The 57,671-nt window shown below is 42.6% G+C and carries 52 protein-coding genes, 1 tRNA gene, 1 other RNA gene and 2 pseudogenes (1 of these 56 running past the window's edge); 30 read left to right on the top strand and 26 right to left on the bottom strand.

The features are described from left to right. Positions 1-251: 251 nt before the first annotated feature. Entirely contained in the window at positions 252-1,187 is a 936-nt protein-coding gene (locus APHWEB_RS01130; RefSeq protein ID WP_011450364.1) for a fructose-bisphosphatase class II family protein, read from the bottom strand. 87 nt (positions 1,188-1,274) lie between these two features. Between APHWEB_RS01130 and APHWEB_RS01135 the strand changes: the two genes are divergently transcribed. From APHWEB_RS01135 to APHWEB_RS06630, 10 genes and pseudogenes are all read left to right on the top strand, one after another. After that, positions 1,275-1,943 carry a M23 family metallopeptidase gene (locus APHWEB_RS01135; protein WP_011450363.1) on the top strand — a complete coding sequence of 223 codons (669 nt, stop codon included), beginning with the start codon at positions 1,275-1,277 and terminating at the stop codon, positions 1,941-1,943. Positions 1,944-2,433: 490 nt separating this feature from the next. Beyond that, positions 2,434-2,889: a PAS domain-containing protein gene (locus tag APHWEB_RS01140; protein ID WP_011450362.1), complete on the top strand. Its 456-nt coding sequence runs from the start codon at positions 2,434-2,436 to the stop codon at positions 2,887-2,889. Positions 2,890-3,087: 198 nt separating this feature from the next. After that, positions 3,088-3,312, top strand: a complete 225-nt coding sequence (locus APHWEB_RS01145; RefSeq protein WP_044104173.1) for a hypothetical protein — start codon at positions 3,088-3,090, stop codon at positions 3,310-3,312. Next, positions 3,299-4,267, top strand: a complete 969-nt coding sequence (bioB, locus tag APHWEB_RS01150; protein ID WP_011450360.1) for a biotin synthase BioB — start codon at positions 3,299-3,301, stop codon at positions 4,265-4,267. The genes APHWEB_RS01145 and bioB overlap by 14 nt, the downstream gene beginning before the upstream one ends. A gap of 1,041 nt (positions 4,268-5,308) precedes the next feature. Then, positions 5,309-5,646, top strand: an RNA gene (gene rnpB / locus APHWEB_RS05865) — RNase P RNA component class A. 685 nt (positions 5,647-6,331) lie between these two features. After that, complete coding sequence (locus tag APHWEB_RS07045) at positions 6,332-6,598, top strand: hypothetical protein (RefSeq protein ID WP_155370086.1); 267 nt, start codon at positions 6,332-6,334, stop codon at positions 6,596-6,598. 20 nt (positions 6,599-6,618) lie between these two features. Then, positions 6,619-6,789: a hypothetical protein gene (locus APHWEB_RS07050; protein WP_020848796.1), complete on the top strand. Its 171-nt coding sequence runs from the start codon at positions 6,619-6,621 to the stop codon at positions 6,787-6,789. A gap of 870 nt (positions 6,790-7,659) precedes the next feature. Then, complete coding sequence (locus tag APHWEB_RS01165; protein WP_020849230.1) at positions 7,660-10,665, top strand: phosphoribosylformylglycinamidine synthase subunit PurL; 3,006 nt, start codon at positions 7,660-7,662, stop codon at positions 10,663-10,665. 722 nt (positions 10,666-11,387) lie between these two features. Continuing rightward, positions 11,388-11,882, top strand: coding sequence for a 2-amino-4-hydroxy-6-hydroxymethyldihydropteridine diphosphokinase (gene folK, locus APHWEB_RS01170; RefSeq protein WP_226988827.1), 495 nt, complete (start codon positions 11,388-11,390; stop codon positions 11,880-11,882). 230 nt (positions 11,883-12,112) lie between these two features. After that, positions 12,113-12,496 (top strand): annotated as a pseudogene (locus APHWEB_RS06630) (phosphoribosylformylglycinamidine synthase); the annotation flags it as partial. A 1-nt stretch (position 12,497) separates the two neighbouring features. Here APHWEB_RS06630 and APHWEB_RS01175 read toward each other — a convergent pair. Continuing rightward, the gene (locus APHWEB_RS01175; RefSeq protein WP_045890436.1) at positions 12,498-12,806 is read right to left on the bottom strand and encodes a hypothetical protein; all 309 of its coding nucleotides are present in this window, start codon (positions 12,804-12,806) and stop codon (positions 12,498-12,500) included. A 94-nt stretch (positions 12,807-12,900) separates the two neighbouring features. Between APHWEB_RS01175 and purM (APHWEB_RS01180) the strand changes: the two genes are divergently transcribed. Continuing rightward, on the top strand, positions 12,901-13,935 hold the full coding sequence (gene purM / locus APHWEB_RS01180) for a phosphoribosylformylglycinamidine cyclo-ligase (protein ID WP_011450348.1): 1,035 nt from the start codon (positions 12,901-12,903) through the stop codon (positions 13,933-13,935). Between the two features lie 162 nt (positions 13,936-14,097). Here the strand turns inward: purM (APHWEB_RS01180) and APHWEB_RS01185 are convergent, their stop codons facing one another. Together APHWEB_RS01185 and APHWEB_RS01190 are read right to left on the bottom strand one after the other, a co-directional pair. Beyond that, on the bottom strand, positions 14,098-14,622 hold the full coding sequence (locus tag APHWEB_RS01185) for a hypothetical protein (protein ID WP_155370088.1): 525 nt from the start codon (positions 14,620-14,622) through the stop codon (positions 14,098-14,100). Between the two features lie 122 nt (positions 14,623-14,744). After that, the gene (locus APHWEB_RS01190; protein ID WP_011450353.1) at positions 14,745-16,019 is read right to left on the bottom strand and encodes a M48 family metalloprotease; all 1,275 of its coding nucleotides are present in this window, start codon (positions 16,017-16,019) and stop codon (positions 14,745-14,747) included. Positions 16,020-16,208: 189 nt separating this feature from the next. On the opposite strand from APHWEB_RS01190, the gene rsfS reads away from it, so the two are divergent. Beyond that, complete coding sequence (gene rsfS, locus APHWEB_RS01195) at positions 16,209-16,592, top strand: ribosome silencing factor (RefSeq protein ID WP_011450352.1); 384 nt, start codon at positions 16,209-16,211, stop codon at positions 16,590-16,592. Positions 16,593-16,784: 192 nt separating this feature from the next. Then, positions 16,785-17,672: a diguanylate cyclase domain-containing protein gene (locus APHWEB_RS01200; RefSeq protein ID WP_011450351.1), complete on the top strand. Its 888-nt coding sequence runs from the start codon at positions 16,785-16,787 to the stop codon at positions 17,670-17,672. On the opposite strand, the gene APHWEB_RS01205 is transcribed toward APHWEB_RS01200, so the two are convergent. After that, a complete protein-coding gene (locus APHWEB_RS01205) occupies positions 17,662-18,033 on the bottom strand; it encodes an AIR synthase related protein (protein ID WP_370882749.1) in 372 nt (123 codons plus the stop codon). The genes APHWEB_RS01200 and APHWEB_RS01205 overlap by 11 nt on opposite strands. Before the next feature lie 123 nt (positions 18,034-18,156). Here APHWEB_RS01205 and APHWEB_RS06635 point away from each other — a divergent pair, with 123 nt between their 5' ends. Beyond that, on the top strand, positions 18,157-18,354 hold the full coding sequence (locus APHWEB_RS06635; RefSeq protein ID WP_133121427.1) for a hypothetical protein: 198 nt from the start codon (positions 18,157-18,159) through the stop codon (positions 18,352-18,354). 244 nt (positions 18,355-18,598) lie between these two features. On the opposite strand, the gene APHWEB_RS01210 is transcribed toward APHWEB_RS06635, so the two are convergent. Continuing rightward, positions 18,599-19,219 carry a histidine phosphotransferase family protein gene (locus tag APHWEB_RS01210; RefSeq protein WP_011450349.1) on the bottom strand — a complete coding sequence of 207 codons (621 nt, stop codon included), beginning with the start codon at positions 19,217-19,219 and terminating at the stop codon, positions 18,599-18,601. Between the two features lie 121 nt (positions 19,220-19,340). Here APHWEB_RS01210 and purM (APHWEB_RS01215) point away from each other — a divergent pair, with 121 nt between their 5' ends. After that, positions 19,341-20,375: a phosphoribosylformylglycinamidine cyclo-ligase gene (purM, locus tag APHWEB_RS01215; protein ID WP_011450348.1), complete on the top strand. Its 1,035-nt coding sequence runs from the start codon at positions 19,341-19,343 to the stop codon at positions 20,373-20,375. 162 nt (positions 20,376-20,537) lie between these two features. Here purM (APHWEB_RS01215) and APHWEB_RS01220 read toward each other — a convergent pair whose 3' ends face one another. Next, positions 20,538-20,837 carry a hypothetical protein gene (locus APHWEB_RS01220; RefSeq protein ID WP_011450347.1) on the bottom strand — a complete coding sequence of 100 codons (300 nt, stop codon included), beginning with the start codon at positions 20,835-20,837 and terminating at the stop codon, positions 20,538-20,540. Between the two features lie 272 nt (positions 20,838-21,109). Here APHWEB_RS01220 and APHWEB_RS06640 point away from each other — a divergent pair, with 272 nt between their 5' ends. Then, positions 21,110-21,340 (top strand): hypothetical protein, encoded by a 231-nt coding sequence (locus APHWEB_RS06640; protein ID WP_162183388.1) that lies wholly within the window; start codon positions 21,110-21,112, stop codon positions 21,338-21,340. Here APHWEB_RS06640 and APHWEB_RS01225 read toward each other — a convergent pair. Further along, on the bottom strand, positions 21,304-22,251 hold the full coding sequence (locus APHWEB_RS01225) for a tyrosine-type recombinase/integrase (protein WP_021798996.1): 948 nt from the start codon (positions 22,249-22,251) through the stop codon (positions 21,304-21,306). The two genes, APHWEB_RS06640 and APHWEB_RS01225, sit on opposite strands and share 37 nt — an antisense overlap. Positions 22,252-22,603: 352 nt before the next feature. Here APHWEB_RS01225 and APHWEB_RS01230 point away from each other — a divergent pair, with 352 nt between their 5' ends. Beyond that, positions 22,604-23,578, top strand: a complete 975-nt coding sequence (locus APHWEB_RS01230; RefSeq protein ID WP_011450345.1) for an NAD(P)H-dependent glycerol-3-phosphate dehydrogenase — start codon at positions 22,604-22,606, stop codon at positions 23,576-23,578. Between the two features lie 427 nt (positions 23,579-24,005). Here the strand turns inward: APHWEB_RS01230 and APHWEB_RS06645 are convergent, their stop codons facing one another. From APHWEB_RS06645 to APHWEB_RS01250, 5 genes are all read right to left on the bottom strand, one after another. Next, complete coding sequence (locus APHWEB_RS06645; protein ID WP_020848788.1) at positions 24,006-24,143, bottom strand: hypothetical protein; 138 nt, start codon at positions 24,141-24,143, stop codon at positions 24,006-24,008. Positions 24,144-24,192: 49 nt separating this feature from the next. Beyond that, a complete protein-coding gene (locus APHWEB_RS01235; protein ID WP_011450343.1) occupies positions 24,193-25,581 on the bottom strand; it encodes a sigma-54-dependent transcriptional regulator in 1,389 nt (462 codons plus the stop codon). Between the two features lie 243 nt (positions 25,582-25,824). After that, the gene (locus APHWEB_RS01240) at positions 25,825-26,601 is read right to left on the bottom strand and encodes a cell division protein FtsQ/DivIB (RefSeq protein ID WP_011450342.1); all 777 of its coding nucleotides are present in this window, start codon (positions 26,599-26,601) and stop codon (positions 25,825-25,827) included. Positions 26,602-26,843: 242 nt separating this feature from the next. Next, positions 26,844-27,761, bottom strand: coding sequence for a glutathione synthase (gene gshB, locus APHWEB_RS01245; RefSeq protein WP_011450340.1), 918 nt, complete (start codon positions 27,759-27,761; stop codon positions 26,844-26,846). 9 nt (positions 27,762-27,770) lie between these two features. Beyond that, positions 27,771-28,367, bottom strand: coding sequence for a BON domain-containing protein (locus APHWEB_RS01250; protein WP_011450339.1), 597 nt, complete (start codon positions 28,365-28,367; stop codon positions 27,771-27,773). 386 nt (positions 28,368-28,753) lie between these two features. Between APHWEB_RS01250 and aspS the strand changes: the two genes are divergently transcribed. Continuing rightward, the gene (gene aspS, locus APHWEB_RS01255; protein WP_020849229.1) at positions 28,754-30,550 is read left to right on the top strand and encodes an aspartate--tRNA ligase; all 1,797 of its coding nucleotides are present in this window, start codon (positions 28,754-28,756) and stop codon (positions 30,548-30,550) included. 511 nt (positions 30,551-31,061) lie between these two features. Here aspS and APHWEB_RS01260 read toward each other — a convergent pair. Together APHWEB_RS01260 and APHWEB_RS06765 are read right to left on the bottom strand one after the other, a co-directional pair. After that, the gene (locus APHWEB_RS01260) at positions 31,062-31,283 is read right to left on the bottom strand and encodes a hypothetical protein (RefSeq protein ID WP_020848785.1); all 222 of its coding nucleotides are present in this window, start codon (positions 31,281-31,283) and stop codon (positions 31,062-31,064) included. 1 nt (position 31,284) lies between these two features. Beyond that, the gene (locus tag APHWEB_RS06765; protein WP_020848784.1) at positions 31,285-31,527 is read right to left on the bottom strand and encodes a hypothetical protein; all 243 of its coding nucleotides are present in this window, start codon (positions 31,525-31,527) and stop codon (positions 31,285-31,287) included. 222 nt (positions 31,528-31,749) lie between these two features. Here APHWEB_RS06765 and APHWEB_RS01270 point away from each other — a divergent pair, with 222 nt between their 5' ends. From APHWEB_RS01270 to APHWEB_RS01305, 7 genes are all read left to right on the top strand, one after another. Continuing rightward, a complete protein-coding gene (locus tag APHWEB_RS01270) occupies positions 31,750-32,373 on the top strand; it encodes an HAD family hydrolase (protein ID WP_011450334.1) in 624 nt (207 codons plus the stop codon). 3 nt (positions 32,374-32,376) lie between these two features. Beyond that, positions 32,377-32,850, top strand: a complete 474-nt coding sequence (locus APHWEB_RS01275; protein ID WP_020848783.1) for an RDD family protein — start codon at positions 32,377-32,379, stop codon at positions 32,848-32,850. 304 nt (positions 32,851-33,154) lie between these two features. After that, on the top strand, positions 33,155-35,779 hold the full coding sequence (gene ppdK / locus APHWEB_RS01280; protein ID WP_011450332.1) for a pyruvate, phosphate dikinase: 2,625 nt from the start codon (positions 33,155-33,157) through the stop codon (positions 35,777-35,779). Between the two features lie 1,636 nt (positions 35,780-37,415). Then, positions 37,416-38,873, top strand: a complete 1,458-nt coding sequence (locus APHWEB_RS01290; RefSeq protein ID WP_230475645.1) for a proton-conducting transporter transmembrane domain-containing protein — start codon at positions 37,416-37,418, stop codon at positions 38,871-38,873. Between the two features lie 304 nt (positions 38,874-39,177). Then, a complete protein-coding gene (locus tag APHWEB_RS01295; protein WP_011450327.1) occupies positions 39,178-39,702 on the top strand; it encodes a c-type cytochrome in 525 nt (174 codons plus the stop codon). Between the two features lie 216 nt (positions 39,703-39,918). Beyond that, positions 39,919-40,677: an alpha/beta hydrolase gene (locus APHWEB_RS01300; RefSeq protein WP_020848782.1), complete on the top strand. Its 759-nt coding sequence runs from the start codon at positions 39,919-39,921 to the stop codon at positions 40,675-40,677. 132 nt (positions 40,678-40,809) lie between these two features. Next, complete coding sequence (locus APHWEB_RS01305) at positions 40,810-41,670, top strand: alpha/beta hydrolase (protein ID WP_011450325.1); 861 nt, start codon at positions 40,810-40,812, stop codon at positions 41,668-41,670. A gap of 126 nt (positions 41,671-41,796) precedes the next feature. On the opposite strand, the gene APHWEB_RS01310 is transcribed toward APHWEB_RS01305, so the two are convergent. The 3 genes from APHWEB_RS01310 to folD form a co-directional block, all read right to left on the bottom strand. Further along, positions 41,797-42,765: a hypothetical protein gene (locus tag APHWEB_RS01310; RefSeq protein ID WP_020849227.1), complete on the bottom strand. Its 969-nt coding sequence runs from the start codon at positions 42,763-42,765 to the stop codon at positions 41,797-41,799. Between the two features lie 205 nt (positions 42,766-42,970). Next, positions 42,971-43,043 (bottom strand) — tRNA-Val (locus tag APHWEB_RS01315). Between the two features lie 32 nt (positions 43,044-43,075). Next, the gene (gene folD, locus APHWEB_RS01320; protein WP_011450323.1) at positions 43,076-43,990 is read right to left on the bottom strand and encodes a bifunctional methylenetetrahydrofolate dehydrogenase/methenyltetrahydrofolate cyclohydrolase FolD; all 915 of its coding nucleotides are present in this window, start codon (positions 43,988-43,990) and stop codon (positions 43,076-43,078) included. A gap of 340 nt (positions 43,991-44,330) precedes the next feature. Between folD and APHWEB_RS01325 the strand changes: the two genes are divergently transcribed. Continuing rightward, complete coding sequence (locus tag APHWEB_RS01325) at positions 44,331-45,395, top strand: P44/Msp2 family outer membrane protein (protein WP_080651070.1); 1,065 nt, start codon at positions 44,331-44,333, stop codon at positions 45,393-45,395. A gap of 729 nt (positions 45,396-46,124) precedes the next feature. Here APHWEB_RS01325 and gmk read toward each other — a convergent pair. After that, positions 46,125-46,757 carry a guanylate kinase gene (gmk, locus tag APHWEB_RS01330; RefSeq protein WP_011450318.1) on the bottom strand — a complete coding sequence of 211 codons (633 nt, stop codon included), beginning with the start codon at positions 46,755-46,757 and terminating at the stop codon, positions 46,125-46,127. 426 nt (positions 46,758-47,183) lie between these two features. Between gmk and ccmC the strand changes: the two genes are divergently transcribed. From ccmC to APHWEB_RS01350, 4 genes are all read left to right on the top strand, one after another. Beyond that, positions 47,184-47,891 (top strand): heme ABC transporter permease CcmC, encoded by a 708-nt coding sequence (gene ccmC / locus APHWEB_RS01335; protein WP_011450316.1) that lies wholly within the window; start codon positions 47,184-47,186, stop codon positions 47,889-47,891. Then, on the top strand, positions 47,888-48,463 hold the full coding sequence (gene ruvA, locus APHWEB_RS01340; protein ID WP_011450315.1) for a Holliday junction branch migration protein RuvA: 576 nt from the start codon (positions 47,888-47,890) through the stop codon (positions 48,461-48,463). The genes ccmC and ruvA overlap by 4 nt, the downstream gene beginning before the upstream one ends. Further along, positions 48,454-49,449: a Holliday junction branch migration DNA helicase RuvB gene (gene ruvB / locus APHWEB_RS01345; protein WP_044104054.1), complete on the top strand. Its 996-nt coding sequence runs from the start codon at positions 48,454-48,456 to the stop codon at positions 49,447-49,449. Before ruvA ends, ruvB begins: the two co-directional genes overlap by 10 nt. 127 nt (positions 49,450-49,576) lie before the next feature. Then, positions 49,577-50,428, top strand: a complete 852-nt coding sequence (locus APHWEB_RS01350; protein WP_011450176.1) for a glycine--tRNA ligase subunit alpha — start codon at positions 49,577-49,579, stop codon at positions 50,426-50,428. A gap of 198 nt (positions 50,429-50,626) precedes the next feature. On the opposite strand, the gene APHWEB_RS01360 is transcribed toward APHWEB_RS01350, so the two are convergent. From APHWEB_RS01360 to sdhA (APHWEB_RS01385), 7 genes and pseudogenes are all read right to left on the bottom strand, one after another. After that, positions 50,627-51,838, bottom strand: a complete 1,212-nt coding sequence (locus APHWEB_RS01360) for a multidrug effflux MFS transporter (RefSeq protein ID WP_020848779.1) — start codon at positions 51,836-51,838, stop codon at positions 50,627-50,629. 413 nt (positions 51,839-52,251) lie between these two features. Next, entirely contained in the window at positions 52,252-53,115 is an 864-nt protein-coding gene (thyX, locus tag APHWEB_RS01365) for an FAD-dependent thymidylate synthase (protein ID WP_044104163.1), read from the bottom strand. Positions 53,116-53,118: 3 nt separating this feature from the next. Next, complete coding sequence (locus tag APHWEB_RS01370) at positions 53,119-53,907, bottom strand: succinate dehydrogenase iron-sulfur subunit (RefSeq protein WP_011450309.1); 789 nt, start codon at positions 53,905-53,907, stop codon at positions 53,119-53,121. A 14-nt stretch (positions 53,908-53,921) separates the two neighbouring features. After that, on the bottom strand, positions 53,922-55,727 hold the full coding sequence (gene sdhA, locus APHWEB_RS01375; RefSeq protein WP_021798994.1) for a succinate dehydrogenase flavoprotein subunit: 1,806 nt from the start codon (positions 55,725-55,727) through the stop codon (positions 53,922-53,924). A 46-nt stretch (positions 55,728-55,773) separates the two neighbouring features. Then, positions 55,774-55,896, bottom strand: a pseudogene (locus tag APHWEB_RS06240) (FAD-dependent thymidylate synthase); the annotation flags it as partial. Further along, on the bottom strand, positions 55,897-56,685 hold the full coding sequence (locus APHWEB_RS01380; RefSeq protein WP_011450309.1) for a succinate dehydrogenase iron-sulfur subunit: 789 nt from the start codon (positions 56,683-56,685) through the stop codon (positions 55,897-55,899). It lies immediately after the preceding pseudogene. A 14-nt stretch (positions 56,686-56,699) separates the two neighbouring features. Then, positions 56,700-57,671, bottom strand: the 3' portion of a protein-coding gene (sdhA, locus tag APHWEB_RS01385) for a succinate dehydrogenase flavoprotein subunit (RefSeq protein ID WP_021798993.1). 834 nt of this gene lie beyond the right edge of the window; 972 of the gene's 1,806 nt are visible here — the last part of the coding sequence; the start codon falls outside the window, past its right edge — the gene reads right to left on this strand; the stop codon is at positions 56,700-56,702.

The raw sequence follows: 57,671 nt of genomic DNA on the forward strand, positions 1-57,671 counted from the left end.
CGCAAGAGCATGCATACCAAACTTATGATCCGGTATTCGACAGGAAATACAGCTCAGCACAATACAAGCCTAGTTTTCGGAAACTGTAGTTACGTAACTGTAGAGCGCATCCGTGTCACCATTACAAATGCTATCTCCAAGACACTTATCACCTGACTAAGATGCTCCACAGCACAAAAGCGTTGAAGTTGACGACCCCGCGCAACCGAACAGCACATAGAAACTTACCCTACTGCTATACACTCCCAAATCTACATGCCTACGTGCGTACGTCTCACGTGCGTAATAACCCCTTCTGGCAAGAAAAGCATAGAATCCGTTTCTAATTGACTATGGCCATTATATCTAATGCCATTCATGAGAGTGCTACACGTAACACCTGTGACTATCATGAATGCTCTATCTCTTACCATATCACGCTCTGTGTATTCTCTGTCGTAGTCACTTATACCTAACTTGCCTGCCCTATCACGTAACTCAGCGGTATTTAATACCAATCTACCACAGATCTGCCCTCCTACAGCCGACAATGCCACAGCTGAAAGCACGCCTTCTGTAGCGCCGCCTACCCCCAAGCAGATATCATTCTCACCTTTTATGAGAGATATAACAGCACCGATATCGCCGTCGTCAATTAACCGTACTCTCACACCTAGCGATCTTAGCTCACTGATCAAAGAAAGGTGTCTATCTCTCTTTAATACTACGGCTACTAGATCTGTCATTGCTCGTTTCTTAGCCACAGACAAATTTTGCAAATTAGTCTTCAGATCATTGTCCATACTCACAATACCTGCTGGCAAGCCTGGCCCTACAGCTATTCTGTCCATGTACACATCTGGAGCTTTTAGCAGACTACCCTTCTTGGCCACGGCAATTACTGACATTGCCCCATCCTTATGCAGAGCGCACGTGGTCGTACCTTCTAGAGGATCAACTGCTATGTCAAGAGCAGGCCCACCTTTACCAACTCTCTCCCCTATATATAGCATAGGAGCATTATCTCTTTCTCCCTCTCCTATCACTATTTCACCATCTATAGCCATAGTGTTCAGAGTAGAACGCATTGCATCCACCGCCGCTCGGTCTGCTCCCTTTTCGTCAGACTTTCCTGCAAACTTGTACGCCTCAACAGCTGCAAGTTCCGTTACTTTTAGAAACTGAAAACACAGATCTTCTATTAGCATTAATTCCTCGCTATCTCGAAATAGTCATTCACAAAAATGTAATACTCCATTATGATACACGAGTTATTGTGTAATCAATAGACTAATGTGCGGATAGCGGCGTCGTCGGTTTGCTTGTTTTTGTTGTGTGGGTGCCTGACGCAAAGTCCTGCTCCTGTCTCTATGAAGGGAGAGAGGTTCTATGGAAGCACAGATAGCGATGAACACTTAGAATATCGTTTGACTAGAGATAATAGTACACCTACTGGTAGATCTACTGCTAAACCTGGGCTGGTTCTCGTTGAAGATGCTTCTACTAGCAATATGGACCCTGTGGTATATGAGGCACGTCCTGGGTGCGATTTTTCCATGCCTTTGAATGGTAAGGTGGTTTCCATGCAGAGCTTTGGTAACACAGGTGGAGTGCGCTGTGAAAGCGGAGTCGCAATAATTAGCAAGGGTGACATAGAGGTAACGGCATCATCTAGGGGAAAGGTAATGTATGTTGGCAAAAACCTGAGAAAATACGGCAACCTGGTCATACTAGAGCACGACCGGTACACAATTACCATGTACTATAATCTTGATGAGATTGGAGTTAAAATTGGCGATTCCGTGAACAAGGGAGATGTTTTAGCTACGATTGCATCATCCTATGCTGGAGGAAAAGCTCTTTCTGAAGGCAATACACCATTCTGCTGTTTTTCTATGCGTCATGATGGAAAGGAAGTAGATACAGTACAACACTTAAAGCAATGCAAGTTGTCACAAAGGTAGTGCGTGCACATATCTCAAGCCTGATATCTACCACATCTGCTGAAGTTTTACGTAAAATCGCGTCTCAAATACGCTAGCTTGCCGTTAGTTGAGAGAGCAAGTGTGAGTTACTAGTCCGATAATAACTCACCTTCATGAAATACATACCATTATGGTTGGTAACTGCAGCAACTTTAGAAATCCTACAGATTCTATGTAGCTTATATACACGCAATTATATATGCACAAAACAACATTCGACTGTATACATATCCGCTATAGTGAACACTTAATCTTCCAGAAACCGTTAAGTTGTGAATATCATATTTCCGCAAAAAAAAATCCAATAATAAATTCCATGCCAATTGGCATGGAATTCCTCGCTTCCCCGCCTTATGCGCTACATGGATGTTATACCTCTATGTAAAAACAGTATTTATTCCAGTAATAAAAAATCAATATTTCTGATATATAGTACTAGAGTCGTGGTAGTATAGGTTGCAAGTAGTAAATGTCAGAATATGTGTCCGAAAGAAGAGCGATAAATACACTATGCTCCTATTGGGATCAGCTTCGCAATGGCAGATGTTACCCTAGAAAGGACGAAATAGAACCTGAAGAGCTTATGACGATTTGGCCGAATTGCTTCATGCTGCAGGTAAAGTATGCTGATGGAGAAAAGCGGTATGAGTGCATCTATGCCGGAGAAGAAGCTGTACGGCTCTATGGTTCTGATCTTAAGCACTACTCAGAAACGGAAAACATGGTAATTTTCTTTCCGCAAGTTGTGGAAAACTTGTATGATTACCTGGAATCTGTTGTTGAAAATCAAAGACCTATAATAGAAGAAACCGAAAAGACAACACCTAAGGGAAGGGAAGTCAAGATACGCCAGTGTCTGTTACCACTTGGGAATGACAATACCGTGGATCACATAATAGGCGTGGTTGGAGGTAGGGTATATTAACCTGTGATGTGTACCCTTTTATGAAATTAACGTATTCTGCGTACGTTCTGTCTTTTTGTAACGTGTCCATATTGTAGGTACAGTGGTAAGTTGTAATAGCCCCCTTGTTGTCGCACCATAAATGGCATCGCTTTATGGCGGTTGACATTCTTGTATGGTGCTTATAGAATTCCTAAGGCGTTGGCGAGTTGGATTTGCATGCTTTTTTCCCTGTTGCGTGGTTGTACTAGGATTGGCATAACCGTCCTGGGTGGGGCTTGCGGTGTTCTCGCCATGAGTAGAGGTGTACTAAAGGAGCACATGAAGTCTTCTCTGAAGGAAATGGGCTTTGTGTGCAGAGAGGAGTTTGATGCCCTAGACGAGTGCTTTAGGCGCTTTCAGGCTTCCAAGGAGAAACAAAGTCATCAGCGTGATAAGGAATAATTGGACTCTTGAAGAAACGTTAGAGCTCTTTGGCCTACCGTTTAATGATTTGCTATTCAAGGCTCATATGGTGCATAGGGAGTACTTTCGTCACAACGAGGTACAGGTTTGTGCACTGGCAAATATTAAAGCGGGTGGTTGTCCGGAGAACTGTTGTTATTGTTCCCAGAGCGCACATAACAAAACTGGCCTTACCAAGAAGGGGCTATCAAGTGTTGAGGAAGTGCGTACTGCGGCGCGGCGTGCCAAAGATGTTGGGGTACACAGGTTTTGTTTTGCTGCAGCATGGCGTAACCTGCATGATCGGGATGTTGACCGTATCTGCGAGTTTGTCAAAGCTATAAAAGAAGAGGGTCTGGAGAGCTGTGCATCTCTAGGCATGTTGAAGCTTGAACAGGCGCAGAAGCTCAAGGAAGCTGGTTTAGACTTTTATAATCATAATGTTGATACCTCGCGGGCTTACTATCATAACATAGTTACCACACGAACGTACGATGAGCGGCTAGACACGATCAATAATGTGCAAGAGGCTGGGATTAATGTATGCTGTGGTGGCATATTAGGAATGGGTGAGAGCACAGAGGATCGGGCTCAGATGCTATTAACCCTTGCAAACCTTAAACAGCATCCACGTTCTGTACCAATCAACAGACTTGTGGCATTCAAAGGTACTCCTTTAGAGGGTGCAAAGAAAGTCAATAGCGTTGATTTTGTTCGTACCATAGCGGTTGCTCGTATAATGATGCCAGCATCATATGTACGTCTTGCTGCTGGTAGGTCAGACATGACGGAAGAGATGCATGCTTTATGCTTTTTTGCAGGTGCAAACTCTATCTTTTACGGTGAACAGCTACTCACTACTGAAAATGCTACACCGGAATTTGATCAAAATTTGCTTTCTAGGCTTGGTGTTGTAGCAACACCTTCCGGAGCACATGAGTCTTGTGCTTGTTAGGAATTCTCCATCATGTTGGTGACACAATCCTTCAAGTTGTTATACTACTGTATGACGTGGTTAGTTTACTGGTATGGCTCTGCGATCAGCTACTGTGCGGGGTGGTTCATCTTGAAAAAACATTCTGCCACACGCTCAGCTTTGACAAATTTAGGGCACGACTTAAAACCTTAGCTATACTATAGCTATTAGCAATCCCCCTGCCCCTTCAAAACAACGCTTTTATAATATGCAACGTGGAAACTCTGAAATTTCATTGTATCCGATGTGAACTCACTTGATGCAGAATATACGTATGCATTTAAACAGCATACCTGTTTACAATACCTACGGACAGTTTTTGGCATATTCAAGCCCTGATGTAGCATTGTGTTCACCAGTCTAAGTAACATTTCCTATATTTAACCCATTTTGAGAATCATTTCGTTACGTAGTATTTTGCTGTGCCACTTTATAAACCTTTTGGCAGCAACTTATGGGTACAGCAATAAAGTATACATGCAACAAGGTCACTAATAACACCGGAAGAAGATATAAAGTGATATTTAGCGTAATCATGTGAAAATTCCTACTATTACGTATGCAGCGATAAAACTTTGGCATCAAGCCCAGGAAGTATCATACGTGCCTGTAGTATATTGCTATGGGCTTTCTTATGAACGTGGAATTTATATCGCGTATAGAGGAGAACTACGGAGTGTCAATGGGCACATAGCACATAGCACATAGCACATAGCACATAGCACATAGCACATAGCACATAGCACATAGCACATAGCACATAGCACATAGCACATAGCACATAGCACATAGCACATAGCACATAGCACATGCATAAGTGTACTCAAGATTTAAAATCAATTTTATAATTTCGGCATTAGGCACTTGTAAGGTACACAGTGCGCGCATTGGCCCCAATATCACGCAGAACACGTACTTCCATTACCTCAAAAGATGATACTCGTCTGCAGCACCGAGAAATTCGAGAAAATAGGAGACATGTCGCTTGTACTCTAGCTACACATAATATAGACTGAAGCATCAGGTGGAGTTGTAGTCGCTGTGCTTTTTTTGCACAGAGGAAAGTCCGGACTCCAAGAGAAGATGGTGGCAGGTAACTCCTGCCGGGGGTAACTCTAGGTTAGGGCCACAGAAAACTACCGCCCCGTAAAGGGGTAAGGGTGAAAAGGTGCGGTAAGAGCGCACCGTACTCGTGGTAACACGCAGTAGCAAGGTAACCACTACCAGGAGCAAGGCTAAGAAGGGCATTATGGCTTCTCTCATTTGTTGCCCGGGTAAGCCGCATGAGGCATGCAGCGATGCATATCCCAGATGAATGACTACATAACACAGAATCCGGCTTATCTCCACCTGACATCCACAGGCCTTTGTTACCTAATGATGACTTTATAGTAATTGGTCGATAACACCACGATACCTTTCACCGCGATACCTTTCAGTTCAGTAAGACTGTATTTCACTGATATGTTCGCAAGTCTACGTAATATTCCCTGTCTTCAACTTATGGTCGAAGTGACTTTTTATGACATACACTGCGATCATAGGTCGCATAAATGCATAATAACATACCTCACAGATTATTCTATTGGCCGATCGAGAACGTAACTTCGTACACGTACTTAATCTAAAACGCCGTAAAAATTTCCCTACGCTCTTCATAGTAACGTCAGCAGATGTCTGCTCGGACAAAGAAAATTTCACATATAAAACGAGATAGCGATTTCTTGTAGAAGTCTTCTTATGTGTGCAGTGTAGATGCGCTTGAGACGAGAAAGTTTTTCATACAAAGTCTTCGGTAAGGACATTCCACTTTCTAAGGATGTCGGAATTTCTCATCTGAGCCTTGATAACAAGGTTTATGCGACAGGAGAATGGTCAGAGCCCATCATCGCTAACAACCTACAGAATATATGCGGCCGATACATCTACTAAGAGGCATAATAACTCTTATTATTAAAAAGCAATACCAAGGGTATAAAGGATAGTGGAAGAGTATTATTAGAGAGGATGAAACAGTATATCTACTAGCTAAGGAGTTAGCTTATGATGTTGTTACTGGGCAGACTGATAAGCTTACTGCTGCTCTTGCCAAGACTTCCGGTAAAGACATCGTTCAGTTTGCGAATGCTCTTGGAATTTCTCATTCCGGTATTGATGGGAAGATTTGTAAGACGAAGGCCCAAAGTGGGAAGAAGTATGGTGAGTATGCGGAGGAAACTGAGAAGAGTAGTAGTAGTTATAAGACATCTTTATGTGGGGATGATGGAGGTAGTGAGGCATCAACGACTAACAACGCAGGACAGGCGTTAGGGGATTTTGTTGCCAAAACTTTGAAAGAGGGTAGTAACGGGAATTGGCCAACCTCTAGGAAAGCGAAGTCGGGGAATACGAATGGAGAAGATCCTAAACAAAACGACAACGCCAAAGCCGTAGCTAAAGACCTAGTCAAGGAATTAACCCCCGAAGAAAAAACCATAGTAGCAGGGTTACTAGAATTGTGATAGAAAACTACACCATTTTGTAAGTTACTAAGGGTTTCATTATTAAATATCGAGGTTTATGCTTAGGACATAGTCCACCTGCTAAGGCCGTTAAAATCCCCCACCACATCATCGATAGTAAGATTTGCAGATCAAAATATATCACATACGCGAATACCTATTCACGCAGAGTATCCCTATTCTTGCGTATGCTGTTCAGCACATCAAAAAGTCTGCCTCCTCAGAGCTTCCTAATATCTGGGACTAAGCTACCTTGCACTAATGGCAGTGTGTGCTATAAGGTAACGCACATCCGTCCCTAAATGGATGAAACTCTCAACCTTCTCTGATACGCTAGTAGCACCACTAACTCAAACGGCTTACATAACTTCAAAAGCTGCATAGCACACAGAGTCTTATTCCTCGCGTAGTATCAATGTTAGAGGAACGCGAAATAGATTAATCTTCCCGCACACAAATTAGGACATCAAGCGAGCTATGCTCTTACTTCCTTTTATTATATTACTGCATTTATACAAGCAGTGTCTGTGGCAAAACCTTATATGTTCATCTAAAACAAAAATGCATGCGCTCTGGACATACATACCTATTTTAATGCATCTGATAAATGCACTACCCGACTTAACAGGGTAACTTAACAGGGTACAATATTAGTACAACTAAAAAGGCGCCCAAGAAGCATCTTTGCCATGTATTGCTCAAATCCTCAATGTACCAATAAACGTACTTCTTGAAGTCAGCAATTTCACTTCTTAAATTTACAGCACTACTGTAATTTCCTCGTCGTATCACAGTTTACGCTATTATTTTAGTGTGTGAAAAACCAAGTATCTGTAATAATACAGTAAATAATGGTTACGTCGTTAGAACATGATAGTAAGTATCGTAGTTGACAATATATTGAATCCCGAAAATAAGCAGGTTTACACAGTTAGCTTGCCTCATGAAGTCAATAAAGAGCTGGTAGTACGCATAGGACAGCTACTTTCTAATGCCGTAACTGACAAATTCTACGCTTTCGTTTACGAAGACGATGTATATGCTCCAGGGCTCCCTGGGTATAGAAACATGGCGTCAGAAGCTCCGTATGACATGTTTGAGATTTTCAATGCTGAATCTTCCATAGAAACAGCGTATCTTCCCGGAATGACAGATAATGTCGGAGATACTGCCGCACAAATTATAAGAGAATCGTTGGGCATTGAGAATGTGCGCGTGCATGCCTCAGAGATTTCTTTTTACGAAACATGCAATCCCCCGGCAAAAAATTATAATCCCCTGGTCAAGTACTGCAAATTAGTCACGCACAACCCCAGTAAAAAGCTATTTAACGTACAGTTTTTTGGCAATCAACATATAGAAGAACTCAATAGGGTACTGGCTAACCTTAACAAAACACCCCACCCTATACCATACCTCAGAGCTATTGATATCGGTGGCTCAGCACCGTACTCTCACAGCGTTTGTAGTGTTGATTTGCATGTCAGTGACAGTGAATTAATGCGAATTAGTAAAGATGGAATACAAAACAGGGGGCCGTTAAACCTCTCTTTAGACGCCTTAAAAGCTATAAGAGCTTATTTTGAGAAGCATAACCGATCACCCAATGACATTGAATTGGAGACTCTTGCTCAAACCTGGTCAGAGCACTGCAAACACAATATATTTTCTGCCTCTATAGATGAAATTGCGTCAGGCCTATACAAGCATTATATAAAGCGTGCTACCACAGATATAAACTCACCGATATGTGTATCCACGTTCTCTGACAACGCAGGTGCAATAGTATTTGATGATGACTTCTTAGTAGTAGACAAAGTAGAAACACATAACAGCCCCTCTGCCTTGGACCCTTTTGGTGGAGCAGAAACCGGAATACTCGGCGTGAATAGAGACATCATAGGGTTCGGTATGGGTGCAAAGCCTATCATGAACGCCTACTATTTTTGCTTCGCTGAATCCCTGGAGCAGCCTTTATACAGAGACAAAGAATGTAAAGAATCTGTGCTTGCGCCCACACAGATTATGGATGGAGTAATATTGGGCGTAAACACAGGAGGAAACTGTTCGGGTATTCCCACTGCCATAGGCTCGATGTATTTTCATAATCGCTTCTGTGGCAAGCCTCTGGTTTTTGTTGGAAGCACAGGAATTATACCGCGTCATATTGGAGAAAAGCCTGCTCATATAAAAACCGTGAAAAACGGAGATTATATAGTGGTCATAGGCGGTAGAGTAGGAAGGGATGGGATTCACGGCGCCACATTCTCATCGCATGCCCTTAAGGAGAACGTAGGGTGCACCGTAGTGCAAGTAGGAAGCCCTATCACTCAGAAAAAACTCTCTGATGCCATTGTAAAGGAGGCCAGGGATCGTGGCTTATATAATGCTATTACCGACAATGGTGCTGGTGGACTTTCTTCTTCCGTAGGCGAAATGGGTGAAAAGGGGTTCATAGTAGATTTGGAAAAAGTCCCACTAAAAACTGACAAGATAATGCCTTGGGAAATATGGGTCTCCGAATCCCAAGAAAGGATGACTCTAGCTGTATCTCCCGAGCAATATCCCGCTTTAGAAGAGCTTATGCTCAAGCATGATGTGGAAATTCGTGTTATAGGAGAATTTAACAACACTGGAAAAGCAGTAGTGCGTCATAATGGCACTGTCATAATGGATATTGATACAGATTTCCTACATAACGGGAATCCAGCATTGACCTTGCAGACAGAAAAGTGGCAACCTGCTTATATCCACACAACAGTGACTCATGACGTAAGTATAGAGGACGATCTCCTAAACATGATGGGACGCAAAAACATTTGTAGTCGGGAATTTCTAGTTTCTCAATACGATCATGAAGTTCAGGGGTCGTCTGCTATAAAACCACTTCAAGGTAAGGGACGTATATGTGGCGATGCAGTTGTGTTACGGCCTGTATTATCATCTACCCGCGGTGTGGTTAAGGCACAAGGATTCGGGTGTGTGTACGCTGAAATCGATCCGTATAACATGGCTGCGTGCGCTATCGACACTGCAATACGCAACCATATATCCGTAGGCGGAAACATAGAACACATGGCTTTGATAGATAATTTTTGCTGGTGTGATGCAACAAATCCCAAAAGGTTGTGGCAGTTGAAGCAAGCTGCTAAAGCGTGTTATGACTATGCTACTGCTTTTGGCACACCGTTTATCTCCGGAAAAGATAGCATGTTCAATGACTTCCACGGATATGATGGCAGTGGTACATCCATACATATTTCCGCTCTGCCCTCTCTTTTGGTGTCAACATTGGGTATCATAGAAGATGTGAGTAACGCGATTACACAACACGTCAAAGGTCCAAGCCTTATATATGTTCTTGGAACGACTTACAACGAACTAGGCATGTCTGAATACCAGCTCTACAGTGGTATGGGGAATGAAAATGTACCTAGTGTTAACGCTGAAAATGCAATGTTGCTTTACAAGAGGTTTCATCAAGCCTCTATGAGAAAAGTGATTGCTTCAGCAATTGCCCCAGGTTTAGGAGGACTAGCTACAAGTCTCATTAAATCTCTCATAGGCGGTCATATGGGAGCAGAAATTGATCTTAGCGCCGTCATTACCTCTGACGTACCACAAAATGACATGTGGGCTAAAACGGTGCTATTCTCTGAATCTCAGAGTCGTATTATCGCTACTGTAAGTGTTGAAAATCAGCATGAGTTTGAGTCTCTTTTTGCAGATGTGCCCTACGCTTTGATAGGAAGGGTTATACCAGAATATGTCTTAAAGATATCAGGCATCACCACAATATCTCTAGAACTGTTGGAAAGGAAGTATAAAGAGTTTAGCAACAGTCGGTATAATGGTGTGCGTGTTGATCAACTTTAAGCACATTTCACGGCTACGCCTGTAACTTTTCGCGCTATGTACATTCATGCAATAGTTTGTGCATCTAGGGTGTGTAGCGCAAATCCTCCCACAGGTATTTTAACCTTGGAATACTCTACAAAAGTGTGCTAGGGAGCAGCAATTATGCTGTCACGTCTCCTACAACCCAAATTGCCATTTTTAAAATACGCACTCGCTTTACATCTGCCTCTAAAACCCAATGACTTTCTGCTTCTTTTTGGCCGATACAGCTTCTTAGCCGCTGTTTACTGACCAGGTGTAGATATAAAACAAAACCTCAGGAATCTCTATGCAATATAGCCTGATATCTATGGTAGCTACTCACTCTCTTGGGAAGCCACGCGAGAATGTTTATAGCTCTTGTCATATAGTCTCAATCTATGACACGCCACCATAGCTTGCTCGATATCCTGCGTAAGAAACTAGCGTATAGTACAATGCATTAGCGGGAGCTTCAGAGTACTCAAAAATACGCCATACCGTTATGTATACAGTATTGCCATTAAGGCTATTGTTGTCAGAAAATCCGCATAACCCTACTAGAAATTCATTGATCTACTGTTTGTTATTAACAAATTTTATTATCCTACAAAATCCAGTGCAGTTGCCTATTGCTTCAGAGTATGCTAGGTGCATGGCAGTGGATTTTTAGATCTTTTCTCAAAATGGTTAAACAAATATATCAACCCAACAAAAGTGCTATGGTTGTATTAGCATTGGGCAGCAATATTGGCGATAGGATGAGCGCTTTAAAAGAAGCAATAAAACTCATACCGTTGCATAATAGACTATACTCATCCGTATATGAGAGTTGTGCTTTGCTTCCTGATAACGCCCCATTTTGCTGGAACATGCCTTTTCTAAACATGGTCATCGCGGGATATACACATTTTTCTCCAGAAGATCTCTTACAAAGCATTAAACAAATAGAATCCCAGCTAGGAAGATGTAGTCTTGGTCATTGGAGCCCTAGAAGCATAGATATAGACATAATATTGTGGGAAGGCGTTACAGTAGAGGATAAAGCTCTCACTATACCTCATAAGGAAATGCACAAACGTGACTTTGTTCTAGTACCTACCTGCGACATATGTCCCCGTTTTCCACATCCTATACTAAAAGAAACAGTAGAATCGATATTGCTAAATAAGCAGGATATCAACCTTGTGAAAAAGTATCAGGCTATACACTTATAGTGAGGGAGAATGGCCTCTATATGATTCATTAAAACACCAGTGCAAGACTCCATTCCGAGGCACAGTGCTGATTATTATCTGTAAAACTACGCTTCCCATTGTTGATTCGGCACCTACAATGCTATTACATAACAACATGCATATATCTAGTTAGAGCCTTAAACTATCATTGGCATAAACACCCCAGCATCTGTACCATCACAGCTCCTTATAGAAGAACTCACTAAGCGCTGGCTAATCTGAGCACCCCCTACCCTATACCATACCTCAGAGCTATTGATATCGGGTGCTCAGCACCATACTCTCACAGCGTTTGTAGTGTTGATTTGCATGTCAGTGACAGTGAATTAATGCGAATTAGTAAAGATGGAATACAAAACAGGGGGCCGTTAAACCTCTCTTTAGACGCCTTAAAAGCTATAAGAGCTTATTTTGAGAAGCATAACCGATCACCCAATGACATTGAATTGGAGACTCTTGCTCAAACCTGGTCAGAGCACTGCAAACACAACATATTTTCACCCTCTATAGATGAAATTGCCGAAGGCTTATATAAGCATTATATAAAGCGTGCTACCACAGATATAAACTCACCGATATGTGTATCTACATTCCCTAACGTCCATACCATAGCAGCTTAGCTTCTTTAATAATACATTTTTCTCTCGCTTCTCCTATGCCACATCCACATAAGCTGGGAACAGCAGTACGCCCTGCTAACACAACGCCAATATTCACATCAAATAAATTGCGCTTGGATTGCATGCAACTCTGGTCTACGTCGCTATAAAAGCTCCGATATTCCCATATTGTCGCAGATAGCAACACATCTGTTGGTAATGGTAAAACACCGACTACAGCGTATCCTGCTCTAAAGATTTGGACCGCTATACACCAATTCTTGCCTCCGCGACTGTCCCTCACAACGCATAGGGAGAATGAGGGGATACTTAAAATATTTTTGTACAAGTTTCACGCATCTAGTGTTACTCTCTCTCCACCAGGTGTGGCTGATTCTATGAGTAAATACTTAGACTCGGGAGTAGATATTGCCTCTGCTGACAAGCTAGTAGGCGAAATAAAACAACTCTCGCAAGAAACTAAAAGTGATAACGTAGTATCCGAAATTGGAGGTTTCGGCGCAGTGTTCGACTTATACGCTACCGGACACAAATATCGCTCTCCTTTACTTGTATCCTCTACAGACGGTGTAGGCACTAAGTTGTTGATAGCGCAGGCTACAGTACAACACCAACACATTGGCGTAGACCTAGTAGCAATGTGTGTAAATGACGTGCTTGCTCAAGGTGCAAAGCCCTTGTTCTTCCTCGATTACTTTGCTACCGGAGCTCTTGATCCTTCTGTCGCACTGGAAGTGTTACGCGGGATATCTCATGGATGCAAACTTGCTGGGGCTTCACTTGTAGGCGGTGAAACCGCTGAAATGCCCGGTATGTACTCCAGAGGACATTACGACCTCGCAGGATTTACCGTAGGTATAGTTGAAAGAGAAGACATCTTGCCAAAACTAGATCTCATACAAGCTGGGGACGTAATACTTGGTCTACCTTCTTCGGGACTGCATTCAAATGGGTTTTCTCTAGTACGGAAAATCCTCAAGGACCTAGATATAGATTATTCTAGCCCGTGCCCCTTTAGCGAGAAAGAGCTTACCTGGGCAGATGTTCTTCTAGAACCCACTAGAATATACGTAAACTCGGTGCTACCTACCTGTCATCTCTTAAAAGCCATAGCACATATCACAGGAGGTGGGCTAGTACACAATGTTCCTCGAATATTACCAACTCATCTCGCTGCTGAAATACGTCAAGACTCCTGGCCAAAGCAGAACATATTTACCTGGTTAGAAGGTGCCGGAAATATTCCTAAGGAAGATATGCTAGAAACCTTTAACTGTGGTATTGGTCTTGTATTAGTCACCGCAAGAGAAACTTCTGCAGAGTTAATGGCAATGTTGGCGGAACTAGGGGAAACAGCATACGTCATAGGGGCAGTAATCCCTAGAGGCGAAAAACCTGTAGTTTTAAGATAACATGCTTGCAGCTCTTGACGCTGCTATACCTTCCAGGGGTTATATACTCTAAAAGTGATACGAGGCTGTAGCATATGGTATGCAGTATTGATATTGCTGCTTCGAACTATAAACGGCAAGGTTTTCGAGCATTGGTGCTACAGCCCCATAGCTATTTGGTCGCTACTTTGGATCGGCTGTTTCTTTATATATTTTGCCACCACAACCTACAAAACACGTAGCGTGGTCACTTTTGCATAGGTAGTCACATCTACTTGAACTACAAATATTTCTTCTACTCGTATCATCCCCTATTTTGAAATCAAACCCTACTGACGTGCTACTACTATTGCAGCCATATTCTATCTCACACCTTGACTCACAGAATCCATCTCCTGCACATCCTGTATAACACGTTTCCCGCTTATGGAAACACTCTGACTCCCTTCTCTCTATCCTACTCCCACTACCTATTTTCGTCATGTCTTTTACTATGCCAACTATGTCTTTAACTACTCCCTCCCTTGATTCTTGTAGCTGGCATTCTTGCTTGCGTTTATCGCAGCCCCTTAGACAGTTGTTCCTCTCATATACGCATTGCTCTACGCAGCGTTTGCCTTCTGCTCCCTCAGGGGGCTCATATACGATTACCTCTTGGGGACCGAATATGCTTAAACATGACGTCTGCATAACGCTCATGGAGACCACAAGTAAGCTCCTTGTTAATCTAGAAAAGACCTTCTTCCACATAAGTTTCCATATTAAACCGTTTGCTTCATGATGTACTCTTTGTGGTAAATAATGTTTAGACATATGCTTCAGGGCCGCGTTTAGCTTGCCCTGTAAGCATCTTCAAGGTCTTGTATTATACGTAACTGGAAGCTATTATTATCGAAGTATTTTTTCGATAATTTCACGTACTCAAGAAACCTTTTCTCATCTCCTTCAAGGAAATACATATTCGCCAACGCAAAGTAAGACATAGGCACTTTGCCCATTCTGCCATAGACCAACGAAAGCTGTTTCCACACATAGGGATTATCCCTCTCCACACGCATAACTTGTTCGAGGTAAGGCAATGCATGTGCTGGATCTTTAAGAACCAAGGCCTGGGCCAACTCTACCTTAAGCAACATGTCATCAGGAATCTGACTCAAAGCTGCTTTGTAGTCAGTAATACACGCTTCTACGTCCCCAAGTTTATATAAAATCTGCGCTCTAATTTCCCTCAAATACGGATCCGTAGGCGCAGCATCTATCAGAACATTCAAACGCTGAATAGCCTCCTTTACATTAGCTTCCCTATAGTCAATTATAGATTGCATATAGGGTGACAGTTCTCGATTTTTAAGAGTGTCTATAGGCATTAAAAATGCTTCTACTTTTTCAACAATACGCGCAAAACTCGCCTTATCTTCTTCCGAAAACCCTATAACCTCCCGCTTCTTTTTGTACCCATATAGCTTTCTTAACCGCTGTTCACTTAAAGGGTGTGTAGACATGTATTCATCTAAGTACACATGCTGCGCCTCATGTTGGCCGAAAAAGCGCAATACATGCAACAGGCCTTCATGGCTATAGCCGGCAGCATCGAGATATTCCAATGCACATTGGTCAGCAATCTCCTCCTGAGTTCTACTGTAAGCTAAAAAACTTCTCTGACTGACAGTACTACTACCTGCGATGATAGCATGGCCAATTTTAGGATCAAGTACCAAAGACGTAACCATACCCAGAATATAACCCAAACCCTCTGCTATCATTTCATTACGTAGTTCACGCTCTTGTTTTATGAGGTGGTACTGCGCCATGTGACCAATTTCATGCGCTATTACTCCCACAACTACTTCTGGATCCCTCGAGAATTTGAGCAACCCTTTGTGAATAAAGACGTAGTTATCGGGGGTAACAAACGCGTTAACCCTGTTATCATCAACAACAAAGACCTTTACCTCATCTACATTCACGTGAGCCGCAGCAAACAGAGGCTTGCTGATTTTTTTGATTACGTTTTCAATTTCACTATCCCTGAATACTATGCCGCCAGAACACCTAACAGAAGGAATTATGAGCATCAAACACAACAAAACGACAGACACCTTCATACTAGTACTCCTTGGTTCTGCAAAACTATGATAGTTAAAAACACTGAAATACTCTATAATAAACAGTCTGTTCACAACTTGAGTACTGTGCAGTCAAAGACCTACAAATTCTAGGTAGCACTGTTAACTCTTTTATTATGTGAAAATGCCAGGTAACATGAACAGAGATACAGTACATTAGAGGACGTTGTGTTTACATCTACAGAAAATCTGAAGGATTTGGTAGTTGCAGTGTTGGATGAGCACAGTGCTCGCGATATTGCTGCACTTGATGTTCGTGATAGATGTCAGCTAACTGAGTACATCATTATTTCTTCTGGAAACTCCACAAGTCACGTAAAGGCTTTAGCAGAACATGTGAAGAAAAAAGTCGCACATTATAGCAAGAAACATATAGAAGGGTTGGATGAAGGTAATTGGGTAGTCATTACTCTAAACAATGTCATAGTACACATATTTCGTGAAGAAGTACGTGAATATTACAAGCTAGAAGATCTCTGGAGTAAGAATCTTGCTAATGCTAACCTCGTGCAGGGGAAAAAACCTAATGATGTCTTGGATGACACACTATAGATTTCTCTTTGCTCACCAATTTGTTCGTCGTGCTGCAAGCAGTATTCCCGCAATTGTAGATGCTATACGAAGACGTATCCGTACATGCTCATAGATCCCAACGGGATTGGTTAACTAGTTCATAATAATATCCTGATACGCTGCCAAGCGTTCTCCTAAGGTAAGGAGCGCTACTTTAACTGGGGAAAACTGATGAACGACAATGTCATAGCCCGAAGAGCAAACGATGCTGTTATCTCATTACAGCAGAACAATGTGCTGCGCAAAGTAATTATATCAGCAATAAATGACCAAGCACTGCAGCTTCTTGGGTTTGACAGTGGTACCTTGCTAATAGGTGCGCCTTTAGATTCCATACTTGATTTGAACACAAAACATATAATAAGCAGCTACGTAGAATATACAAACAGTGGAACTGACCTGGCTGATGTAATATCAAAAATCAGCAATTTCGCTTTACTCAACTGTAAACTCCAGGCTGTCCCCGTAAAACCCAAGATATTTCGCGTAACTTCTGAAAAAGATCTTCTAAACTATGAGCTGCTAGTTCGCGATACAAGTATATCACAAAAACTTGCAGCATTCCGGAGTGAAAGACTACCTGCCGGCACACGATACACTATGGACAAAGATCTGGAAATCTTAGATCCCGCATCTACAAAAACCGAGATAGACGTTATTTTAGGTTTTGTACGCGAAAGCTCAATTGAAGCGGTGATTTCCCTAGTAGCGCTTGATCCCACAGTTAATAACGCAGGCGATGCTCAAAAAAAAATGCATAGTGTTATAGTAGGTGCACTCAGTGCGAATATGAGATACACCGACATAGTGGGATATTTAGGTAATAACCAGTTCATGTTTGTGCTATTAGGCTGTAGTAAGGCCGATGCTCACGTCGCAGTCTCAAGAATACATGCACGTGTATCAGAGAGGTTGGCTCAGTATTCTCCCGATGCAACCATATCGTTTGGATATGCTAACATATGCGGTGCTGAGTATAACTCACTCCTAGCAAATTTACAGCAAGCACTGCTGCTAGCTCATAGGCAAGGAAAGTCCGTAGCAGCTTCTACAAACTAGAGAAAAAAGTCTCAGTAAACCCTGCAAGGTCGTAATGTCCTCTGGAGTACATACCGGGCATTTCAGCGGTTTCACCGCCTACAAGTGAAGCCCCGGCAGGTTTGCACCCATGAGATATCCCGCGTAACACTTCTAACGCGACAGAAGGGTCAAGAGCTCCAGTAGCAAAGTAATCAAGGAAGAACAAGGGCTTTGTACCTTGAGCAAGTACGTCATTTACACACATGGCTACTAGATCTACGCCGATGTGTTGATGTTGTCCTGTAGCCTGTGCTATCAACAACTTAGTGCCTACGCCGTCTATGGAGGATAGAAGTAAAGGAGTTGTGTCCAGCAGCGTATAAGTCGAACACTGCTCCAAAGCCTCCAATTTCGGATATTACGTTATCACTTTTAGTTTCTTGCGAGAATGGAATAAACAAAGCTGCATCCAGACAGCAAACTTGTAGAATTGGCAGAAACGGTATGGACAGTACTAAGACATATGGTGCGTAAAAGGAGTCTAAGCAGTATGTGCTGGAACAAGATATCTGGTAAGACAAGTGCTACTGCCAACACCATAGCTACAGACCTAGTCAAGGCATTCTCCCACCCTGAAGAAAAAACCATCCCACGGCATAGAACCACAAAACACAGATCCTACCCCATGTCTTCTTATAATATAAAGAGCAATCACCAGTGACTGGAATACTGACTAAAACTACTGACGGTGGTGAGGTTGTTGAGATTAGGGCGGTTCTTCTACCCCTTGAATGATAAATGCTCGTTATGATCTTCTTAGTGGTTGTTTTATTTCGCCTACCAGCTTATCCATAGAGGCAATATTTACCCAAGAATACCAGAAAACAACTCAACCCGTCCCCAGAAATTATCCGTAAAATACGCACATCTTATGATAAGAATAGCGCCCGGCTGTATAACCAGCATTACAGAGCTAAAACCACCTCTACCAGCGCATTTTCTGGGTCATAACGCAACGTAGCGCCGTACTCCTTACAGAGTAAGGTCATAAAGTACGCCTGTACGTTGTGTGTTGTGAGAGCGCAAGCATTCGCGTTTCCTAGTACACTCTCCACATCTTTATGAACAGATATCTCTTCAGCATCAAGCACTAGCCGTATCGCAACCATACTCTCTGTCTTAGAGATAGAGACAAACATCCCCTTTCCCCTTACCATAGCCATAGCAGAAAACAGCGCTGCTTGAACTAACAACCTGTTCACTTGCTCCACAAGCTTTGCGTCATAAAACTGCCCCTCAATACATAGGGAGAAAGAAGGAACACCCCTTTTCTTCAAATATTTTTCAATATGTTCCCTAGTAGTATCAAAACAGGAGTTATCCTCAGAAGCACTATAAGCCTGCCTAATCAGCCTAAATCTCGATATCATCTCAACAGCCGCTTCCTCTAGACAAACTCGTATATCATCGGATTCTGGATCATCTAAAAAGCATTCAATATAGCTCACTACCGAACCCACAGAACCCGCAACATCATGCAGCAGCTTCGCTGCAAAAGCCTCCATGCTAGCCAGCTCTCCGGTCATAATTACCCTAGTACGAAAGTAGCCAGAATTTTATAGTATGGGTATAGTTAATCAATAAATATTTTTGTACAAGTTTCACGCATCTAGTGTTACTCTCTCTCCACCAGGTGTGGCTGATTCTATGAGTAAATACTTAGACTCGGGAGTAGATATTGCCTCTGCTGACAAGCTAGTAGGCGAAATAAAACAACTCTCGCAAGAAACTAAAAGTGATAACGTAGTATCCGAAATTGGAGGTTTCGGCGCAGTGTTCGACTTATACGCTACCGGACACAAATATCGCTCTCCTTTACTTGTATCCTCTACAGACGGTGTAGGCACTAAGTTGTTGATAGCGCAGGCTACAGTACAACACCAACACATTGGCGTAGACCTAGTAGCAATGTGTGTAAATGACGTGCTTGCTCAAGGTGCAAAGCCCTTGTTCTTCCTCGATTACTTTGCTACCGGAGCTCTTGATCCTTCTGTCGCACTGGAAGTGTTACGCGGGATATCTCATGGATGCAAACTTGCTGGGGCTTCACTTGTAGGCGGTGAAACCGCTGAAATGCCCGGTATGTACTCCAGAGGACATTACGACCTCGCAGGATTTACCGTAGGTATAGTTGAAAGAGAAGACATCTTGCCAAAACTAGATCTCATACAAGCTGGGGACGTAATACTTGGTCTACCTTCTTCGGGACTGCATTCAAATGGGTTTTCTCTAGTACGGAAAATCCTCAAGGACCTAGATATAGATTATTCTAGCCCGTGCCCCTTTAGCGAGAAAGAGCTTACCTGGGCAGATGTTCTTCTAGAACCCACTAGAATATACGTAAACTCGGTGCTACCTACCTGTCATCTCTTAAAAGCCATAGCACATATCACAGGAGGTGGGCTAGTACACAATGTTCCTCGAATATTACCAACTCATCTCGCTGCTGAAATACGTCAAGACTCCTGGCCAAAGCAGAACATATTTACCTGGTTAGAAGGTGCCGGAAATATTCCTAAGGAAGATATGCTAGAAACCTTTAACTGTGGTATTGGTCTTGTATTAGTCACCGCAAGAGAAACTTCTGCAGAGTTAATGGCAATGTTGGCGGAACTAGGGGAAACAGCATACGTCATAGGGGCAGTAATCCCTAGAGGCGAAAAACCTGTAGTTTTAAGATAACATGCTTGCAGCTCTTGACGCTGCTATACCTTCCAGGGGTTATATACTCTAAAAGTGATACGAGGCTGTAGCATATGGTATGCAGTATTGATATTGCTGCTTCGAACTATAAACGGCAAGGTTTTCGAGCATTGGTGCTACAGCCCCATAGCTATTTGGTCGCTACTTTGGATCGGCTGTTTCTTTATATATTTTGCCACCACAACCTACAAAACACGTAGCGTGGTCACTTTTGCATAGGTAGTCACATCTACTTGAACTACAAATATTTCTTCTACTCGTATCATCCCCTATTTTGAAATCAAACCCTACTGACGTGCTACTACTATTGCAGCCATATTCTATCTCACACCTTGACTCACAGAATCCATCTCCTGCACATCCTGTATAACACGTTTCCCGCTTATGGAAACACTCTGACTCCCTTCTCTCTATCCTACTCCCACTACCTATTTTCGTCATGTCTTTTACTATGCCAACTATGTCTTTAACTACTCCCTCCCTTGATTCTTGTAGCTGGCATTCTTGCTTGCGTTTATCGCAGCCCCTTAGACAGTTGTTCCTCTCATATACGCATTGCTCTACGCAGCGTTTGCCTTCTGCATTTGCATGGAAAGGAAGCGGCCTTACTAGTGCGTCTTAGCAATTTTGTGAAGAATTAGATCTATATAATAAGAATTGGCCTGCGGGAAAATACGAAAACATGGAAGCGGTAGTCCATCATTCAGCAGGTTTTGAAGGACTTTTGTACGGAAACAACGCTTGGATATGGGAGCCAAAACTGGCCTATATCTACCGGTAGCACACAAAAACCTATACAAAACGGCAACGCTATAGCTGTAGCTAAAGACCTAGTCAAGGAACTCACTCCTGAAGAAAAAACCACAGTGGCTGGTCTTAGTCAAAACTATCGAATGGTTGATAGCAGTTATGCGGAACTGTTCTTTTTTACAGTTTGCGGATGAAATCCCATGTAATTGTCTATTATACTCTTATGATCTAAGTGCGTGTATATCTGCGTAGTCGATAGGTTTTCATGACCAAGTAGCTCTTGAATCACTCTGATGTCTGCGCCTTCTAAAAACAAGTGAGTAGCAAAGCTATGTCGCAGTGCATGGGGTGTTGTACTCTCAGGCAAACCCATATTTCTACGTAATGCCTGCATTCTATGTGCAAAGTATGTTCTATCAAGCACTTTACCACGCACCCCTAAAAATACATATGATGCCTTATTTCCGCACCCCGTACCATGAAATGGGCAACTCTCTACATACCCGTCTAATAACTTTTGCACCCAGGGCAAGATAGGAATTATTCTCTCCTTCTTCCCCTTACCCAATACACGTACTGCATCAGCTTCTAGATCACCAAATCGCAATCCCACAGCTTCACTTATTCTTAAGCCACAACCGTACAGTAAGGCAACAATTGCGGCGTCCCTTCGCGATGTCCAATGGATATTTTCACTAACCATCTTGAGTACATGTGACTTTTCCAAAACCTTTGGTAAGCCCTTGCGTACTATGGGGTTTACAATATGGAATACAACGTCGTTTTTAATACCGTGGTTCCTTTGCAAATAGCGGAAAAAATTCCGTATAGCCGAAATAGCACGCAAATTAGATACTGACTGCTTTCCCTGGTTGCAGCGTATAGTAATCCACCGTCTAAACTCCGTCATGGGAAGGTTTTCCATCTCTGTAATCAGCACAACGCTCTTCTCCTGTCTTAGACCATACACAACCTGGAGAAAATCCCGTATATCCCTTAAATATGCTGCTACCGTATGCTTGGAGTACCTTTTTTCCTCTTCTAAACACTTAACCCAAGCATCAACAACGTCATATAAGTTTGTCACAGCCACAACAATCCTCACCCCATTCTGCAAAGGATGCTATGCTATATACTCACTGTGTCATAGGCTTTTGTATTGGTTAGTCAGTTTTGACTTCACAATATTTCAATTATACATACGCTGTTCATGGAACTGAGTGTGCAGAACAGAATCTTCACGCTACGCAGAACTCTGTACTATCGCAGATATTCTGCATACACATAAAGCCAAATTGGTGCCATGCATAACATTCTATCAGGTTTGTACAAAGCTTAATGAATTATTACTACCAAAAACATTTGTACTTTTAGCAAGATGGTACTAGAAAGTTTTTTCTATTGATAAACCATAGCCTACGCTATACCATGCTGACGTGTATTTTTTGGCAGGCTAGGTGCGGGTCACAGTTTTAGGAGCGGGCGCGTTTGGGACAGCCTTGTCTGTTGCGCTTTATAATTCATGCTGTAGCGTTGCTCTTTGGAGCAGGAATAAACGTGTACTGGAAGAGTTGCGCAATACTGGCATGAACAGCCTATATTTACCAGGCTGTCTTGTGCCAAAAGAAATAGAGCTTATACCCGATGTTGAGAGTGCGCTGAAGTGTGCTTCTGTGCTGTTGCTGTGTGTTCCAACACAGGAGTTACGCAACTTGTGTAATGACGTGAGAAATACTGCTGCACTGGATGCTTCTGTGCCGGTGCTCGTGTGTAGTAAGGGCATTGAGAATAAGTCTTTGAAATTTGCTGGAGAAGTGATAGAGGAACTTTTACCTGATAATCCAGTGTTTGTTTTGTCAGGTCCTGCACTTGCGAAAGAGATGGTTCGTGGGCTCCCCTGCGCAATGGTGCTTGCAGGACGGGATGAATCTCTTGCAGCATCGCTCGCTGAAAAACTAAGCAGTGCTGTCATGTCCATAGCTCCTAGTACCGACTATGTAGGAGTGCAGATTGGTTCAGTACTAAAAAATATTATTGCCATCGCATGTGGCATAGTCATAGGAAAAGGGCTAGGGTACAACGCTAGCGCCATGGTAGTAGTGCGGGGCATTGCCGAAATACAGGCTGTAAGCACGGCGAAATCTGAGAGTGTCGACCTATCTACCATAATAGGTCTTGCGTGTTTGGGAGATTTAGTTCTCACCTGCACATCTGCAAGTTCCCGCAACATGTCCTTTGGTCTTGCCATCGGAAAAGGACAGGATATTGCCTCACGTAATGATAGCCTGGTCGAAGGCGCAGAAAGCGCGCAATCTATAGATCGCTTGAGTAATACACTAGGTATTCATCTTCCAGTATGCTCTGCAATAGCAAAACTTCTAAGAGGTGAGTTGGATACTGATCAAGTAATTAACCAATTACTGTTCGCATAATTTCAGAACCTGAACTTCATATGCTCTAAAAAGCTTTTTAATGGATGCTAGCACGAATACTGATGTGCCTTAAAGCTCATGCCATAGGCTGTAATATAAGACCTGACTCACACAAACGCACAAATATGATCCAAGATATATTGAGGGATGATAACTACGTGACAAGAGTCGCAGCTGATGGGTTGTCAGCAATGAAACTTACATATGAAAGAGAGCCAGATGTAGTACTTCTCGATACTATGTTCACTGGCTGAAGATAAGCTCTACAGTATATGCATATAACAGTATTTGCTCTATGCGCTCAAAGTTACGCCGCCCCTAACTCACTATTGTTTTGTTTGCCTATGAAAAAACAACATAGTTATGCATATTTTCCCAATCTATGTTTAACAGGAAATTCATGCATAGAGTCGATTTTTCACAGCTTTTAAAGGAAACAATTCCCAAAAACAAAAGATAACCCTGCTAAAACCCCTAGGAAATATGTGGCCTTAACACCGGAACCACACCTCAACGGATAAAGAGCACGCAGCACACTCGATAAAAACGCCTTAGACTGCACCACATAACTATTTAAGTATGCAGAGTTCCAATATCTACTCCTCTCTGCGCCACTATCCGGTAAACAGCCCCAGCATTTTCAGCTTCCTATGCAACGCTGAGCGCTCCATTCCAATAAACTCTGCTGTCCTAGAAACACTACCACCAAACCTAGATAACTGCGTCTTAAGATACTGTCGCTCGAATTCCTCCCTTGCCTTCCTCAATGGCGCCGAAACTATATGCGTGAACACACTGTTGATAGGAGCACCGTTGACTATCTCCGCCGGTAAGTCATCTACTGTGATCACATCATGCTTAGTCTGCATAATCATGACCCATTCAAGGACATTACGAAGCTGACGCAGATTTCCAGGCCAACAGTATGACTGCATAGCCACTATCGCTTCCTCACTAATAGCACGCGGGAAAAGCCTCATCTTCTTACATATGCTTTTCATCATGTATTCACAAATCTCCGGAAGATCAGCACAGTATTCCGAAAGCGATGGAACACGTATCGGGAAAACATTCAACCTATAGTAGAGATCCTCACAGAATTTTCCAAGCCTCACCTCATCTTCCATAATCTTAGAAGACGATGCAATCACTCTAGTATCAACAATTACAGGGATTTTACCACTTTCCCTATATATCCTACCTTCTTGAAGCAAGCGCATCAATCTAAGCTGCGCATCGTAGCGAAGGTCAGTCACCTCATCTATAAACAGAGTACCGTGATTAGCTTGCTCTATAATTCCAACACTGTGCGGCACCACGTGCTGCAGCGAGCTATTCTCACCTTCACTACCAAAAATATTCTCCAAGTAACTATTTTCCGGCAGAATGGACGGGCAGAAACTAACAAACGTACTCCCACCACGGAATTTCTTATGAATTAACCTGGCGACAACCTCTTTACCAGTCCCCGGAGCACCAGTAATCAAAATCCTACTAAATGTGGAAGCAGCCTTGTTAACAGTAGACCTCAGGCTCTTTATCTGAGGAGAATTGCCTATAAGCTCATAATCCTCAAAGAAGGACCTCAATTCATCATTCTCCCTTCTCAGCCTTCCGGATTCTACAGCCCGCTTTACCACCAACTTTAATCTATTTTCCGTAAATGGCTTCTCGATGTAATCATACGCACCTATGTGCAGTGACTTAACAGCAGTAGCTATATTGCCATGCCCACTTATCATAATAACGGGAAGACTCGGATACCGCTCCTTCAGCTTCTCCAATACGCTTAATCCATCTATGTCAGACCCCTTCAACCATATATCGAGAAGTACTACATCTGGCTCTCTTTCATATGCAAGTTTCATGGCTGACAACCCATCAGCTGCGACCCTTGTCACGTAGTTATCATCCCTCAATATATCCTGGATCATAGCTCTTAAATCAGCCTCATCATCCACGATTAGAACTTCGGGTATGTAAAATCTCTTTACCTTAGACATAAACCCCACACTCTTTTGGATTAGCCAACATTCTACTCTGCAGAGTAAAAATACGCTTAATCTTGTAAAAACAATACAGCACCTATCGATTCTTCACTTTATGATATTTACATCACAATGCAGCATGCAACCAAATAATGCAATTTATGCTACTTTTTTACAACACATTTACGCGCGTTTGTACAGAGTGCCCGTTTTTTCATGCAGGTTTTATGCACTGACTTAGCACTTACACGACATATATTACTTTATCCGAATATCATTCGCATCTCGCATATCTATTTCCTTCCAAATGAAAAAATTATCAAAAATGGGATATTCCTTCATCAGGTGAAACCATGCCTCTACCGGATTATCCTCTGGTAGTCTTATTCTTAAGCCACTGGATAAATCAACATCCCATCGCTTCCCTTCAACCCAAAATAAAGAAGAAACCATTGCCACTAACGCGGAGTCATCATCAAGAATTGCGCGTACAAAATGCAAATCTTCCTTTGCATCGTCACAGCAAATAGAAACAAGATTACCAAACCGTGGCACTGAATTTACGATGACGTGCCCCGTATTATCTATAATTGAGTTTACCCCATGATGATTCCAATTAGCAAAGGCCTCATATTCCTTTACATCAATGTGCAACACACCACTGTGAAGCAACCTAGTAATAGCAACGTCCTTAATCCACGGATTCCTATGCTTTATACGCATCTTAAGATCTTCCAGGCCTAAAAGGACTATCGACCTTTCGTTGTCTATGACGTATAGCACATCATTGGGTTGTGCCATATAATTGCCTTTGACAACAACCCCTCTGATAGGTAACCCAGCTTTCACCAACATATCAGAAAACGCTCGAAAAACGTCTTTGCCCGATATAGCAACACTAACAGCACCAAGCAGTGTAGCCAGCGCTAGTACCCCCACTATAGCAGCATACAGCCAGAACCTTACAAGTCTACGCAATAAATTCCTACAACACGTCAAAATCGCATTGTATCGTTCTACAACAAACTTATACATTATCGAATAATACCCCACTTTGACCGATCATAACGCTATTCCCCCAACCAAACCCACCGAAGTAGGCATGCAGACTCACCTCATAATATGTGCAATACCGCATTACCCTCATGAAATACACTATAAACAATAAAAAGGAGAAAAAACGTACGTAAAGACACGTCAGCCGATATATACCCGTGCTCATCCCTCATCAGGCGACCCCCGTAGACAATGTCTACATTATCAGCATTGAACCGCCTTCAAGCCAACATACCCTCAAATTGGTCCCAACATTCCTTTTCAAGGGTTGTTCCATATACCTGATTTATCTCTAATATTCCACAGGGAGAGGTTACATTTACCTCTAGCAGGTACCCTCCAAGAATATCTATTCCTGCAAATATAATCCCTGCTGCTGTTAACTTATCTCCTACCACGCGACATATTTCTCTATCACGCTCAGACAACTCTGTCATTTCTGGAACAGCACCTACTCTCAGATTAGTCCTTATCTCCCCGGAAGAAATCACTCTACGCTTTATCGCACCTATAGGCTCGCCATTCAGCAATACAACCCTCTTATCATCTTCTACAGATGGTATAATTTGCTGTATCACAACCTGTGTACCGTACCTGGCCACCATAACGTCAAATATTACCGCAATATCGACATTACCACATATCCTGATTACTCCATCTCCCCCAAAGCTATACAAGGGCTTGATTACTACATCACCATATTCCCGGTAAAACTCACATGCCTCCTGAACACTTTCGGTAATCAGCGTAGGCGGTATGAATTCAGGAAACGATAGTGGCAGCAATTTCTCAGGAAAGTCCCTGATAGCTTTTGGGTCATTTACAAAAAGTACCCCAGCTAATCTTTCCAACAGATATGTATTAGTAATATAGCGCATATCAAACGGTGGGTTCTGCCTTATAAACAGTATATCCAACCCCTCCAGCGACAACCGCACCCTGTCTCGCAGGTGCAAAGAGTTCTCTCCTATATCCACAGAGTAGGCTGTAGCAACAACCTCACCTCTCGAGAATGAGAGATCACGCGGCTGGTAGAAAAACACATCGTGCCCCCTACGCTTGCTCTCTTGTATAAATTGCACAGTTAGATCTTTGCCGACAACTACATCGGCATCCATCTGAAATGCAACCTTTAACAACACCGACCCCTAGTGACGCAATCTGCTGTACTTCAATCTCACGTAGCTTATAACTTGCTTAACCCCACGGACACGCTTTGCTATCGCCACCACGGCATTAAGCTCCTTTTGGCTTTGTGCTATACCCATTAGATACACAACTCCACCCACAGTGTTGACGCTATAATTCATCGACTTGACCCCTGCGCGCGCGACCATACGCGCCCTCACCTGTGCACTAATGGCACTGTCAGCCGCATAAGACTTGAGTGTAGTAGCATCCAAATTCACAACAATCTCGTTTGCCACTTCCTTAACATCTCTCTGCTGCCATGCTACCTTTTCTGCCTGTAGCCTCTTCTCTAGTGCATCTACACTGCCCACAAGCAAGACCCTACCTTCACTCACCTTTACCGTGACTGCAGAAAATATACCGTGCTTAAACAGCTCTCTGTTGATACCCATCAGGATCGAAGCATCGTCTATAACATCACCTACAGAGCGCTCTTGCATTGCAACAACAGCTCCTGTAGCCACGGCAAGCCCTGCAACAACAGCACTGCAACCAGTCTGTGTACCTGCTATTAACAGAACCGCCAGTATTACAGCGCCTAACCTCTTGCCCATGTGTATTAACCAATGCACAACGCTAGCTTTATAAACAAAACACAGCCTAATGTAAACAAATAATGCCTGCCCACATAACTTAGCAGCCCTATGCTTACCGATAAAAACACCGCACCTAACCGGGATTTTCCTGTCAAAACTCCACACAACATGAGAAGGCACCATGCCATCACCCTACCTTCCGTTTCTCTGTTGTTCAGCCTTAACTTAGCTTCAATACCTGTATTGCCAAACTCTGTGACTTAACCATAAGTTCATATACAACCAGAACTCCTCTCTCACCATGTACAGATTTGCAATCCTCCAATACATTAGAAATTTTCCGTAGCATTAGACAACATTGTGATAGAAAATGGGAGTGGGATTGGTCTTCCAGAGTATTTCGCATGAACATGTACAGAACACATTTGTGTAACGCACTTAATTTATCTCATGTAGGAGAAGAGGTAACGCTGTCAGGTTGGATATTTAGAAAACGTGATCACGGTGGTATTTTATTCATCGATTTGAGGGACTTCTATGGAATAACACAGTTGGTGTTAAATGAGTCCTCAGATCAAGAACTGTTTAATTACGCGCGTTCCATAGGGTTAGAGAGCGTTATCACTGTAAAGGGAACTGTAGCAGCACGTAGCGAAGACACAATCAATACCTCGCTAAGTACCGGTCACGTTGAAGTGGCTGTGCATACCCTAGTGACAGAGTCTGCTGCCGATGCATTGCCTATACACGTGCCCACAAGTACCAACCATCCTGAAGACTTGCGGTTGAAATACAGGTTTTTGGATCTGCGGTGCGACAAGGTAAAAAGCAACATGTTACTACGTTCTGCTGTAATTTCTGAGATGCGGAAAGCAATGGAAAGCCGCGGGTTTATAGAGGTGCAAACACCGATATTGACAGCGTCGTCTCCCGAAGGAGCAAGAGATTATCTCGTGCCTAGCAGAGTGCATGCTGGCAAGTTTTACGCGCTACCTCAGGCTCCACAGATATTTAAGCAGCTGCTAATGGCAAGCGGTTTTGATAAGTATTTCCAGATTGCTCCATGTTTCCGTGATGAAGATGCGCGTGCAGATAGATCTCCTGGCGAATTTTATCAGCTCGACGTTGAAATGTCCTTCGTCACACAAGAAGATGTATTTTCAGTCATGGAACCCGTGTTGCGCGATATCTTTACGAAATTTGCTGGCAACAGGAGCGTATCACCCACATTCCCGAGAATTACCTACAAGGACGCTATGCTGCGTTATGGGACTGATAAGCCTGATTTGAGAAACCCCATAATAATAGCAGACGTATCTGAAGTGTTCCTGCGCTCTAACTTTAAGACATTTCAAGAGGGAGTTGCTCGTGGCATGGTTGTGCGGGCTATACCAGCTCCTAAAACTTCAGAACACCCTCGCAGCTTTTTTGATAGCAAGGTGGAATATGCCAAAAAGATAGGAGCTCGGGGATTAGGCTACATAACATTTTCTACAGATAACACCGTAAAAGGTCCAGTTGCTAAATTTTTGAGTGACACCGAATTAGCAAATATCCAAACACTCGCTGGTGTCGGACCAGGAGATAGCGTATTTTTTGTCTCTGACGCTGCAGACAAAGCTGCAGAACTCTCAGGCAGTGTTAGGGAGTTACTGGGAACAGAATTGAATCTGATAGAGAAGGATACTTTTAAATTCTGTTGGATAGTAGATTTTCCTTATTTCCAATACGAAAACGGTAAGCTAGCATTTTCACACAACCCATTCTCTATGCCTCAGGGTGGGTTAGATGCTCTTTCTAGCTCCAACCCTCTAGATATAGTCGCCTACCAATATGACATAGTGTGTAACGGTATTGAGATATCCAGCGGTGCCATAAGAAATCATAAACTTGACATATTGTATAAGGCATTCTCCATGGTTGGTTATAGCCCTGAAACAGTAGATGCAGAATTTGGGGCTCTAACGCGTGCTTTTAGGTTTGGTGTTCCTCCACACGGAGGTATTGCACCAGGTGTAGACAGGATAGTAATGCTGTTGGCTGATGTGCCCAACATTAGAGAAATTATATACTTCCCTCTAACACAAATGGGAGAAGATTTGCTCATGGGAGCTCCATCTGAAGTTAATCAAAGCCACCTGAAAGAGCTGTCTCTAGCATTAAATATTACCCCAAAAGCTGCAGGAAAAACCAGCTCTTAGGGGAATAAGACATCATCTACTGAAGGCCTATATCACCAATGTGGAAACATGCGGGGAATATAGGCCCAAACGTCTCCGCATAATGTGCGACTAACATATGAGGTAGCATCAGCAGCGCATGTACTAATCACTGCGATTTCTTTCATCACAGTAGTCTTAGCAGGGCGCTGTATGCACGTTCTAGAAACTCACTGGTGATACTTATCAGGCATTCACATACCTAGATACGGAACAAAGTCGCTAATTTGCCAGGAATTCTGTGGAATTATAGATAAGCATTTCCGTGCATTCAGCTATGCCAAAAGTACACACCCCTCGGTCTTCAATATTGAGTCAAAATATGAGAGATTGTTGTTCCAGCAATACTTTGCAAAGTCACTATTACCCGCAAAATCAAAACCTAAACAGCAGAAATCATACAACAAATATCTTCAGGACCTGTCTCCTTCCTAACTAGTATTGCAAAGCTTAAGTCCCTCTGCATCACTCGACGTAAAGCCACATATCCCTACTATGCATTTGATGATGCTGGCAACCTTCTCCCCATTCCTACATTGTTACAATTCTCTTCCAATATTGGATGGGAAAGCCCCGAGAGCACCAAAGTAGATGATACGTTGCGGTCTTGCAAAGTCACAAACGCTACTATTTCAGTAATCACAGTGAACACCTCCCTGCCCCGCCTATTTCTTATGCATGTCCATCCTGCGATGTCGCAGCTCTGTTGCTTCATTTTACACTGTAATAACTGCATATGTTGGGTAACCATCAGCACTAACACGCAGCTGCTCATTTAAAAACATAGTATGCTTGTAGGGAGGCTTTACCCATGACATTCCGTAACTCAAAAGGTTTTGAGAGAAAACAACAGAGATGTAGTGCTTAATACGCGTGGATGGATCATCTCTACAAGCCTGCGTATACCTGCAAAATCCATTGCTCTTGCCATGATGCGCGCAAAAGTATTGAGGAAGCATAATATCCTCCGAACAGCATGACATTATAATTTAAACTGTTCTCATGGCATTAAAGCTACTATGGCGATTTTACCGCTGTTCTCATATCTTCAATGTAGTAGAAAATTTTCCCATTGCTCTCATGTGTAGTAATATAAAACTATGTATTTTTCGTCATTAACTAAATATTAACCTGCACACTGTTGAATGCTACGCTCATCGGGGAAATAATGAGGTAAAGATATGCAGCCTCCTGTGGCAGTGATGTTTGATTGGTGTAATACCATCGTGAAAACCGACAAACTAGATTTTGCCATATTATCTAGGGTACTCACATCTATGAACCTTCCACACATAGATCTCTCTGATATTCCAAGCAACAAAGTTGAGCTCTATCTTTCATGCGCTCTAGGGTACCGCTGGAAAGAAGCAGTGAATATGTACGAGAAAATTGCGGGTATGAATATCAATGCGCGCTCTATGTCTCCAAATGAAAATGTACTAGAGCTTTTAGAGTTTCTTTCCCATCACAAAATCAATATGGGTATTGTAAGCAATAAACGCGGACCTAATTTGCGTAATGAAGTCCAAAACTTAGGGCTAGGAAAATATTTCTCAGTAATATTAGGATCAGGAGATACAGCTGAAAACAAACCATCACCAGAACCAATATTCGCTGCATTAGACATCATGGGCATTGCACCTAGTGAGCGAGTATTTTTCGTGGGAGATAGCGATTCCGATATTGAAAGCGCAAAAAGAGCTAGATGTGTTCCAATAGCATACGATAACACCTCAATAGAAGGAGTATTATCCTTTGCTAACTTTAAAGACCTTGGTAACTTTATGGCAAATTTGTTGTGTTAAGCCATGGAATCTTTAGTGCTCGCAAACCCTTTAAGGAGACTTATAGCTAGTCTCATAGATATCATAATAATATCAGTGGGGACCATACCAATAACGTTTGTTACACGCGGCAATGATCTTGCGTCCTTCCTTTCGTTGTTTGTTGTTGCCTGTTGTTACTACGTATATTCTATCCCATCACTTGGACAAAAAATCATGAATATTTGTCCTGTGCTGCGTTGTGGGAGGCCCATAAACCCTCTAATAGCCTTTGATAGAATCGCGCTACAGTTTTTGTGCCCGGCCATTGCTATGCTATTGCTGCAAATTATCAGCATTGCTGACCCAGGCGGTACGGTTGTTGCCACTGTACTACTCCTACACTCAAGTGTAGTACTGCTTTGGGCCTATTGGTATGTATCAGCAGTGTTCTCTTCACAAAAACAAACTTTGCATGATTCACTATGCGGTACCATTGTTATTGTAAAACGAACTTGATTTTTTGATTACTAAAACACAATCACAGCGTAAAGAAAGCAGTGCATGTAGCTGCTTTCAAATAATTGCCCAGTGCCAGAGTAAACACACGTAGGTCTGACACAACTACAGCTGGCAATTATACCAGCATTCATCCGCTTTTTAAGCACACATAACATATCCCACACTTCTACCCATTCTCAATAATTCTGTATATCAAAACCTCTGTATAGTTGCGCTATGAGGTATTAGGCTTTATATTGTCCATATGGGAGTATCACTGTATATTTCTCTATCTCATCTTTGAAAGTCTGGTAAAAAACATATGGATGATAGGCTGATTTACCACTTCGGAAGAAGTAGGTGTGATGGTGGAGCACATTTGGCGCACTTGTTAGGTGGGAAAGGAGCAGGCCTTGCGGAAATGTGTAGGATTGGGATTAATGTTCCCCCTGGGTTTACCATAGCCACATCAGTGTGCAATCTATATCAGGAAAGTGGCAGTGTTCCAGAAAATGTAGTGCAACAACTCCCTGAAGCGTTGAGCCTCCTGGGACAAGAAGTGGATCTAGAATTTGGGAATCCGGACCGTCCGTTGTTAGTATCGGTACGCTCAGGAAGTGTCCAATCTATGCCTGGAATGCTAGATACCGTACTCAATGTTGGGTTAAACGACGAAGTAGCAGTAAAGTTGGGAGCTATGCGCGGAGGTAGGTTTGCCTATGACAGCTATAGGCGGCTTATACAGATGTATGCTGCTTCTGTTTTGCAGTTGGAAGATAGGATTTTCGAAGAGCGTTATAAAGAAAAACAGAAAGAACTGTCTCTGTCGACAGGGGAATCTATAACAAATCAAGAAGCTTTGCGAGAATTGGTTGAAGAGTTCAAACAATTAGTACGTACTCATACGGGACAGGAATTCCCCCAAGATGTTCAGGTTCAGCTCCGTAATGCAATAGGTGCGGTGTTCAAATCATGGATGAATCAGCGTGCTGTAGCATATAGAAACATGTACGGCATACCCTCAGACGCAGGTACTGCTGTGAATGTGCAGGCAATGGTATTCGGAAATATAAATCAAAATTCGGCCACAGGCGTGGTATTCACTCGTAATCCTTCTACAGGGGAGAAGGAAATATTTGGCGAATTTCTATGCAATGCCCAAGGTGAAGATATAGTTTCCGGGCAGAAGGATCCGTCTCCTATTAAGCTCATGGAAAGTTCTATGCCTCAGGTATACGGGGAGCTTGTGGAAGTATGTGAAAAGCTCGAGAAACATAACAAAGACATGCAGGATATAGAGTTTACTGTCCAAGATGGTAAACTGTGGATTCTACAGACTAGACGCGGTAAACGCAGCGCTCATGCGGCCGTGAACTTGGCTGTTAGTATGGTGAAAGAGTCGCTTATTTCCAAGGAGGAGGCTATACTTCGTATTGATGCTAGCACCCTTGGGGGGCTTTTCCATCCAATACTAGAAGAAAACTGTAGCAATGTAGTAGTGGGTAGAGGGCTGCCAGCATCCCCTGGTGCGGCGTCCGGCTACGTAGCTTTTACATCGAGTGATGCAGAGGAGCTTAAGCGTCAGGGTAAGAGTGTGATACTGGTCCGCCAGGAGACAAGCCCTGAGGATATTCGTGGTATGATTTCCGCTGCTGGGGTTTTGACTCTGCGCGGAGGGATGACTTCCCACGCCGCCGTTGTTGCACGTGGTATGGGTAAGCCGTGCATATGTGGGGCTAGTAGTTTGTGTATAGACGAGAGTGGGCAGTTTTTCTTCAACGAGGATAATGTAAAAATCGGTCGTTCAGACAGCATAACCATAAATGGCAGTACTGGTGAGGTAATGCTGGGAGCCGTGCAAACTGTGACCCCTTCTCTGCCGGAAGCTTTCTATGAATTGATGGGTTGGATAGATGAAATCAGGACAGTAGGGGTTATGGCAAATGCTGATACTGTGGAGGATATGGGCACTGCTAATCTTTTTGGTGCCGATGGTATTGGGCTATGCAGAACTGAGCACATGTTCTTCTCTGATAACAGAATCACGATAGTGCGTGAAATGATTCTTGCGAGCAATAAGCAAGAGCGAGACCGGGCTCTTAAGAAGATTGAAGTTGTGCAGAAGGACGACTTCCTGGCTATGTTCAAGCTCATGCAGAATAAGAAGCAGATTACCGTTAGGCTACTTGATCCACCGTTGCATGAGTTTTTACCTAATTCTATGGAGGCTTTGGAGAGTATCTCGTTAGGAATGGGGCGTTCTTTGGAATACATAAAGCACAGGGTTTCGGCGCTTTCTGAAAAGAATCCTATGCTTGGTCATAGGGGTTGCAGGCTTGCTGTCTCTTATCCGGAGATATATGAAATGCAAATTCGTGCAATATTCCAAGCAGTGAAAGAGCTTCGTGATTCAGATGGCATTACTGTTATTCCGGAAATCATGATTCCGTTTGTTATGGACGAACAGGAGATAGTGATTATCGGTGACTTAGTAAAGTGCATTTCAGCGCAGTTTGATAATGCACAGTATAGGATTGGTGCCATGATTGAGCTACCTAGGGCAGCATTATTGGCTGACAAGTTATCTCAGCACGTGCAGTTTTTCAGTTTCGGCACGAATGACCTAACGCAAACTACCCTTGGGATCTCGCGAGATGATTCATCTAAGTTTGTTGAGCACTATATAAGTTCCGGTGTTTTTGCTTCTGATCCTTTCGAGCTCTTGGATGTAAGTGGCGTTGGAAGGTTGATCAAGATTGCGATGGAGCTGATACATAAATCGCCGAACAAAGTCAAAACCGGGCTATGCGGCGAGCATGGTGGCACTTTAGCGGCAATGCAGCTGTGCTCAGAATTGGATATAGATTATGTTTCCTGTTCACCATATAAAGTGCCTGTGGCAAAACTGATCGCGGCACAGTGTGCAATACGGAACAAGATGCTCTAACTTACACTTTGTAGTGTTGTATTAGTTGATCGCGTCCAGGTGCTGTAATATTCCCCAGGTAGTTCATGGTGGGCCGGTGGTCATATAGGTGTACTGGACGCTACATATTCTCGGGATTGCTTCAATCGCTTTGAGCTGTTTTGCCCTGCTTAAGTGCTGCCGGGAGCTCTCCGGGGTGGTGTATCTTACAGCCTGGTGAGGTGTGTACGTATTTATCTGGGATCTGACCAACTTTTTGGCAGAGCCCTAGAGGATACTATTGGTTTGTTATACATTATGCATCAGGATATTCGGCTTAATGATTTGTGGTGGATATCAGGGCGTTGCAGCTAGAAGTCTATTGATCACCTGCTCTCATCATGAGTTTTATGTTCTGATATTTGTACTCATGCACATAGAATCTTAGGAATCTTGAGCTTTGTACAGGGAAAGACTCAGGTTTTAGATGTACAAACCCTGCTTTTCCTGGAGAATATGACATACCTAATAACAAGATTTCTCAACGCACTTGCAGAAAATGCACCTATTATTTCCCTTTGCTACTAAAGCCATAAATGGCTTCTAACTTGAGATTTACACATTTAAGGCACTGAAAAACACCGCGTACAATGCTGATGGCGGTACGTATCTTTGAGTGTCATTATGTTAGATGCATGAATTGATTAACGTCTTGACTCCTTGGTTCCTGGAAAACGTCTCGAAGAAGTTATTGTCTACATGTACAGAAGCAGAACCGCAATAGCAGTCTTGCTGCATAAGCTTGAGTACAAAGTTATAGGTACACAATTTATAGTAGACTTAGTTATCCTCAGGTAAGCCATGTTATGGCGACGCAGATATCTATGATTCCAAGAAGATTACTACATCGTTTGGCTTGCCACACTTTACAACTTTATCCCCTTCAAAACAGCAGGAAAGACCGCAGTTGTGTCATATCTGGGGAGGTTGATCGCTCCCCTGGTGGCAGTCTCGCTGCATAAGCTCGAGTACAAAGTTATAGGTATATAATTTATAGTGTACTTGGCCCATCCTAAGGTAAATTATGTTGCAATACGGGTGTTATAATATAGAAAAGCTGCCACGTCGCGTTTTACTATCTCCATAATAGTTTGCACTACGAGACACCTCTTTAACACTGCTAATACGCCTAAGTTAGACGTTGGACCTGGTGGGTGTTTTTAAAGCAAACCAATTTAGTGCGTAATGTGGTATTAGTGGTACTGTTTGCGGTGTATGCGCAAGTTTCATCGAACATTGAAGTAATATTGGAAAGAAGAAATATCATGGATAAGTACTCTTGCTGATGCAATAGGAATCACAGAAATCTCCCGTATTTACATCTCAGGTTTTGCACAGGCCACTTTCATACATACCGCCGGAAGAGTGAGTAGACGGTTAAAGTTTGAGAACCCGGCCTTTCAAGACGTGTTGACGTCTCATAGCATGCAAGAAATTCACCCTAACACTTAATTCCTAAGTGCATACTACTTACTTTGGAAAACATAGATGCATGCCTTTGGTGTAGGTAAAGCAAAGTGTTTTACTTATAGATATTTTGTTGCTATTAATGTCGCTTAACTTTATAGATTGAGTGATTGTGGGTTTGCTTTGCCGCTCAGATGTATTGCTGTTTGTTGTGGTGTCGTTACCATTCGTCTGCTCTGCGCTGATCATGGCTCTGAAAAGGCTTTCACACTCTCAAGAGGCGCTCTCGACTGTGGCTTCTCTTGTTTTGTTCCCCACAACATGTGCTTTGTACTTCGCGTTACAGGGCAATCCAGCAATACTACAGTATCGTCTGTCCTCAGCGATTCTTTTCATTCTTGAACCTGAAGCCCTGGGTATAGTATTCGGGATCTTAGTATCGTTCCTTTGGGCTGTAACTAATATCTACACCATAGGTTACATGAACAAGGTTTATGGTAAGCTGCAGGATAGATCAGTTTTTTACTCCTGCTTTGCCGCTAGTATAGGCTGCACCATAGGTATAGCATTTGCTGGAAACTTGGTGACTCTCTTCATATTTTACGAGATGCTCACCGTATGCACTTATCCTCTAATAATTCATGGTGGAAGTAAAGACTCAATAGCTTCTGGAAGCTTTTACATAAAGACGCTTTTGTGTTCTTCAGTGTTTTTGTTCCTTCCAGCAATTGCTATAATATGCGGAATGAGTGATGGTGCTGGATTATTCAGCGCAAAGAGTTTCATTTCTGAGACGCACCCCAGCCTTCTCCCTTTTATAGTCACTATGCTGTGCTATGGAGTGGCTAAAGCCGCCATCATGCCGGTGCATCTATGGCTACCCAGAGCAATGGTCGCTCCGACACCTGTTAGCGCGTTGCTGCACGCGGTGGCTGTAGTAAAATCCGGGGTATTTACCTTAATCAAGATTACTGTATGCGCCATTGGCGTACACGGAATGTATAACTACTATAATGCTCCTGTAGCTGTCGATGTAGCACCTCACCACAACATAATGCTGTATCTCTCAGTGGTTACTATCATTGTGGGATCTGTCTTTGCAGTGACTCAGAAAAATCTCAAAAGGTTACTCGCATACTCTACTATATCGCAGTTATCGTACATAACTTTAGCTTTATCCATGTTCACTGATGGAGCTGTAACAGCTGCAGTGTTTCAGATGGTGTGCCATGCTTTTGCGAAAATCACATTATTCTTCGCTGTGGGAGCTGTATATGCTGCTTCTGGTAAAACTACGATAAGGGATATTGATGGTTTAGGCAGAGTTATGCCCATAACTTTCACTGCATTCTGCATTGGGGCGCTTGCTATGATCGGCATCCCTCCAGCTGCCACATTTTGGGGTAAGTTCTATATTATTACAGAGGCTTTAAAGCAGCAGAACTACATTGTAATTTTCACTGTAGCCTTGAGTACCGTGCTTAACACCTTATACTTTATACCTTTGATGTACAGAGTATTCTTTGCTGCTGACGCAACGTGTGCGGGGAGAGTTAAGGAGGAGGCACCACCCTTAATCTTACTGGCAATGCTCGTATCATCTACGTGTACGATTTTACTGTTCTTAAAACCCGACATCGTACTAGGAATGCTATCTGTATTCGGTTAATTATGATGTGAGTCACGTGCATGGGTTAAGTTTTTTAATGCGTCCTTCTGATGTGGAAAGTCAGTGCATTGCCCTACTACTGCAAATTATACAATGAGGTTTAGCATTCACTATTCCGCACTCAATTTGCACAACTGGAAAGCATAGTATTCTATAAATTAACTCCTTTTGATATATACTGGACGCAGGCAAGGTAGTAACAAATTACTGCCTAGGATGGCTCAATCAGCACTATTTGTATTGACTTGATTTTACGATTGAACTAGCCTTTCTATAATGCAACAGAGTTTTTAGACGGTTAGAGGTGGGTGGCTATAATTTAAATAGGCTTGCTACTGCCATCCTTTTTGCGTCTTTCATCGTCCTTGTTGTGAGCAATGTGGTGGACCTTGTGTACCATCCCGACTATAGCGGACCTCGTGGATACAGTGTAGATGTACCCACAACGCAGTCTGCAGGTAGCGTGCCTGGAGCTGTTGCACCTATTGTCGATATTGCTGCACTCATGGAAAATGCAAGTGCCGAGAAGGGTAAGGCGGTTGCTAAAAAGTGTTCCGCTTGTCATACTTTCAACAAGGGCGGTCCTCACAGGGTGGGTCCTAATTTATGGGGCGTAGTTGGCTCGAAGCAAGCCCGTGCTCAAGATTTCCCTTATTCTAAGGCTTTATTGAGTAAGGGTGGTACTTGGAGTGAGGAAGAGCTGTTTAAGTTTCTTGACAGCCCTAGAAATTACGCTAACGGTACTCGCATGGCATTTGCTGGACTGAAGCCTAAAGACATTGCGGATGTATTGGCGTATTTTAAGTCTCTAGAAAAGGAAGGTACTTAAAAACTGGCATGTGCGCAGTGTTTTCTTCCTATCGTTGTAAGGAAGGTGTTCTATTGTGCAGTCGCGTGGGTTGTATATAAAGTTGCTGTACCATGCAGTGATTTGCATAGTATACTGCCGAAATGTTGAGCTATATGGCTTCCATATGAGTTTGCCATGTGTTGCGATCCGCGATAAATGGCGATATACTGAGCATATATCAGACTACTAGGCAATATGCATACAGAAAAGATTCTTAGGCTGGATGACAGCTCGTACATAGCTTATAAGCAGTTGGATTTTGGCGGAAAGGTGTCTGTTCTGTTCCTTGGAGGCTTCATGTCCAATATGCAGAGTACAAAGGCCACTGCAATTTTTGATTACTGTATGTCACATAAAATCAACTGCACGGTTTTTGACTATTTTGGTCATGGAAATTCAAGTGCGGCTTTTAAAGACTGTACGCTTAGTTGCTGGAAGCAGTGCTGTGACCACGTGGTTGAGTTGTTGACGGAAACTCCTCTTGTATTAGTGGGATCTAGCATGGGGGGATGGTTAGCGTTACTGACAGCTCTGTCTTTCCCGGAAAGAGTTAAGGGATTAGTGGGGTTGGCTCCTGCGCCGGACTTCACTGAAACCATTGACATGTCAGAAGAGGAAAAGGCTCATCTTGCATCTGCAGGTTATGTAGAACTACGCAGCAAAGAAGATTGCAGCCACATCATAACACAAAAGTTATTACTAGATGGAAAGAATCATCTACTGCTCAATAAGCCTGAGATACCATTGGATTGTCCAATAGTTTTGATACACGGTATGGCTGATGTTCTTGTACCTTACCAGACTTCAGTAGCTATAGCTGAAAAAGTTCGGTCGAACAATGTAGAAGTTCATCTGATTAAAGATGGTGACCACGGACTTCATGACTCCAAAGCTTTGCCAATTGTCCTGGGATATATAGGTAAAATGGTGTCTCCGGTAGAGGCTTCTCTGTAGTTATTGTGAAATTTCACAAATTTGCGTGTGCTGCGTAATTTTGTCTGGAAGTGAAACTATGTGGTGTGTGTTTACTTGCACATTTCTAGTGTATAGTCCATGATAGAGCACTAGATAACTTTTGGTAGTCAAGTGAAAGAACACAAAATAGAGTACCTGAAGCTAGATGATGGATCTAGTATCGCTTACCAACATAATAAGAAACAAAGTAACGCAACTGTGGTGTGCATGGGTGGATTTTCATCCGAGATGCATGGCGCTAAGGGTTCTGCACTCTTTAGCCACTGTTCAGCTGAAGACATAGACTGCATAGTTTTTGACTATCTTGGACATGGTGTTTCTAGTGGAGATTTCAAGCAATACTCCATACGCGATTGGTATAAAAACTGTTGTCATGTAATTGAGTCATTAACACAGAAGCCTCTTATCCTTGTAGGCACCAGTATGGGAGGCTGGCTTATGTTGCGTGTTGCAATGTCTTATGCTTCCAGAATACACGGGTTAGTTGGTTTTGCTCCTGCGCCAGATTTTACTGAAACTTTAGAAATAAGCGCTGAAGAAAAGCAAGAAATAGAAAATACTGGCTTTGCTATATCTTATGTAGAAAGAATGTGTGGACTTTTAGGCCTTTCTCAAGAATCACGTAATGCTACAATACGTAGCTTGAGCAAAGAAAAAAGCCTACACATTCTACAAACTGAGGAGGTAACAATATTGAAGAATAACCGTAGCTATACTATTACCCCCAGATTAAAAGAAGATAGTAAAAATTATTTACTTTTGGACATGCCAGAAATTCCTATAGACTGCGATACTGTACTAATTCACAGCATAGCAGACCAAGTAATCCCATACAGCTCTTCCCTTTCTATTGCAGAAAAAATACGCTCCAAGAACGTTTCTGTGCACTTAATAAAATCAAGCGACCATTTACTGATAGACGAACAGCCTTTGAAGGTTGCGTATAGTGCAATACGAAACTTTATTACATAAAACGAATTTTTCTAACTTAGATGCAGTGTCAAACCACTATTCAGCTTAATTGACCTACCTTTTTCAGGAAAAGAATATTCTTTCCCTCCCCGAAATTTTATTTCTTATAGAACTTTGGGAAAGGAATTATTTAGCACGCCCTACTTTCTTTGAAGCACTCTCTTGTTGTGCAGACAATCTTTGGGTATGTCTGCTTGCTGTATTACCAGTAGCATATAACTCATTACTTAGGCTTTCAGCACCTTTCTTTGTCACACTTACCAGCTTAACAGCATTAGACTCTAATCCGTGCAATGGAGAGTATTTCAAATGCGTTGCAGAGAGCTCTTTAGTGGTATGCAGAACACCGGTTCCAACTGAGGATGGGAATAGTGTTTTTTGCACTGCTTCTGTAACATGCTCAGGGACTTTAGCAATACCTCTACCTGCGGATCTGGATGCCTTAGTTACACCATCTTTAGTTGCCCTTGCAGCTTTCCCAATACCATCACCTACAGATGTTGCTGCTTTTGATGCACGTGCTGGAACTTTAGCAATACCTTTCCCTGCGGATCTGGATGCCTTAGTTACACCATCTTTAGTTGCCCTTGCAGCTCTCCCAATACCATCACCTACAGATGTTGCTGCTTTTGATACAGGTTCTACCACTTTAGCATTAATACCTTGAGATACGGATCTCGCTGCTCGAGTTACACCATCCTTAGTTGTCCTTGCAGCTTTCCCAATACCATCACCTACAGATGTTGCTGCTTTTGATACAGGTTCTACCACTTTAGCATTAATACCTTGAGATACGGATCTCGCTGCTCGAGTTACACCATCCTTAGTTGTCCTTGCAGCTTTCCCAATACCATCACCTACAGATGTTGCTGCTTTTGATGCACGTTCAGGTACCTTAGCAACACCTTGGGCCGCTGATTGCGCCATTTTGGCAATCCTTGCCCTAACCGAAGTCGTACGTTCCGAAAATGAGATCGGTTTTTCCTTAAACTCACGATCTACCTCATGTCCGATGTTAAAACGCCCGACTACTTCTTCTTGTACCTTCGGAGTTTTCTTCCCGGAAGTTATAGTACATGTTCCTCTTCTAGCCATATAATTAATAATGTTAAAATATTAATATGATGACTAAAGTGTTAATTTACAGTTAAAATCTAACTCTATGTATTATGATATAACCTACTATTTCAGAAAAACATCTGTTATAAAACAAGAGTATTTTTCACAAAACAGGAAAAGACGGAATTCGCGGACACAGCCCAAAAAGAAAACAACTAGAGCACGAAAAAAATAACTGGAGTGGGCAGTAACAGACTCGAACTGCTGACTTCCTCGGTGTAAACGAGGCGCTCTACCAACTGAGCTAACCGCCCTTTTCAGTACATACTCTAAACCATAAATTAGCTTACTGCAATACTGAACTTTTGATGTTTTTATATTGTTTTATGCCTTTCTGCCTACATGCTCCAAGCACGGTATTGACCAATAAAAATGCAATGGTCATCGGCCCTACTCCTCCTGGCACTGGAGTAATAGCTGCCACTTTATCTCGCACACTTTCAAAATCCACATCACCAACGAATCTATTCTTGCTCTCACTTGTGATCAAATTTATACCGACATCTATCACTACAGCTCCTGGACTCACCCATTCAGACTTCACCATCCGCGCTTTACCCACTGCAGCAATTATTATCTCAGCATCACGACAATGCTCCTCTATATTAGCAGTTGCAGAGTGTAAAATAGAAACTGTACAATTTTCATACATCAACAACAACGCTACGGGCTTTCCTACGATATTTGATCTCCCGATAACCACAGCCCTCTTCGATGATAACACAGGCATCACTTTCTTGATCAGATATATACATCCCTGCGGAGTACATGGCACCATGCAATCCATCTCTCCTGTAAGCAACTTGCCGGCATTTGCATTGTGAAATCCATCAACATCCTTTTCCGGATCAATGGCATTAATTATCAAGATTTTGTCAATATGCTTAGGCAGTGGTAGCTGTACCAAAATACCGTGCACATTTTCGTCTTCATTCAGTTCCTGTATTATTCCCAATAATTCTTCTTGAGTAGTCTCATATGGCAACGCAATGGTTTTGGAGTTTATACCAAGCTCTTCGGCCTTCCTTTGTTTATTACCCACGTACAACCTGCTGGCGGGATCATCTCCAACAATGATCACTACCAACGACGGAAATAAACCATGTTCCTCTTTCAAGCCCTCCATTACTACTTTCAGTCTTCCCAATAGATCCGCAGCAGCAGCCTTACCATCTATTATATTGTTTTCGTATATACCCATAACGCACCACTTTCTTCAAAAAACACTATATCCCTAACAAAGGTACCTACCACAACATTCCAATAACGCCTGCATTCAACTCATACGTTACAAAGCAAACCGACAACCAGCACGCAACACATATTCAACATGATATATCAACTAAAGTATATCCAAATAACCAAAAACTAGCGGTAGATCCTATGCAACACGACCCTGATAATTTTAATCTTGTGTAACATGTGATACATCATCTGCCAATCTAATATCCTCTAACATGCATCATAAATTCTATTGATAACTTTAAGCCCCTAATAGCTCAACTACATACCGAATAACACTGTATTCGAACAGTACAACAATTCCGCATCAAAAAACACCTCAACTCCCTGATGTCAGGGCTCATGATGACGTTAGCGCTTTGGAGACTGGTGGTGCGGGATATTTCTATGTTGGTTTGGATTACAGTCCAGCGTTTAGCAAGATAAGAGATTTTAGTATAAGGGAGAGTAACGGAGAGACTAAGGCAGTATATCCATACTTAAAGGATGGAAAGAGTGTAAAGCTAGAGTCACACAAGTTTGACTGGAACACTCCTGATCCTCGGATTGGGTTTAAGGACAACATGCTTGTAGCTATGGAAGGCAGTGTTGGTTATGGTATTGGTGGTGCCAGGGTTGAGCTTGAGATTGGTTACGAGCGCTTCAAGACCAAGGGTATTAGAGATAGTGGTAGTAAGGAAGATGAAGCTGATACAGTATATCTACTAGCTAAGGAGTTAGCTTATGATGTTGTTACTGGTCAGACTGATAACCTTGCCGCTGCTCTTGCCAAAACCTCCGGTAAGGATATTGTTCAGTTTGCTAAGGCGGTGGAGATTTCTCATTCCGAGATTGATAAGAAGGTTTGTAATGGGGGCCACTCTGCTATAAAGGCAGGGTCTAATACCGCTGGAAAGAAATATGCTGCTGAACCCGTCGACGGTACTAACAAGGAAACAGCACAGTGTAGCGGATTAGGTGAAAGTGGAGAGGAAAAATCGCATAAGTTTCTGAGTAAGTTTGTAGACCTTACTAAAATAGGGGAAGGTAAAAACTGGCCTACTGGCCGAGCGGCGCAAAATGACAGCAGTAGTGGGTCTGTTAAAATAGTAGAGGGGCCTACTAATAGCAACGCCAAAGCCGTAGCCACAGACCTAACAAAGCTCACTGCTGAAGAAAAAACCATAGTAGCAGGGTTACTGGCTAAAACTATTGAAGGTGGGGAAGTTGTTGAGATTAGGGCGGTTTCTTCTACTTCTGTAATGGTCAATGCTTGTTATGATCTTCTTAGTGAAGGTTTAGGTGTTGTTCCTTATGCTTGTGTTGGTTTAGGGGGTAACTTCGTGGGTGTTGTTGATGGCTCACGTCGCACAATACGTTTTTGATCCTAAATACCCGAGGCAAGTGACTAGACAAAATTAGTGCCGTATCACTCACGAAACAAACTACGATCAGCGATTCTCCATACTTAGCAGGTCCGTACAGTGGCTTTACACTCTTACCCAGCATGAAATTACATGCCATCTAGGAATCTTCACTGCGGACTTTATAAAGGCTATCTACACTTCGAGAGCAACCTAATATGGAGACAATCAGTATGGTATTTAGCGTATCACAAGTTCTAGCTACCTTGAGGTTTCCGTAGATGTTACAAGGGTATACCCATAAAACTCTGGAACATATTATTACAATACAATCTTGGTTTGGAAACACCGGTAAGCATGCAAATTACCCATGAATCGCTAGGGATGCCAAGGTCTTACCTAATAATTCTTGTTATTTAAGAGATACTATGAAACTAGGGAAAAAAGCTCAGGTGTTGTTCCTCATGCGTGCGTGGGTCTTGAAGGGAACTCCGTGGGGGTTGTAGATATCACCATTCCTACACTGGATCCCTGCGGATTTCCTGGTTCTTGGGTTCCATATTCATACAAATATAACCCCCTCCATGTTTCCAGAAGAAGATGAGATACACCAAAGACTCTAAAGAATACTAGAACCCCCAGAGCCTCTATATACGCATTTTATGATACTAAAAGCAAAACACAGAGACCAATAATATAGAGTTCTACATATCAGTTAATGTGCAACCAGCATTCTATTCTACAGATTGCTTAATCTTCTATAGGGAACCTACTCTCTAATAATTCCCTCAGCCCAACTTGCCTGCAAGTTTTCATCTGTTCTGCCCTCAGGATATTGCTAATTCTGTCTGCTGTTTCCTCTATATCTTCGTTTACTATTACGTAGTCGTAAGCTTCGCAGTGACTGATCTCAAACGCTGCTCCTTTTAGCCTTGCTTCCACAACCTCTGAATCATCAGCTCTTCTACCACATAATCTCCTACGCAGTTCTTCCATAGAAGGGGGCATTATGAATATGCTCACTACGTGCTCTCTCATCATCTCCATGAACTTGAAAGCTCCTTGCCAGTCAATTACTAGTAACGTGCTGACTCCCTTATCTACATTGTCTTCTAGATTCTTGCGGGGAACACCGTAGAAATTACCAAATACTTCTGCATGTTCTATTATCTCCCCGTTGCTGCATAGTCTTAAAAATTCTTCCCGATCTACAAAATAGTAGTCTTTCCCTTCTTTCTCTCCTTTCCTTGCTGCGCGAGTCGTGACGGAAACGGATTTTACTATATTGTTTTTCTGCTTCTCTAATAATTTGTTGGCAACTGTTGTTTTTCCGCACCCAGACGGTGACGATAATACCAGTATTACACCTACGCTTTTCAACAAGAAGACCCCCTTAACAATAACATACTAGATTTTAAACAATAAAATAGGTCTTTCTCAGCGTACTGTTCCCATCCTCTTTTTATTGCTTATGGTATATCGACTCGCTGTCTTTATACTCCTGCACTACATAGCAGCGCCTGCCATAGCACCTATAATGCTATATACCATATAATACACTCGGCATGCGTTGCTACATACCTCAATATTATACTAAGTTCTATATCAAATACACCCACAACTCTTTGCGACATAGTTGGCACATTGTAAAATACTTTACTAGCTATTGCGTCACAATATCAAGATAAACTACAATGAATTCGCGCTGCTATCCGGGCGATATGCACTATGCATGGGTAAGAATCTTGGTATTGTCCTTTATGTGTAACTATGTTACCATTCCATAATGCATATAGCTTGTGAATAGGAATGCATAGTCTTGCACGCTTCTTGCGGTCATCACTGCGGTATGTTGTATGCTTTTTCGTGCTTGTTTTATCAGTCGGTCTGTATTGTTCTATATTTGCATCACCAGCTGACTACCGTCAGGGTGAGGTAGTGCGAATTATGTATTTACATGTGCCATCCGCTTGGATATCCCTCGGGTCATATACAGCTATCGCTCTGCTGAGTTTAGGAACTTTGCTGAAGAAAGGAGATATTTTCCCCATGATAGCTCGTGCTATAGCTCCTGTAGGCGCGTGTTTTACTGCAGTATGTCTTGTTGCTGGATGTATTTGGGGAAAATACACCTGGGGCACTTGGTGGGTCTGGGATGCACGTCTAACATCTGTGCTGCTGTTGTTTTTCCTCTTCTTGGGGTATGCATCCCTGTGGAATGTATTTGAAGACCAGAACAGAGCTGCAAAAACCACGTCACTGTTTGCTCTCTTTAGTGCTGTAAACGTGCCAATAGTAAAGTTTTCTGTTGATATCTGGGCAACATTGCATCAAACCTCTAGTATCTTGAGGAAGGGCGGCATTGCCATAGATTCTTCTATGCTGATCCCTCTTCTGACTATGTTTGTAGCTCTATCGCTGCTGTTTGTCATTCTGACGTCGCTGCGCTTTTATACGCTGTTGAATAATAGGCAGACGTCAAGTAGTCTATACCCTTTTTACCATGAAACAACATGATCGGAACTCTCTCAGGTATTATAGAAGAAGTACAGGATACTAGCATCATACTCGCGGTGGGTGGCGTCGGCTACATAGTACATGTCTCCTATAGAACGCTAATCAATTGTAAGCGTGGCGACTCCATAAAACTGTATATAGAAACATATGTGAATAGAGACAATGTGCCTCAGCTTTATGGATTTACTGATACTGAAGAGCAAAATTGCTTGAAGATGCTAATAAAGGTCAGCGGAATAAACTACAGAACCGCTTTGGCTATACTGGATAGGTTAACGCCCGATCAGCTATTCTCGGCCATTGTGAATGAAGATAAAGCTGCGCTGAAAGTAGGAGGCGTAGGCGCTAAGTTAATTAATAGGATTTTCACGGAATTGACTCCTCTGGTACAGAAATTAGAGTTCAATATAATGGACAAAAGAGGACCATCTGTAGAAGATAGCGATGCATTGTCTGCTCTACTCAGTTTGGGATACGAAAAAACTCGGGTACTCAACGCTTTAGAGAAGGTAGGAGTCTCCCACAACCTGTCTGACACAGTTCGTTTTGCCCTGAAAGAGTTATCGAAGTGAATGAGCTTTTACATCAACACAAAGCAATACCTGAAGATGAACGTAATTTTGCATTACGTCCGAGCTTGATCGAGGAATTTGTCGGGCAGAGTGAGATAATAGAGAATCTCAAGGTATTCATCAAGTCAGCCTATGAAAGAAGAGCAACACTGGACCATGTGCTGTTATATGGGCCCCCAGGGCTGGGCAAAACTACACTAGCGCATATAATCGCCAAGGAACTTAAAGTGAGCTTGAGGTCAACTTCCGGACCTCTTTTGAGTAAAGCTGGAGATCTTGCCGCTATACTCACGAACCTACAGCCCATGGATGTGCTATTTATAGACGAGATACATAGACTACACAGAAACATCGAAGAAATCTTATACTCCGCCATGGAAGACTGCTGTCTTGATATTGTTGTCGGTGAAGGCTGCGGTGCAAGAACGCTGCGCATTGATCTCCCCGCTTTTACTTTAGTAGGCGCAACGACAAGATTTGGCTTAATATCCAACCCTCTTAGAGATAGGTTCGGTATTCCGTTGCATCTAGAATTCTACTCTGTAGAAGAGTTAATGCTGGTGATAAAGCGAGCCGCACATGTGATTTGTACCGACATTGATGATAGCGGCGCTTATGAGATTGCCTCACGTTCTAGAGGTACTCCGAGAATTGCACTTCGATTATTTAGGAGAGTGCGTGATTTCATGGTTGTGGAAAGACAGAGTATAATAGACAATCATTTTGCTGATTCTGCACTTTTCAACCTTGGTGTAGATAAATCTGGTCTCGATAAGATGGATATCAAGTATCTCAGCTTCATCTATGAGGCAAAAAACGCAGTCGGAATAGAGACTATTGCTGCTGCCCTTTCAGAAGATGTAGGTAATATTGAAGAGACCATTGAACCGTATCTACTGAAAATAGGGTTCATACAACGCACACCTCGTGGAAGAATTCTTACCACAAAGGCCATTGAGCACTTAATGAACTATAAATATATCTAGGTTGTTTTTGCATGATGATCCGCAGCAAACTGCTGCTTCTCATTTTCACCAAAATATGGATGTACCTTCTTCAATATCATAGTTCAACGCATCATCTGGGCGGTTGTCATGATTTTTATCTTATCTTGTGAACTTCCAGAGCATAGTAAGAAATTTGGAGAGATACTGGGAGGACTATGGGTGCTCGATAGTACATCCTTATACCACAGAACTCGGGGCAGGAACTCTACACCCCGCAACTTCTCTTGAGGTTCTTTCTGGAAAGAACACCATGGTAGCGTATGTACAGCCTGTTATCCGTCCATGCGATGGACGGTATGGGGATAACCCCAATAGATTGTACCAGCATCATCAGTATCAAGTTATAATACAGCCTTCTAGGACTACCTTGCGGGATGATTATCTTCGGAGCCTGGAAAAAATAGGAATATCTACTACTGACTTTGATATACGGTTCATTGAAGATGACTGGGAAAACCCTAGCATAGGTGCATATGGTTATGGGTGGGAAGTTTCTTGTAATGGTATGGAAATTACTCAATTCACTTATATGCAGCAAGTCGGGGGAATAGAGTGCTCTGTCATTCCTGGAGAAATAGCTTATGGCCTTGAAAGAATTGCCATGGTACTCCAAGGGGTAGATAACGTATACGATATTGTCTGGAATAGTGCTGGCGTTAAATACGGGGAAATATTTAAAGATAGAGAGAGGGAATTTTCAGCTCTTTCTTTCGAACATTATGATACAGATTTCTTGGTCCATAGCTTTGAGAAAAATGAAGAAATGTGCCTCGTGATGGTACAAAATGATCTACCCATTGCTGGGTATGACTTATGTCTTAAAGCTAGTCATATTCTAAACTTGCTTGAGGCTAGGGGGGTTATTGGCGTCAATGAACGGGCCTCTTACATACTCAGAGTTAGGAAAATGACTAATATGTGCTGCCAATCTTATGTAAAGCTATACAAAGTAGCGTGATATGTCTCTTGATTTAGTTTTTGAAATATTATGCGAACAGATGCCATCTAAAATGATGGATATTGCATTGGGGTATCTGAAAAATACCATCTGTTCTGGGTTTAGTAAGTTTGCTATAGAGAGTCGTAACTCTAGAACTTTAGTCTCGGCAAATCGAATTTGCTTTGATTGGACCTCGCAACGCAACATTGCATGAGATCATACTGTCTTTTCTCTTGGGAACATGCCTTCTCTCTTTGTGAGAAGCCAAATAATAGTCATACCCAATAAACAACACACTATAGGCAGCACAGATACCGGAACAATGGTGCCATTGTAAAACTTGCCCACGATATATATACCACAAGCACCAAAAATTGTTTGCCCAAACGATATAAATGCCGATGCCGCTCCCTTATCCCTAACTTCACCAAAAGCAATCGCAACACTATTACTTGTGATAAATGCTATACCAAAGGAAGATGGCAACCAAATCATCTCAATGAATAGCGGAGTAAGAAATGCCGGAAATGCGTAGTGACATATAATCACTATAACATCCGGTATCATTACTGACAGCAAACCGAGCACTATCATGCGCATCATGCCCAGCTTTCCTATCAATCTCCTATTTACTATAGTCCCAGCTATATAGGACACTACACTCATAGCCACTAAATACCCGTAGTATTCAACTGGCAAATGCATACCTTCAATAAACACAAACGGTAAATTCGCCATTGACGCCCATACCCACATGATTGTAAGGCTCTGAACAAGAGCGAAACATAGGAATCTATAATTTCTAAATAGTGCACCATATTCAGCAAGAATGGAGGATAATGACAACTTTTCCCGTCTATTTTGTATTGTTTCTGTCAATCCAAATATCAGGGCTAGAAGTAATAGCACAGAAATCATCGAGACTAGTACAAACAATAATCTCCATCCATATCCCAATGATACTATGTAGCTACCCATTATTGGCCCCACCGCGGGAGATAAAGAAACGACCATGTTCACTATAGAAAGATTTTTAGCCGCCGCTTCCCCAACGTATATATCATTTACTATAGCAAATCCCACAACACCTGCTACTCCTGCTCCTAGCCCTTGGAGGAACCTTAGCACTATCAGAACACCTATACTCCAGGCAAAACAGCACCCAATGCTCGCAATAACGAAAATGGCAATGCCCCATAACATTACGCTCCTTCTACCATAATGGTCCGACAAGGGCCCGTAAATTAAACCAGATAATGCACCCCCAAGAAGATTCATGCTAACAGTAAGCTGCACGATAGTTTGGGCTACACCAAAAAACGCACCTATTTGCGGAAGACCTGGAGCATACATATCGTATGATATATCACAAATTGTGATAGACATTATCACAAGAAACAATACCACAGTCTCTCGAAGCACGAGCATAACCAAAAAACCCCTATAAAAACAACTGCTCTTCCTTACATACCATGAGCAAATTCGGTGTATTCATGTGCAAAGACACACCAGGTGGAGCAGAATACCCTTCTCAGAGATACTCTCCTAAAACAGCTCACAACACATTATATATGATATATCCGAAAAATTTCTCAACAATTATCACAATCTTAAGAGGATACCACTTCATATAGCATCATGCATCCAAGAAAATCACCTATTTCCACTTTTTAGCGCATACAGGAACTTGAAATCGGATTACTCCACCGCGCAGTAAAGGCATACCGTACACTAAACATAACATGGTTCAAAGTGTCAGCTCTCAATGGTCAAATCCCAAAAATGCAACCAGCTGAGCCGCCTATACTAGCGACAGATGCAAATTCGATAAGAATATTTTACTACTCATCAGGATACAAAGTAGCCATCAGTTCACCCCATTCCCTCTTACTCATGCCCACGTCTTCCCTAGAGACTTTCTCACCTTTCAACAGCATCCTAATGACAGATAACGCGCTTTTGGATAAGGTCTTTGATTCAAAGCAATACTCCATATATGCTGCATACACCATAGGAACCCACAGTGCAATTATATCCAATATTTTTCCAGCGTAAGCGCGCAACTCGTACTGAGCCCCACTTCCTAAGCGTAGAGTCACAAACCTGAGCAAATTATGCAAATCCACTTTCCAATACCAGTGCGTGTAGCAGTTCAAAGGAAGAGTCATTCTAGCTAACTCTCTCGCAACACCATCACTCAACATTGATTCATAAGATGCATACATACTGTCAGAGTTGTCCTTAAACATGCCTATTACATTCTGAGCCACCTCTGACGTTAGAGGATTACCCCTACCCTGAGCATTGTTAGAAGACTGCTCTGCAACATCGCAAGCTTCCGGAATGTAAAACTCGTTCTCAACTACAGAATACCTAGCAGAACTCTCATTTATACTAGCAGTCCTATGCCTAACCCATTGACGCGCCACGAAAATAGGCAATTTTATGTGAAACTTTATCTCACACATTTCAAAAGGAGACGTATGAGCATGCCTCATAAGATACCCTATAAGCGCGGCATCTTGACTTACTTGTTTAGTTCCCTTACCGTATGAAACCCGCGCTGCTTGAACAATCGAGGCATCAGACCCCATGTAGTCAATAACCCGCACAAAACCATGATCCAACACCTTATGTTCCTGATATAACACATTCTCAAGTGCCGGCACTACCAAACGCTTCGTATATTCCGTAGCCTCATCCACCATCTAGAGCTCCAATCCTTTTATCATCATCTGCTTTATTTTCGCTATCGCCTTAGCAGGATTCAGATCCTTGGGACAAGTCTTAGTACAATTCATGATAGTATGACACCTGTATAACTTAAAAGCATCCTCTAAAAACGCAAGACGCTCCTCTGTCGCCGTATCCCTACTATCAACCAACCACCTGTATACCTGCAACAACGCCGCAGGTCCCAAATACTTATCTGGATTCCACCAATAACTCGGACAACTTGTACTACAACACGCACACAAAATGCAATCGTATACCTTGTCCAACTTACTCCTGTCCTCTATGCTCTGAAGATGCTCCTCCCTATCAGACCTCGCACCATCAGACTTCAACCAAGGACTTATAGACTTATATTGCTTGTAAAAATTACTTAAATCCGGCACCAAATCTTTGATAACATCCATATGCGGTAAGGGAAATATTTTCACATCTCCCTTAATATCAGAAATATACTTCGTACATGCCAAAGTGTTCGTGCCATCTATATTCATCGCACACGATCCACATATCCCCTCACGACATGACCTCCTAAAAGTCAAAGTCGAGTCATACTCATTCTTAACTTTAATTAGCGCATCAAGGACCATCTGCCCACATTTGTCCAAATCTATATAGTAGGTATCAATCCTCGGATTCTCTCCGTCATCAGGTGACCACCTATATATCTTAAAACATCCAGTGCGCTTAGCACCCTCCGTAGCATTGTATACCTTACCATTCGGGTTTATCTTGGAGTTTTTTGGCAAAGAAAACTGCACCATATTATTAACCCTCTCTAATAAACCCTTTTCTGCGGAGGAAAATACTCTACTTCATTTGTCAAAGTATAAGTAGCTACCTCTTTATAGCCTATCTTCACTTCATACGTATCGCAGTTACACCACGCCATCGTATGCTTCATCCAATTTTCATCATCACGCTCTGGGAAATCTTCCCGCGCATGCGCACCCCTGCTCTCCTTTCGATTTGCAGCACAATCTACAGTCACTACAGCTTGCGGCATCATATTCGATAGCTCTAATGCCTCTACCAGATCGCTGTTCCAGACCATACTCCTATCAGTTACCGAAATATCTTTCATCATTGCGGCAACTCCCCTGATCTCCTTTTTACCCTTCTCTAGCACCTCCGCAACACGGAATACTGCAGCATGCTCCTGCATCACATTTTGCATACGACTACGTATCTCCGCAACCCTCGTAGCACCGTTAGCGTAACGCATGCGATCAAATCTATCTATTATACTATCTTCAAAATCCTTCCTAATAGGTCTATGCAAACCTCCAGGCTTTATAACCTCTTTCGCCCTTATCGCAGCTGCTCGTCCAAATACCACCAAATCCAATAGAGAATTCGACCCTAAACGATTCGCACCATGTACAGATACACAAGCGGCTTCACCTATAGCAAATAAACCCTCTACCACTTCGTAACTTCCACTACTGCTATTTAATGATAGAACCTCTCCGTGATAGTTAGTAGGGATACCACCCATGTTGTAGTGAACCGTAGGAATCACCGGTATTGGCTCCTTAGTAACATCAACACCAGCAAACGTCTTCGCTGTTTCACTTATACCAGGAAGCCTCTCATGGATTACTTTAGGATCTAGATGCGCAATAGACAAATATATGTGATCCTTCTTCTCACCTACTCCCCTGCCTTCACGTATCTCCATAGTCATTGAACGACTTACAACATCACGCGAAGCCAAGTCCTTTGCCTTTGGAGCATATCGCTCCATAAATCTCTCCCCAGCAGAATTCAGCAAGTAGCCCCCTTCACCACGGCAGCCTTCTGTCATCAAGCACCCAGAACCATATATGCCCGTAGGGTGAAATTGCACAAATTCCATATCCTCAAGCGGAATACCAGCCCTTGCCGCCATTCCACCACCATCTCCAGTACATGTATGTGCGCTAGTTGCAGAAAAATATACACGCCCATACCCACCAGTAGCTAAAACTACTGCATGAGCACGAAATCTATGTAAAACACCATCGCACAAAGACCATGCCAACACCCCACAACATGACCGATTATCTTCACTCATTATCAAGTCTATTGCGAAGTACTCGACGAAAAACTTCGCATCAAACCTCAAAGACTGCTGATACAAAGCATGCAATATAGCATGTCCTGTTTTATCTGATGCAGCACATGTACGTACTGCAGGCTTACCCTTGCCGTATTCAGTTGTCATCCCACCATAGGGACGCTGATATATCTTACCTTCCTTAGTTCTAGAGAAAGGCACCCCATAATGCTCAAGCTCTATAACAGACTGTATCGCATTCTTACACATGTACTCAATCGCATCCTGATCACCTAGCCAATCAGAACCCTTGACTGTATCGAACATGTGCCATCGCCAATCATCCTCCGTTACATTACCCAACGCTGCATTGATACCACCTTGTGCAGCAACAGTGTGGCTCCGTGTTGGAAACACCTTAGTAATACATGCAACCGAAAACCCAGCCGCAGTCATACCAATCACTACGCGCAACCCTGCACCACCCGCACCAACAACAACCACGTCATACTCATGGTCCACAACTTCGTATGCGGATCTAGACACCTCAGGCACACTATAACATAACCGGAACTACTTTTAGGCTACCACAATCCCCCATGTAGTCAATAACCCGCACAAAACCATGATCCAACACCTTATGTTCCTGATATAACACATTCTCAAGTGCCGGCACTACCAAACGCTTCGTATATTCCGTAGCCTCATCCACCATCTAGAGCTCCAATCCTTTTATCATCATCTGCTTTATTTTCGCTATCGCCTTAGCAGGATTCAGATCCTTGGGACAAGTCTTAGTACAATTCATGATAGTATGACACCTGTATAACTTAAAAGCATCCTCTAAAAACGCAAGACGCTCCTCTGTCGCCGTATCCCTACTATCAACCAACCACCTGTATACCTGCAACAACGCCGCAGGTCCCAAATACTTATCTGGATTCCACCAATAACTCGGACAACTTGTACTACAACACGCACACAAAATGCAATCGTATACCTTGTCCAACTTACTCCTGTCCTCTATGCTCTGAAGATGCTCCTCCCTATCAGACCTCGCACCATCAGACTTCAACCAAGGACTTATAGACTTATATTGCTTGTAAAAATTACTTAAATCCGGCACCAAATCTTTGATAACATCCATATGCGGTAAGGGAAATATTTTCACATCTCCCTTAATATCAGAAATATACTTCGTACATGCCAAAGTGTTCGTGCCATCTATATTCATCGCACACGATCCACATATCCCCTCACGACATGACCTCCTAAAAGTCAAAGTCGAGTCATACTCATTCTTAACTTTAATTAGCGCATCAAGGACCATCTGCCCACATTTGTCCAAATCTATATAGTAGGTATCAATCCTCGGATTCTCTCCGTCATCAGGTGACCACCTATATATCTTAAAACATCCAGTGCGCTTAGCACCCTCCGTAGCATTGTATACCTTACCATTCGGGTTTATCTTGGAGTTTTTTGGCAAAGAAAACTGCACCATATTATTAACCCTCTCTAATAAACCCTTTTCTGCGGAGGAAAATACTCTACTTCATTTGTCAAAGTATAAGTAGCTACCTCTTTATAGCCTATCTTCACTTCATACGTATCGCAGTTACACCACGCCATCGTATGCTTCATCCAATTTTCATCATCACGCTCTGGGAAATCTTCCCGCGCATGCGCACCCCTGCTCTCCTTTCGATTTGCAGCACAATCTACAGTCACTACAGCTTGCGGCATCATATTCGATAGCTCTAATGCCTCTACCAGATCGCTGTTCCAGACCATACTCCTATCAGTTACCGAAATATCTTTCATCATTGCGGCAACTCCCCTGATCTCCTTTTTACCCTTCTCTAGCACCTCCGCAACACGGAATACTGCAGCATGCTCCTGCATCACATTTTGCATACGACTACGTATCTCCGCAACCCTCGTAGCACCGTTAGCGTAACGCATGCGATCAAATCTATCTATTATACTATCTTCAAAATCCTTCCTAATAGGTCTATGCAAACCTCCAGGCTTTATAACCTCTTTCGCCCTTATCGCAGCTGCTCGTCCAAATACCACCAAATCCAATAGAGAATTCGACCCTAAACGATTCGCACCATGTACAGATACACAAGCGGCTTCACCTATAGCAAATAAACCCTCTACCACTTCGTAACTTCCACTACTGCTATTTAATGATAGAACCTCTCCGTGATAGTTAGTAGGGATACCACCCATGTTGTAGTGAACCGTAGGAATCACCGGTATTGGCTCCTTAGTAACATCAACACCAGCAAACGTCTTCGCTGTTTCACTTATACCAGGAAGCCTCTCATGGATTACTTTAGGATCTAGATGCGCAATAGACAAATATATGTGATCCTTCTTCTCACCTACTCCCCTGCCTTCACGTATCTCCATAGTCATTGAACGACTTACAACATCACGCGAAGCCAAGTCCTTTGCCTTTGGAGCATATCGCTCCATAAA

The organism is Anaplasma phagocytophilum str. Webster, from assembly GCF_000964685.1.
Taxonomy (GTDB): domain Bacteria; phylum Pseudomonadota; class Alphaproteobacteria; order Rickettsiales; family Anaplasmataceae; genus Anaplasma; species Anaplasma phagocytophilum.

Excerpts from the sequence above, each read along its gene's own strand:
- APHWEB_RS01130 (WP_011450364.1), bottom strand. The coding sequence starts at position 1,187 with ATGCTAATAGAAGATCTGTGTTTTCAGTTTCTAAAAGTAACGGAACTT.
- APHWEB_RS01140 (WP_011450362.1), top strand. The coding sequence starts at position 2,434 with ATGTCAGAATATGTGTCCGAAAGAAGAGCGATAAATACACTATGCTCC.
- APHWEB_RS01145 (WP_044104173.1), top strand. The coding sequence starts at position 3,088 with ATGCTTTTTTCCCTGTTGCGTGGTTGTACTAGGATTGGCATAACCGTC.
- APHWEB_RS07045 (WP_155370086.1), top strand. The coding sequence starts at position 6,332 with ATGATGTTGTTACTGGGCAGACTGATAAGCTTACTGCTGCTCTTGCCA.
- APHWEB_RS01165 (WP_020849230.1), top strand. The coding sequence starts at position 7,660 with ATGATAGTAAGTATCGTAGTTGACAATATATTGAATCCCGAAAATAAG.
- folK (WP_226988827.1), top strand. The coding sequence starts at position 11,388 with ATGGTTGTATTAGCATTGGGCAGCAATATTGGCGATAGGATGAGCGCT.
- purM (WP_011450348.1), top strand. The coding sequence starts at position 12,901 with ATGAGTAAATACTTAGACTCGGGAGTAGATATTGCCTCTGCTGACAAG.
- APHWEB_RS01190 (WP_011450353.1), bottom strand. The coding sequence starts at position 16,019 with ATGAAGGTGTCTGTCGTTTTGTTGTGTTTGATGCTCATAATTCCTTCT.
- APHWEB_RS01200 (WP_011450351.1), top strand. The coding sequence starts at position 16,785 with ATGAACGACAATGTCATAGCCCGAAGAGCAAACGATGCTGTTATCTCA.
- APHWEB_RS06635 (WP_133121427.1), top strand. The coding sequence starts at position 18,157 with ATGGTGCGTAAAAGGAGTCTAAGCAGTATGTGCTGGAACAAGATATCT.
- APHWEB_RS01210 (WP_011450349.1), bottom strand. The coding sequence starts at position 19,219 with ATGACCGGAGAGCTGGCTAGCATGGAGGCTTTTGCAGCGAAGCTGCTG.
- purM (WP_011450348.1), top strand. The coding sequence starts at position 19,341 with ATGAGTAAATACTTAGACTCGGGAGTAGATATTGCCTCTGCTGACAAG.
- APHWEB_RS01220 (WP_011450347.1), bottom strand. The coding sequence starts at position 20,837 with ATGACGAAAATAGGTAGTGGGAGTAGGATAGAGAGAAGGGAGTCAGAG.
- APHWEB_RS01235 (WP_011450343.1), bottom strand. The coding sequence starts at position 25,581 with ATGTCTAAGGTAAAGAGATTTTACATACCCGAAGTTCTAATCGTGGAT.
- APHWEB_RS01240 (WP_011450342.1), bottom strand. The coding sequence starts at position 26,601 with ATGTATAAGTTTGTTGTAGAACGATACAATGCGATTTTGACGTGTTGT.
- APHWEB_RS01250 (WP_011450339.1), bottom strand. The coding sequence starts at position 28,367 with ATGGGCAAGAGGTTAGGCGCTGTAATACTGGCGGTTCTGTTAATAGCA.
- aspS (WP_020849229.1), top strand. The coding sequence starts at position 28,754 with ATGAACATGTACAGAACACATTTGTGTAACGCACTTAATTTATCTCAT.
- APHWEB_RS01260 (WP_020848785.1), bottom strand. The coding sequence starts at position 31,283 with ATGAAGCAACAGAGCTGCGACATCGCAGGATGGACATGCATAAGAAAT.
- APHWEB_RS06765 (WP_020848784.1), bottom strand. The coding sequence starts at position 31,527 with ATGCTTCCTCAATACTTTTGCGCGCATCATGGCAAGAGCAATGGATTT.
- APHWEB_RS01270 (WP_011450334.1), top strand. The coding sequence starts at position 31,750 with ATGCAGCCTCCTGTGGCAGTGATGTTTGATTGGTGTAATACCATCGTG.
- APHWEB_RS01275 (WP_020848783.1), top strand. The coding sequence starts at position 32,377 with ATGGAATCTTTAGTGCTCGCAAACCCTTTAAGGAGACTTATAGCTAGT.
- ppdK (WP_011450332.1), top strand. The coding sequence starts at position 33,155 with ATGGATGATAGGCTGATTTACCACTTCGGAAGAAGTAGGTGTGATGGT.
- APHWEB_RS01300 (WP_020848782.1), top strand. The coding sequence starts at position 39,919 with ATGCATACAGAAAAGATTCTTAGGCTGGATGACAGCTCGTACATAGCT.
- APHWEB_RS01310 (WP_020849227.1), bottom strand. The coding sequence starts at position 42,765 with ATGGCTAGAAGAGGAACATGTACTATAACTTCCGGGAAGAAAACTCCG.
- folD (WP_011450323.1), bottom strand. The coding sequence starts at position 43,990 with ATGGGTATATACGAAAACAATATAATAGATGGTAAGGCTGCTGCTGCG.
- ccmC (WP_011450316.1), top strand. The coding sequence starts at position 47,184 with ATGCATAGTCTTGCACGCTTCTTGCGGTCATCACTGCGGTATGTTGTA.
- ruvA (WP_011450315.1), top strand. The coding sequence starts at position 47,888 with ATGATCGGAACTCTCTCAGGTATTATAGAAGAAGTACAGGATACTAGC.
- APHWEB_RS01360 (WP_020848779.1), bottom strand. The coding sequence starts at position 51,838 with ATGCTCGTGCTTCGAGAGACTGTGGTATTGTTTCTTGTGATAATGTCT.
- APHWEB_RS01370 (WP_011450309.1), bottom strand. The coding sequence starts at position 53,907 with ATGGTGCAGTTTTCTTTGCCAAAAAACTCCAAGATAAACCCGAATGGT.
- APHWEB_RS01380 (WP_011450309.1), bottom strand. The coding sequence starts at position 56,685 with ATGGTGCAGTTTTCTTTGCCAAAAAACTCCAAGATAAACCCGAATGGT.